The organism is Bifidobacterium sp. ESL0784, from assembly GCF_029433295.1.
Classification (GTDB): domain Bacteria; phylum Actinomycetota; class Actinomycetes; order Actinomycetales; family Bifidobacteriaceae; genus Bifidobacterium.
In genome coordinates this window covers 1-57671 of the sequence record NZ_JAQTHV010000002.1, presented here as the reverse complement: position 1 = coordinate 57671, position 57671 = coordinate 1, and the positions used below count along the sequence as shown (strand labels likewise).

General features: G+C 56.6%; 38 protein-coding genes, 1 tRNA gene, 1 pseudogene and 1 CRISPR repeat array. Of the genes and pseudogenes, 26 read left to right on the top strand and 14 right to left on the bottom strand.

The window, feature by feature from the left end; translation table 11 throughout:
- Window positions 1-128: 128 nt before the first annotated feature.
- Window positions 129-893: a DUF4391 domain-containing protein gene (locus PT279_RS02925; protein ID WP_277165299.1), complete on the bottom strand. Its 765-nt coding sequence runs from the start codon at window positions 891-893 to the stop codon at window positions 129-131.
- Window positions 894-1171: 278 nt separating this feature from the next.
- Window positions 1172-2032 (bottom strand): AraC family transcriptional regulator, encoded by an 861-nt coding sequence (locus PT279_RS02920; protein WP_277165298.1) that lies wholly within the window; start codon window positions 2030-2032, stop codon window positions 1172-1174.
- A gap of 156 nt (window positions 2033-2188) precedes the next feature.
- Between PT279_RS02920 and PT279_RS02915 the strand changes: the two genes are divergently transcribed.
- Window positions 2189-3304: an alpha/beta hydrolase gene (locus tag PT279_RS02915; RefSeq protein ID WP_277165297.1), complete on the top strand. Its 1116-nt coding sequence runs from the start codon at window positions 2189-2191 to the stop codon at window positions 3302-3304.
- Window positions 3305-3446: 142 nt separating this feature from the next.
- Here PT279_RS02915 and PT279_RS02910 read toward each other — a convergent pair whose 3' ends face one another.
- Window positions 3447-4205: a histidine phosphatase family protein gene (locus PT279_RS02910; protein WP_277165296.1), complete on the bottom strand. Its 759-nt coding sequence runs from the start codon at window positions 4203-4205 to the stop codon at window positions 3447-3449.
- Window positions 4202-5614: a hexose-6-phosphate:phosphate antiporter gene (gene uhpT, locus PT279_RS02905; protein WP_277165295.1), complete on the bottom strand. Its 1413-nt coding sequence runs from the start codon at window positions 5612-5614 to the stop codon at window positions 4202-4204. The genes PT279_RS02910 and uhpT overlap by 4 nt, the downstream gene beginning before the upstream one ends.
- 620 nt (window positions 5615-6234) lie before the next feature.
- Between uhpT and PT279_RS02900 the strand changes: the two genes are divergently transcribed.
- From PT279_RS02900 to PT279_RS02890, 3 genes are all read left to right on the top strand, one after another.
- Window positions 6235-7242, top strand: a complete 1008-nt coding sequence (locus tag PT279_RS02900; protein ID WP_277165294.1) for an alpha/beta hydrolase — start codon at window positions 6235-6237, stop codon at window positions 7240-7242.
- Between the two features lie 262 nt (window positions 7243-7504).
- Window positions 7505-7577, top strand: a tRNA-Arg gene (locus PT279_RS02895).
- 374 nt (window positions 7578-7951) lie between these two features.
- Window positions 7952-9595 (top strand): ABC transporter substrate-binding protein, encoded by a 1644-nt coding sequence (locus tag PT279_RS02890; protein ID WP_277165293.1) that lies wholly within the window; start codon window positions 7952-7954, stop codon window positions 9593-9595.
- A gap of 187 nt (window positions 9596-9782) precedes the next feature.
- On the opposite strand, the gene PT279_RS02885 is transcribed toward PT279_RS02890, so the two are convergent.
- Complete coding sequence (locus tag PT279_RS02885) at window positions 9783-10706, bottom strand: isoaspartyl peptidase/L-asparaginase family protein (RefSeq protein ID WP_277165292.1); 924 nt, start codon at window positions 10704-10706, stop codon at window positions 9783-9785.
- 272 nt (window positions 10707-10978) lie between these two features.
- Here PT279_RS02885 and PT279_RS02880 point away from each other — a divergent pair, with 272 nt between their 5' ends.
- Both PT279_RS02880 and PT279_RS02875 read left to right on the top strand, forming a co-directional pair.
- Window positions 10979-12130, top strand: a complete 1152-nt coding sequence (locus PT279_RS02880) for an endonuclease/exonuclease/phosphatase family protein (protein ID WP_277165291.1) — start codon at window positions 10979-10981, stop codon at window positions 12128-12130.
- A gap of 343 nt (window positions 12131-12473) precedes the next feature.
- Window positions 12474-12674 (top strand): hypothetical protein, encoded by a 201-nt coding sequence (locus tag PT279_RS02875; protein WP_277151277.1) that lies wholly within the window; start codon window positions 12474-12476, stop codon window positions 12672-12674.
- 95 nt (window positions 12675-12769) lie between these two features.
- Here PT279_RS02875 and pntB read toward each other — a convergent pair whose 3' ends face one another.
- From pntB to xseA, 5 genes are all read right to left on the bottom strand, one after another.
- The gene (pntB, locus tag PT279_RS02870; protein WP_277165290.1) at window positions 12770-14158 is read right to left on the bottom strand and encodes a Re/Si-specific NAD(P)(+) transhydrogenase subunit beta; all 1389 of its coding nucleotides are present in this window, start codon (window positions 14156-14158) and stop codon (window positions 12770-12772) included.
- A 4-nt stretch (window positions 14159-14162) separates the two neighbouring features.
- The gene (locus PT279_RS02865) at window positions 14163-15734 is read right to left on the bottom strand and encodes a Re/Si-specific NAD(P)(+) transhydrogenase subunit alpha (RefSeq protein ID WP_277165289.1); all 1572 of its coding nucleotides are present in this window, start codon (window positions 15732-15734) and stop codon (window positions 14163-14165) included.
- Between the two features lie 195 nt (window positions 15735-15929).
- The gene (locus PT279_RS02860; RefSeq protein ID WP_277165288.1) at window positions 15930-16136 is read right to left on the bottom strand and encodes a hypothetical protein; all 207 of its coding nucleotides are present in this window, start codon (window positions 16134-16136) and stop codon (window positions 15930-15932) included.
- A 253-nt stretch (window positions 16137-16389) separates the two neighbouring features.
- Entirely contained in the window at window positions 16390-16728 is a 339-nt protein-coding gene (locus PT279_RS02855) for an exodeoxyribonuclease VII small subunit (protein WP_277165287.1), read from the bottom strand.
- Window positions 16729-16831: 103 nt separating this feature from the next.
- Window positions 16832-18145, bottom strand: coding sequence for an exodeoxyribonuclease VII large subunit (xseA, locus tag PT279_RS02850; protein ID WP_277165285.1), 1314 nt, complete (start codon window positions 18143-18145; stop codon window positions 16832-16834).
- Window positions 18146-18484: 339 nt separating this feature from the next.
- On the opposite strand from xseA, the gene nrdD reads away from it, so the two are divergent.
- The 3 genes from nrdD (at window position 18485) to PT279_RS02835 (ending at window position 27024) form a co-directional block, all read left to right on the top strand.
- A complete protein-coding gene (gene nrdD / locus PT279_RS02845) occupies window positions 18485-20881 on the top strand; it encodes an anaerobic ribonucleoside-triphosphate reductase (protein ID WP_277165904.1) in 2397 nt (798 codons plus the stop codon).
- Window positions 20882-21016: 135 nt separating this feature from the next.
- Entirely contained in the window at window positions 21017-21736 is a 720-nt protein-coding gene (gene nrdG, locus PT279_RS02840) for an anaerobic ribonucleoside-triphosphate reductase activating protein (RefSeq protein WP_277165902.1), read from the top strand.
- Between the two features lie 203 nt (window positions 21737-21939).
- A complete protein-coding gene (locus tag PT279_RS02835) occupies window positions 21940-27024 on the top strand; it encodes an acyl-CoA dehydratase activase-related protein (protein ID WP_277165283.1) in 5085 nt (1694 codons plus the stop codon).
- 231 nt (window positions 27025-27255) lie between these two features.
- Here the strand turns inward: PT279_RS02835 and PT279_RS02830 are convergent, their stop codons facing one another.
- Window positions 27256-28383 carry a tRNA-dihydrouridine synthase gene (locus tag PT279_RS02830; protein ID WP_277165281.1) on the bottom strand — a complete coding sequence of 376 codons (1128 nt, stop codon included), beginning with the start codon at window positions 28381-28383 and terminating at the stop codon, window positions 27256-27258.
- A gap of 212 nt (window positions 28384-28595) precedes the next feature.
- Here PT279_RS02830 and PT279_RS02825 point away from each other — a divergent pair, with 212 nt between their 5' ends.
- The 6 genes from PT279_RS02825 (at window position 28596) to PT279_RS02800 (ending at window position 38927) form a co-directional block, all read left to right on the top strand.
- Entirely contained in the window at window positions 28596-29228 is a 633-nt protein-coding gene (locus tag PT279_RS02825) for a TetR/AcrR family transcriptional regulator (RefSeq protein ID WP_277165279.1), read from the top strand.
- A gap of 392 nt (window positions 29229-29620) precedes the next feature.
- Entirely contained in the window at window positions 29621-30949 is a 1329-nt protein-coding gene (locus tag PT279_RS02820) for an MFS transporter (protein ID WP_277165277.1), read from the top strand.
- A gap of 130 nt (window positions 30950-31079) precedes the next feature.
- Window positions 31080-32459 (top strand): glycoside hydrolase family 30 beta sandwich domain-containing protein, encoded by a 1380-nt coding sequence (locus PT279_RS02815; protein ID WP_277165275.1) that lies wholly within the window; start codon window positions 31080-31082, stop codon window positions 32457-32459.
- A gap of 143 nt (window positions 32460-32602) precedes the next feature.
- Complete coding sequence (locus PT279_RS02810; RefSeq protein WP_277165273.1) at window positions 32603-34792, top strand: beta-galactosidase; 2190 nt, start codon at window positions 32603-32605, stop codon at window positions 34790-34792.
- Window positions 34793-34903: 111 nt separating this feature from the next.
- A complete protein-coding gene (locus PT279_RS02805; protein WP_277165900.1) occupies window positions 34904-37291 on the top strand; it encodes a glycoside hydrolase family 3 N-terminal domain-containing protein in 2388 nt (795 codons plus the stop codon).
- 361 nt (window positions 37292-37652) lie between these two features.
- Window positions 37653-38927 (top strand): glutamate-cysteine ligase family protein, encoded by a 1275-nt coding sequence (locus tag PT279_RS02800; RefSeq protein WP_277165271.1) that lies wholly within the window; start codon window positions 37653-37655, stop codon window positions 38925-38927.
- Window positions 38928-39054: 127 nt separating this feature from the next.
- On the opposite strand, the gene PT279_RS02795 is transcribed toward PT279_RS02800, so the two are convergent.
- Window positions 39055-39657 carry a TetR/AcrR family transcriptional regulator gene (locus PT279_RS02795; protein ID WP_277165269.1) on the bottom strand — a complete coding sequence of 201 codons (603 nt, stop codon included), beginning with the start codon at window positions 39655-39657 and terminating at the stop codon, window positions 39055-39057.
- A gap of 164 nt (window positions 39658-39821) precedes the next feature.
- Window positions 39822-41102, bottom strand: coding sequence for an MFS transporter (locus PT279_RS02790; protein ID WP_277165267.1), 1281 nt, complete (start codon window positions 41100-41102; stop codon window positions 39822-39824).
- Between the two features lie 416 nt (window positions 41103-41518).
- On the opposite strand from PT279_RS02790, the gene PT279_RS02785 reads away from it, so the two are divergent.
- From PT279_RS02785 to PT279_RS02750, 9 genes and pseudogenes are all read left to right on the top strand, one after another.
- Window positions 41519-43351: an ABC transporter ATP-binding protein gene (locus PT279_RS02785; RefSeq protein ID WP_277165265.1), complete on the top strand. Its 1833-nt coding sequence runs from the start codon at window positions 41519-41521 to the stop codon at window positions 43349-43351.
- 76 nt (window positions 43352-43427) lie between these two features.
- Entirely contained in the window at window positions 43428-45443 is a 2016-nt protein-coding gene (locus tag PT279_RS02780) for an ABC transporter ATP-binding protein (RefSeq protein WP_277165897.1), read from the top strand.
- A 393-nt stretch (window positions 45444-45836) separates the two neighbouring features.
- Window positions 45837-46454: pseudogene (locus tag PT279_RS09260) on the top strand (ECF transporter S component); the annotation flags it as partial.
- 120 nt (window positions 46455-46574) lie between these two features.
- Window positions 46575-47405 carry an energy-coupling factor transporter transmembrane component T gene (locus PT279_RS09255; protein ID WP_348519367.1) on the top strand — a complete coding sequence of 277 codons (831 nt, stop codon included), beginning with the start codon at window positions 46575-46577 and terminating at the stop codon, window positions 47403-47405.
- Window positions 47402-48253: an ATP-binding cassette domain-containing protein gene (locus tag PT279_RS02770; RefSeq protein WP_277165261.1), complete on the top strand. Its 852-nt coding sequence runs from the start codon at window positions 47402-47404 to the stop codon at window positions 48251-48253. Before PT279_RS09255 ends, PT279_RS02770 begins: the two co-directional genes overlap by 4 nt.
- Complete coding sequence (locus PT279_RS02765; RefSeq protein WP_277165259.1) at window positions 48250-49074, top strand: ATP-binding cassette domain-containing protein; 825 nt, start codon at window positions 48250-48252, stop codon at window positions 49072-49074. Before PT279_RS02770 ends, PT279_RS02765 begins: the two co-directional genes overlap by 4 nt.
- 125 nt (window positions 49075-49199) lie before the next feature.
- Complete coding sequence (locus PT279_RS02760) at window positions 49200-50114, top strand: ribokinase (RefSeq protein WP_277165257.1); 915 nt, start codon at window positions 49200-49202, stop codon at window positions 50112-50114.
- 3 nt (window positions 50115-50117) lie between these two features.
- Window positions 50118-51059, top strand: coding sequence for a nucleoside hydrolase (locus PT279_RS02755; RefSeq protein WP_277165256.1), 942 nt, complete (start codon window positions 50118-50120; stop codon window positions 51057-51059).
- Window positions 51060-51091: 32 nt separating this feature from the next.
- On the top strand, window positions 51092-52537 hold the full coding sequence (locus tag PT279_RS02750; RefSeq protein ID WP_277165254.1) for an MFS transporter: 1446 nt from the start codon (window positions 51092-51094) through the stop codon (window positions 52535-52537).
- 219 nt (window positions 52538-52756) lie between these two features.
- Here PT279_RS02750 and PT279_RS02745 read toward each other — a convergent pair whose 3' ends face one another.
- Window positions 52757-53008, bottom strand: coding sequence for a metal-sensitive transcriptional regulator (locus tag PT279_RS02745; protein WP_277165895.1), 252 nt, complete (start codon window positions 53006-53008; stop codon window positions 52757-52759).
- A gap of 306 nt (window positions 53009-53314) precedes the next feature.
- On the opposite strand from PT279_RS02745, the gene PT279_RS02740 reads away from it, so the two are divergent.
- Window positions 53315-53707: a cupredoxin domain-containing protein gene (locus PT279_RS02740; protein ID WP_277165252.1), complete on the top strand. Its 393-nt coding sequence runs from the start codon at window positions 53315-53317 to the stop codon at window positions 53705-53707.
- Between the two features lie 162 nt (window positions 53708-53869).
- Window positions 53870-56434: a heavy metal translocating P-type ATPase gene (locus tag PT279_RS02735; protein WP_277165249.1), complete on the top strand. Its 2565-nt coding sequence runs from the start codon at window positions 53870-53872 to the stop codon at window positions 56432-56434.
- Window positions 56435-56556: 122 nt separating this feature from the next.
- A CRISPR array of direct repeats spans window positions 56557-57623; the repeat unit is 28 nt; unit sequence GTGCTCCCCGCAAGCGCGGGGATGATCC.
- Window positions 57624-57671: the final 48 nt, after the last annotated feature.

The following is a 57671-nucleotide window of genomic DNA, read 5'->3' as shown; positions in this document are numbered from 1 at the left end:
GTGATTTCGGGTTTGGCCCAGCAGGGAAGGCGTTGATATTGATGGTTTTGACTCCCTGCTGTGCCGTCTAAAGATGTCTCGTGAAAGTGCTGCGTACATAAGCCGCGTGGGTAAGCGAGATCGACCGATCAGCCCTGTAGCTCTTCCAGCTGTTTCTTGGCCTTGTGCAACTTGACGTAGATTTCGTTGCGTTTGCCGGAGTCCTTGGCACGGGCGTGATCGCCTTCCAATTTGGCGATCTGGGCGGTGAGTTCCGCGATCGCCGATTGCCTGGCGAGACGTGCGTCAAGGTTGTTGCCATCGCTGTCGCCGAAGATGGCTTGGGCGCACAGGCTTTGCCACACGTCGTCAAGCGTTTCGCCGTTGAGGGACAATGATGCTGCTTTGGTATCCTGCCAGTTGCCGACGTAGGTTTGTATTTGGGCCTCGCCCTGATGTCCGGCGCGAACCGGCAAGATACGTTGCACGGCGAAGGCGCATTGTCTATCCGCATTGCCGGACTGAACGCCGTCGTTGCCGCTTGGGGAGTCGTCACTGCTTTTGGCTAGGCTTGCATCGCGCACGCATACAAAGAGAATGTTCGAAGCCGAACGCAACTTTGCGATATGCTCCATGACTTCTACGGGCGCGTCCTTGCAGTTCTGCATGATGCCCATCACAAGAATCTCACGGGTTTTCTTGCCTGCGGCCACGTTGATGGTATTCGGGCGCAGTAACGCGAGCATGGTGATGGATTCGATGTCGCTCACGAACCGCTGTTTGAGCCGCGCAGAAACCGGCGGCTTCATATAAAACATCTGTTTGGGGATCGCGCTTTTGGCCTCGGGGATGGCGCAGGATGCGGGCAATCCCAGCGTGAGGGCAGATATGGTTCCGTAGTGTGCAGCAGTCATCGGCGACCTTTCCTCGTTCTCGTCGGCCGCCAGCCTTTACATTCGCGTGGCGCCCATTTGTGCGTTGTTCATTATTGTAATGGATTTGCGTCCTGTCCGTATCGGCGGGAGTTGATTGGTGGTATTTGGTTCTGTTTCAGAAGGCTCAGTAAACTCTGGCAGTCTTTGCGACCGTGTAAGCCTTGATAACCTAAAATCCACTTACCAAACCCTATCAAACCCTTAAAGCCTTATGATCTCAGCCATTCCGCCGACTCCCAGGTCACTTCAGGCTATGATCATCGGTTCTGCCTGCGGAATTCCTTGGGCGTTACATGGTATCGCTCATAGAACGACTTCGATAAGCTGGTGGTGTTGGGGAATCCCGTTTTGGCGCAGATGTCAGACAAAGAGGCGTGCGAACTGAGCAGCATAGCGTGTGCATCCTTGAGTCGTAGCTCGGTCAGGTATTCCTTGAATCCTTTGCCGATCGCCTTCTTGAAGAAACGGCTGAAATACTCTCTGCTATAGCCGAATTCCCGTGCTACGAACGTCTCGGTAATCGCTTCGGCGTGATGCGAATCGATATAGCCGATGACAGCCTGGACGATGTTGCGTCCGCGCCGGATTTCCTCGGGTTTGCGCGTCCCGCAGATGAAATTCGTGTATAGCAGTGCCAGCAGGCGGTAGAGCGCCGCGTTGAGCAGGAAGCCGTCACCGATCTTGCGTGAGATAAAAAGCCGCCTGACCTCTTCGATGATTTCGTTGACTTCCTCCCTGTCGTCATCGCTGGCCGTGGGCGCGAACCACTTGAACAGGCAGCGGTCGGCGAATGGGTAGAGCCTGTCGACCACCTCGGCGTTGAAGGTGATGGAAATGCCCTGATATGGGCTGTCGATGAACGCGTGATGGATGGTATATGGGCTGATGAGCAAGGTATCGCCGGTGGTGATGGTGTGGTGTTCGGCGTCTAGGCTCAATTGCAGTGTGCCTTTGTCGGCGTGCGCAATCTCCATCCCGCGGTGCCAGTGGGCGGGGACGTGTTCGTGATTGTTGTCGTGAATGATGATCAAAGCCGGATATTCCGTGGGATAGAGCTTTTCTTCCAGGTAATCCGCAGTGATGATTTGGGAAGGTTCACGATCATGATGGCCTTGCACAAATACCTCCATCGGTATGTCGCTTAATAATCCTATATCGTAATATTATGCTGAATCGAAGCAGAATGGCAGACTTTGGTAACAAGGATGTCACATTTTTACAAACTTACATCACATATTATAAAAAACGAGCTTGGTCGCCATTTAAAATGGAACATGTATCTGTGGAGGAGCGACGAGATGGAGGCGGATGGCGTTATGGTCGAAAGTATCGGTAGAGATGCGTTGTTCGCTCGGAATACCGGATTGACCGACGAGCAGCGCCAGCTCGCAAAGACCTGGACGAATATCGACGAGGACCTTGATGGGGTCGATTCCGCTGTGGCCGATTACGTATTGGGCAAGCGCGCGGATTTTATTCACGTTGACCTGCCGCGCTATTCACGCAAACCCGCGGTTCCCGATGACGTGGTGCTTTACGATGACATCAATTACCTCGATGACGGACAGCGCGCGCACAGACTCGACGTATTGCTGCCGGAAGATGCCGTAAGTCGCGGGGGAGCGCCGATACCGGTGGTCATCGAGGTGCACGGAGGCGCTTTCCTCTATGGTTACAAGGAGCTGAACCGCAGCCACAGTGCCCAACTGGCACATCTAGGCTATGCGGTGGTGAGTCTGAATTATACGTTGTACCCCAAAGCAGACTTTATCGGCCAGTTGGAGGATCTTTCCGCCGCGTTGCGCTGGGTCGCAGCCAACGCCGATCGTTATCTTTTGGATGCCAGTCAGACTTTCATCACTGGTGATTCCGCGGGCTCGATGCTTGCTCTCTACTTGATTGCCATCGAACACAACCGCGAGTTCGCCGACGCGATCGGCATTCCCTCGGTCGGCCTGCGTTTCCATGCCGCCGGACTGGTGTCGGGCATGACCAATCTCGACAACGTCTTTGACCAGTCCGCTACGGACCGTGGGAGCCTGATCGACTCGATTCGTCCATCGTTTGACCGCCTACGTCAGCGTTTGCAAGGTAGCAGGTTTTCGACTCTGACGGGGATTTTGGACGCGATTGATATCCCACCGATGTGGATGGTGACCAGCACCGATGATTTCCTTGAGGCCAGTAGCCTTGAATTGGCCATTGTGCTGCGTGCGCGCAACATCGACCATTGCCTGATTGACGACAGGGCCGGGCGCAATGAATGTCTTCCCCATGACTTCGCGGTTGGCCTTCCATCCTTACCCGAAAGCATGGCGGCGATGGATTCGATGGTCTCGTTCTTCGACGAGCATCAGCAGCCGCGTCTTGGACTTCACAACAGCCAGTGAGTTTGGCAGCCGACGGGTTTCTTTCTTGTCTCGATTTGATAAAACGTAATATATAAAAATATCGATATAGCAAAACGCCGGGTGGAAAGCCGTAATATCAAGCTTTCCACCCGGCGTCTGTATCTGATGGAGTCGTCAGTGGCTAGGCATTATTCTTGCCGCGCTCGTAGTATTCCATCGAGGCCATCGGCCCGGTGACCATGAACTTGCCGTCGCGGTAACCGATTTTGGTCACGGCGGTGTTGTTGTGATTTGAGAAATCGAAACCATGGTCGATGGTGTAGAGGAACTCGCGGATGCTCAGCCCGGAGCTGACCACCAGGATGTTCCCGCCGCCCTCGGCGATGGAGGTCACGGCGATGCGGGTCATGGCTTTCACCATGCGGTCCTGAATCTGCTTCGAGGACTCGGCGCGATCTTCCGGCGCGAGGTCGGTGGGGATCACATTGCGCCGGTCCAGAGCGTAAAGCGAATCCTGTAGTTCGAGATTGGCGATGCTGCCCCGGTCATCCAAGAACTCGTCCATGGTCTTATAACCCAGGTTGCCCACGCCGATCTTGACGATCTCGGGAATCTCCCGGCCTTCGAAACTGCCGAAGTTGGCCTCGCGCAGGTCGGGGTCGAAATGAATCGGCACGTTCTCGTTGCCTGAGCCGTCAAGAGCCCCGCGGGCGGTGTCGTAGTGCCTGGAAAGGGTTCCGCAATAAGCATTGGCGAACTTCACGCCGCGCAGGCCCCTGCCGAAGCATTCGATGATGGCGCGGCCCTCGCGGGTGATGGGGAAATCGGACCAGCCCTGCATGAGCTGCATGGTGTTGGCCGTTGTTTGGCTGTGACGGGTCAGGAAAATCGTCATCTCCTCAGGGGAGGTGTCTGCTATGTCTCTGACAATCTCGCTCATTGCGCAGTCACCTTGGCCTTGTTGGCGCGACGAATCTTCTTCTCCTCGGTGATCGCGACGATCACCTGGAGGATGAAGGCGCAGATTACGGCGACATAGAGCACGCTGAACGTCGCGCCCCAGCCGTGCAGCACGTGGCCGAAGATGTTCAGGCCGCTGGCGGCGCTGTCGGCGATACGGGAGAGTAGCACCTTGGCGGTGGAATCGCCGAAGAGGTAGCCGAAGCAGCCCATCATGCCGCCGGCGAGGGCCGTGGCCTTCTTGGGAACCTGGTTGACGATCGAGATGCCGATGAGCACCTGCGGGCCGAAGACGAACATGCCGAGGAAGAAGAGGGAAATGAGCACGACCATCGGGGTGCGGCCGTTCTGATAGATGAACAGCGGAATCGGGGTCAGACCGATGCAGATCAGGGAGACCAGGCCTGGGCGGCCCTTCATGATGTCGGAGAGCGAACCCCAGATGATGCAGCCGACCATGGAGCCCATGGCGAAGTAGAGGATGGCCTGGGCACCGACCTCGTTGCTGAAGCCAAGCTGCTCGGTGACGCGCAGAGACGACCAGTTGTCGATGCCAATACGCATGACGTAAGCGAAGACGTCGGAGACGCACAGAATCCAGACCAGCGGGTTAGTGAGCAGATACTTGCGGAAGATCGTCCAGGTGGACTCATTGGCGCCGGTGGTGTCCTCTTCCTTAGCAGGTTCGTCGAAGATCGTTTCGGCGGATTCCCAGCCGATGTCCTGTGGGCGGTTCTTGCCGACGAAGAAGCAGATGATGCCCACGATGAATGCCACAATGGCCGGCATGATGAACATGCCCGCGACCTTACCGTGGAAGAAAGTGTTGGCGCACCACAGGGCAAAGATTCCGACCAGGCCGCCGCCGATGTTGTGGGAGGCGTTCCAGATGCCGTAGTAACGGCCGTAGTTTTTCTTGGTGGTCCAGTTCGCGATGACAGCGGAGCAGCAGGGGCCGGCGCTGCATTGCACCACGCCGTTGATCGCCCAGAGGGCCAGCAGCCATCCCATCGGGACATGCTCCATGGTCAGAAAGAAGCCAAAGCAAGCGACGACGATTGAGGCCGCGACCAGCATGATGGAAGCGCACTTCTTGTTGTCCTTGCCGACCATGAAATAGCCAACGACGACCTTGCCGATGCCATATGCGATGGAGAAGGCGAAACCGATGAGGCCGAGCTGGCTGGTAGTCAAGTGCAGCTGGGTCTTAAGCAGAGGCTGCGCGGCTTTGAAATCATCGCGTACGAAGTACATGATGCTGTAGAGCATCACGGTGACCAAGAACGGCTTCATGAACTCCCAGAACCATTTTTGACGTTGCTGAGAAACGGGTAAATCGGCTTTCGGAACATGTTTGTCAAATGCCAAATTGAATGTATTTGATGCCATGTCAACCTCCTTGTGAACTTTTTGACTCTCTCTTGACTGCGGTTTGGCCTTTTGGTGACCGGTTCGGACCTTCTGCGGCTTTCGGCTGTGAACTGTCAAGTGTTCATAACCGTTTCCTGCTGGAATGAACCGGCTAAAGCAGAAACACGCAACAATGCTAACGGGCGCTTGGAAAGGCGGCTACTGCTCTTTTCTTCATAATGTGACATAATGATTTAAAAATGTGACTACCTTTAGATTGTGTGGCCATAATCGGGGGAAATGTCTTATTGTCTTTAAATACCGCGTTAAAACCCCGCAGATCCGGCCATGTCAAGTTCCTCACAATATGGGATCGCTGTCTCGATTTTAGAGAGATTTTGTTGTATCTGTATGGATGGTTTTTCATTCTGTGCTAAGGGAAACAGATATACAATCAAGGTTTTTGTGTCAGGAGAGCAGCGCTAACCCCACGTAGCATGTTGTTGTCGAATAAGTTCTATCATTTTGAAGTGAGTAAAAGGCGTTATTCTTTACACAGCGCGATAAGCTTTTTTGGGGGGGCAGCGACGCGACTTGCATGGCGCTTCATTTCCGCATGACCATATGATTAAAATCCTGGGAAGTGTATCAAAATGGGTATGAAACCAACAGATGAAGAACGCAAGCTTCTGGCGCAATGGACCGAGGTGGATGACGATCTTGACCAGGTCGATCCTGATCTGGCCAACAAGATTCTGACCATGCGTACCGCTTTCGGGCGTGGCAACATCGCCTGCAGCCCGTATTGGGAGGATCCGGAAGGCATCGATGCTGTCACCGATTTGGATTACGCCGGCGATGGCTTGCGTGCGCATAAGCTCGATGTCTATTATCCCTACGACGCCGTGGTACGCGGTGGCAAGACGGCGCCGGTGTATATCGACATCCACGGTGGCGGTTTCGTCCACGAATACAAGGAACTCAACCGCAACTTCTGCACTCACCTGGCCGATCTTGGCTTTGTGATCTTCTCTTTGAACTACCGCCTCGCGCCCTCAGCTGATTACTTGGGGCAAATGCAGGACGTCATGGCCGGCATGGCTTGGGTCAAGGAGCACTTGGCCGACTACCCGTGCGACCCCGAGAAAATCTTCATCACTGGCGATTCCGTGGGCGGAGTGATGGCACTTTACGCCGTGGCCATCGAACAATCGAAGGCAATGGCCGACAGTCTCGGGCTGAAGCAGGCCGGTTTGAACGTCCTTGGCGGCACCCTGGTTTCCGGCATGCACAACTTGCGTCCGCTGGTCGAGCAAACCGAGGACTATATGAACGGCTCGATGATGGACGTCATCACCATGATGGCCACCCGCACCTTCGCCACCTTGAAGGCCAGGAATTCGCCGTTCGTCGATCTGGACTACATGACCGCCAACGTCGATCTGCCGCCGCTGTTCCTCAACACCAGCAACGACGATTTCCTGCAGGGTGATTCGCTGCTCCTTGGCGCCGCGCTGGCTGCGCACGGTCGCGATTTCGAGATCCACGACCGTCACGCCCGCAAAGGTAAGACGCTGGGCCATATCTACCCGATCTGCATGACATGGTTGCCAGAAAGCCAGGACATCCTGCATAAGATTCGCGATTTCTCCTACAATCTGTTCTGATTTCTCTTCTCGATTGGCCGCTGTGGCCTGTCGGGCAATCGGAATTCCTTAATGTCCACATCGTCGCCTTTGTGGAGGTGGGACATTGTGCGTTGTGGCAGAGGCCGACTTCTTTGCTAGACGGAATAGGGAAACCATGCGGGTTGTTTCCCGAATCTTTTGCCATTGGTGACGATATGTGGCCTAAGACGGATTGCTTTCAAACTTGAAACTTGCTCACTATGGCAGACGGGCCAGGTTTGCGTGTACAATACGATATGTTGCCCGGGTAGCTCAGGGGATAGAGCACCGCTCTCCTAAAGCGGGTGTCGTCAGTTCGAATCTGATTCCGGGCACGGTTTTTCTTGGTTTTGACCGTATATTCCCCATCAGGACGGCTGAGATTTCACTGGTCGAGCTTTCCAGACCATGGGTTGCTTTCCATTGCAGTACCTGTTTTTCAATGGTCGATGGCGTTGGCTTTCGTTTTTTCCAGTGACATCATGATTTCTATGGTTTGCATCTGGTTACTAGCCGTCATGGCGTGCTGTTGGCTAGCGTTTCCTATTTTGTATGATTAAACTAATGATTCTTATAGTAAGATATCGAACAAATATTTTGTGATGTGCGTCTATTATGGTCTGTTATCTTACGTATCAAGCTTGTATCGTAGGTCGATTATAAGGTGAGATGTCTCATTAATCGCGTTTAGTAAGAGAAAGAAGAAAAGATGACATTCAAATCTCGGGCTACCCGCGTCGCTGCCGCACTGTTGGCTTCGGCGACGCTGATTTCCATGGCCGCCTGCGGCTCGAGCTCCGCGAAGAGCGAGACGAAAGCGGATTCCAATGCCATGATTTCGGTGAACAACACTGAACCGCAAAGTCCGCTGGTTCCCGCCGATACCAACGAAATGGGTGGAAGCCGTATTATTCGCTACCTGTTCGAAGGCCTGGTGAGTTTCGACGCCAAGGGCAAGCAGCACATGGAAGTGGCCAAGTCCATCACCTCCAACCCCGAAGCCACGCAATACACCATTAAGCTCAATGACGGATGGAAGTTCACCAATGGAGAGCCGGTGACCGCCCAATCCTTCGCCAAGGCGTGGAGCTACGCCGCCAATGTGAAGCACGCCGAAAAGCAGTCCAGCCGCATGTCCGTGATCAAGGGCTATGACGAGCTGCAGAAGCCTAACGCCCCCGACGACGCCCAGCTTTCCGGCCTCCAGGTTCCCGACGACCATACGCTGATCGTCACGTTGAACAGCCCGGATTCGGTCTTTCCGACCCAGATCTCGCACCAGTCGTTCTTCCCGCTGCCGAGCGTGGCCTACAAGGACATGAAGGCCTTCGGCAAGCACCCGATCGGCAATGGCCCATACAAGTTCAAGTCCTGGACGGTCAACAAAAACATCATCGTGGTGAAAAACCCAGATTACAAGGGTTACCGAACGGTCAAGAACGGCGGCATCGAATACCGCGTCTATTCCAGCCCCGATGCTGCGTATTCCGATGTGGAGGCCGGTAGTCTCGATCTGCTGATGGATGTGCCCCAGTCCGAAGTCAAGAGCTTCCGTTCGGATTCGTCAATCCATGCCTACAGCCAGCCCGGCAGCTACTATCAGGGCTTCATCATTCCCGAATGGGCGCCGCATTTCGGCTTCAACAAGGAAGGCATTCTGCGTCGTCAGGCGATTTCCATGGCCATCGACCGCAACCAGATCGTCGACAAGGTCTTCTCGAACACCAAGTCCGTCGCCACCGATTTCACTTCTCCGGGAGTACCTGAGCACCAGAAGAACCTCAAGGGTACCGCCAATCTTCGCCACAATGCGAATAAGGCCCGTGAGCTTTGGAAGCAGGCCGATGCCATCTCGCCATACAACCAAAAATTCAGCCTGGCCTATCCCTCCGACGGCGGCCACAAGCCGTGGGTGGATGCGGTTTGCAACCAGCTGAAGAACACGCTGGGCATCCAGGCTGTGGGCGATGCCTATCCGACCTTCAGCGATCTGCTCAACCGCGTGACCCAGCGCACCATTCAGACCCCGTTCTTCTCGGGCTGGTCTTTGGACTATCCTTCGGCTGAGGATTACATGACGCCGCTTTACTCCTCGGAATCCGCCGATGGCCACGGTACCAACGACGGTGATTACAAGAATCCCCAATTCGATGCTGCGTTGCTCAAGGCGAAGTCGGAACTCGATCCCGCCAAGCGTACCGCCGATTTCAATGAGGCTCAGGAGATTCTTCTGAACGATCTGCCGGCGATTCCGTTGTGGTGCAACAACGTTTCCGCGGTTTCCTCGCCGAAGCTCAACAGCGTGAACTTCGACTACACGAATCTGCCGACCTACAACACCATCACGAAGTAAGCGCCGAACAGGCAGGTTTCTGACAAGTAGTGTCCGGTAAGAATATCGGCGATATGTTTGCGTCGATGGGCCGGAATGAAACAAAATATAAGCAGGGGCGTTCCTCCAATAATGATAAGGAGGAACGCCCCTGTTGTTTTGTTTCCTACGTGGCGGTTTTCGTCGTCTCGTAAGCTCCGTTACCTATTCAGCTGTGTACTTCGCTTTCTGTGCGTGAACGGAAGCCGAATTTCATCGTCTCGCTGTTGTAGGCGATGACACCGTGTCCGGTGGCCGGCAGAATGATCACTCCGCCGTCGCCGTGATAGCCGTCGATTTCGTCAAGGGTCGCCTTGGCCGCGTCTTCCGCGCCCTGGCCGGCAAAACGCACCCTGGACGCGATTTGGTTGGCAGCGACGGCCTTGATGAACGCCTCGCCGATGCCGGTGCAGGAGACGGCCACGCTGCGCTGGTCGGCAAAGGTGCCGCAGCCAGGAAGCGGGGAGTCGCCGACACGGCCGTGCATCTGGTTGGTGATGCCACCGGTCGAGGTGCCGGCCGCGATATGGCCTTGCGCGTCGCGGGCCACGGCTCCGATAGTGCCGTGCTTCTGCCAGTCGTCGCCGTCGTTCTGAGCGCTGACCAGTTGCCTGCGGCGCTCGTCGGTAATGAAATACTCGTTGTCTTCGGTTTTGATGCCCCAATCGGCGAGTTCCTGATCGGTCGGCTCGGCGAAGAGGACGTGCTTGGTCTTGTCTTTGACGGCCTGTGCCACATCGATCGGGTTGCGTGCCGTACCGAGTCCGGTGGCCGCCCCGACACTGCCGTCGCCGTCCATCAGGCAGGCGTCCATCTGCACGATGCCGTCGCTGGTCAGTGCCGCGCCATGTCCGGCGTTGAATTCGGGAGCATCCTCCATCACATGGATGGCCGCGATGACAGCTTCCTCGGCGCTTGCTCCTGCTTCGAGCTTGGCGTATCCGGCATCAAGTGCGCGGTTGAGGTCGCGATCGACTTCCTCGGCGTTGTGATTGCCGCGTGATCCCGCCCCTCCGTGGATCAACAGTGTCAGACCGTCTTCCGTCTCAGTGGTGATGGTTACTATGCGTGCATGGTTACCTGATTCGGGCATGTTCTCCTCTTTTCCGTGTATCGAATTTCAGGCGTTGAGCCAATGGAATCATCGTAGGTGAAGGTTGGCATAATGTCATCATATTAAGATAATAAGTACTAAAAATAACAATTCTTGCATTCGTCGTCAATATATTGTGGCGGGTTTCTGGTTCCTCTCAGTGAAGACGTATATTCTGTTAGCATGATTGGCGCGGAGGATATGCTTGAAGGCGAGAAACCGGATTGATACATTATCAGCCTGCCGTTTGAGGGTAAGCGAAGAATGACGCAATGACAAGGACTCCACAGGGTGATGTTCGTGCAAGGCCGGCAAAGAAAGGCAACGTGAAGACGAAAACCAAGTCAAAAGCTACGGCTAAACGGAAGGGGAAGGCCATTGCGAAGCCACAACCGGTGTCAAAAGCCAAAAAGCACGGCGGTTTTCTGAGGGGAATCTTCGCGCTGCTGGCTTGGCTGTGCCTGATTGTCGCGTTGCTTGGCACCGTCAGCCGGGAGTTGCCTGAGGAGCTGCAATCGCTGCCGTATGTGCCGGCGGTGGCGGCGTTTGCCCCCTGGTTCGCGCTCTTGGCGTTGGCGGCGTTGGTGCTGGCTATGGCCTCGCGCAGGTGGCTCGCCGCGCTTTTGGCATTGGCGTGTCTTGGATTGCAAGGGTGGAGGCAATACCCTTATTTCGTTTCCTCCACTCATCTTGATGCCGCCGCGGTTTCGGCGGTGAGCGGCAATCGCGTCAATACCGATGATTCCTATGCCCGTGTGATGACGGCGAATGTCTACAAAGGTAGGGCCGATGCCAAGGCGATCGTCGAAGCGGTACGTGACCAGCGCGTGGAAGTGCTGGCGATGCAAGAGACAACCAAGCCCTTTATCCGTGCGCTCAAAGCGGAAGGCATCAACGAATACCTGCCCTATTCGCAGATATCGTCCTCGGACGGCAAATATGGCAACGCGCTGTTTTCGGCCACGGCGTTGGACTCGCCAGCCGACGATGACGTCGATTCCAGTGCTTCTTTCATGCCGGGCGGCACGGTTTCGTTCGGTGCGGGCAAGACGTCCATCCGTTTCGTTTCGGTGCACACCACGTCTCCCAAGCCGGGTTATTGGAACAAGTGGCGTACATCGCTTGATGAGGTGGCGGCGATGCGCTCGCATAAAAACACCAGATATGTGCTGATGGGGGATTTCAATGCGACCACCGACCACACACCGTTTCGCAATACCTTGGGTTCCCGATTCCATGACGCCGCGCAAAGCTCGGGTAGCGGGTTTGTCTTCACCTGGCCCGCGAACAAACCGGGCGTGCCGAAATTTGCGGGCATCGATCATATTGTCCTTGACCGGGGGATTGTCGCCGGTCAGGTCGGCACCATGCGGATACCCGGGTCGGATCATGCCGCGTTGTTGGCCACCATCGCCGTCTCCTGAATCGTATGCTCGAGCGTGTTGTTGAATGAGGAGGCGGAACATTTCGCTGGTGATTGGTTTCTACACGGGAAAGATAGATGCGGAAAAGTGTGCGTTTGGAGCGCTTGGTGATCCATTTTCGGCAGGAGTATTTGCTAGGTTGGGAAACCGGGCATCGCACGGCTCGTGAATATTGCGACTTTTTCTTGTTTTTAGTCTAATTATCGATGTTATATATTGTCTACTTTTTACCGAATTGCGATACAAATTGTAACACAGTGTACATTCATCTACCTAAGCGACTACGATAGGACTTTGGCAGTGAATGCCGAACGTACAAGTGAGATTACAACGAGGAGTGCTCATGGACGAAAAGACATTGGTAGACAAGCTTTCCAAGGTTACTACCATTACCGATTTGCAAGAAGTCGCCAAGGAGGTCGGCAAGCCGATGACCGTCGAGCAGGCTGACAAGGCGCTGAACCGCCTCTTCGGAGCAGAGAACGATACGGGTGAACTGATGGGTGATTCCGTGGCCAAGGCCGCGAAGGACATCTTCGGCTGAGTTTTCGCTCTGTTTGTTTTTAAAGGTTGGGGCCTATCCGCTGATAGCAACGGATAGGCCCCAACTTGTTTTATGTATCGATTTGTTTTCGCCTTTCAGACCGCGTTGGAGATGGCCTCAACGCTGGTCTTCGCGTCACCGAAGAGCATGGACGTGTTGTCGTTGAAGAACAACGGGTTCTGCACGCCGGCGTAACCGGTGCCCATCGAACGCTTCAGGACAACGACCTGCTTGGCTTCCCAGACGCGCAGCACAGGCATGCCGGCGATGGGGGAGTTGGGGTCTTCGGTGGCGGCTGGATTGACGGTGTCGTTGGCGCCGATCACCAGGACGACGTCGGTATCGGCGAAGTCGTCGTTGATCTCGTCCATTTCCATGACGATATCGTAGGGCACCTTGGCCTCGGCCAGCAGCACGTTCATATGGCCGGGCAAACGCCCTGCCACCGGATGAACGGCGAAACGAACCTCCACACCCTGTGCACGTAACTTCTCGACCAAGCCTGCCACGGCCTGCTGGGCCTTGGCGACAGCCATGCCGTAACCGGGGGCGATGATGACCGAGTTGGCGTTTTTGAGCATCTCCGCCACGTCAGCGGCGCTGGTCTCGTGCACCTCACCGGTGATTTCCTTGGCATCGCCCGACTTGGCCGGCTTCTCGCCAAAACCGCCGAGAATGACCGACATGAACTTGCGGTTCATGGCCTTGCACATCAGGTAGGAGAGGATGGCGCCGGAAGCGCCGACCAACGAGCCGGTGATGATCAGGAGGTTGTTGTCGAGCATGAAGCCCGAAGCAGCCGCAGCCCAGCCCGAGTAGGAATTGAGCATCGAGATGACCACGGGCATATCGCCGCCGCCGATGGCCGCGACCATGTGCAGGCCGAGCAACAGCGCAAGCACGGTCATGATGGCCAGAGGCCAGATCGAGTGCGTCGGGATGAACCAGGCGATCATCGCGAGCATCACGATGAGGACGACCAGATTGATGATGTTGTGGCCGGGAATGATCAGCGGCTTCGACTTCATCTTGCCAGCCAGCTTGAGGTAGGCGATGACCGATCCGGTGAAGGTCACGGCGCCGATCAACACGCCGATGTAGATTTCAGCCAGATGCGCGCCGTTCGGGTTCTTTTCGGTCAGCCATGAGTTGTAGCCGATCAGAACCGCGGAAATACCCACGAAGCTATGGAGCATCGCGATAAGTTCCGGCATCTGCGTCATCTCGACGGTGCGGGCCTTCCAGATGCCGATGGACGCGCCGACGATGAAGACCAAAGCGATGAGCAGTGCGGTTACCCAGACCGGACGTTGGGAGTCAACCAAAGCCAAAGCGATGGTGGCGGCAATGGCAATAAACATACCGATCATGCCGAGGATGTTGCCGCGACGGGCCGTCTCCTGCTTGGAAAGACCTGCGAGAGAAAGGATGAAGAGCACTGCCGCCAGCAAATAGGCGGATTGAGCAATGGATTCGAGTGTCATGATTTCACGCATCCTTCCTGAACATGCTGAGCATTCGGTAGGTCACGAGGAACCCGCCGAACACGTTGATCGAGGCGATGGCCGCCGAAACCACGGCAAGCACCGTCACCAGCGTGTTGTTTGAGCCGATCTGCAGCAGCGAGCCGATGAGGATGATGCCTGAAATGGCGTTCGTCTGGCTCATCAGGGGGGTGTGCAACGAGTGCGTGACGTTCGAAACGACGTAATAGCCCACAAAAATCGCGAGGATGAAGATCGAGAATGTCATCAGAAGCTTCGTGTCGGCGAAGGCCAGCGCGATGGCGAGCAGAACGGCCGCAATCGCCGTGAGTATGGTGTTGCGCTTGCTCTTCTGTGCCTTGACAGCTGCTTCCTTGGCCTTGGCGGCTTCCTCTTGGGCTTTTTGCTCTTCAGGGGAGAGCTTCGGCTTGTCGTCGGCCTTGGCTGTGGCGGACACCGAGACCTGTGGCGGAGGCCACAGAATCTGGTCCTCCTTGGTCACGGTCATGCCGCGCTGCACCTCGTCATCAAGATCGAGCGTGACGTTGCCGTCCTTCTTCGGTGTCAACAGCTTCATCAGGTTGACGACGTTGGTGCCGTAAAGCTGCGAGGTCTGTTGGGGCATGCGGCTGGTGAGGTCGGTGTAGCCGATGATCGTCACGCCGTTGTCGGTGGTGATTTTCTTGCCGGGTTGCGTCAACTCACAATCGCCGCCACCGCTTGCTGCGAGGTCGACAATCACTGATCCGGACTTCATGCCCGCCACGGCGTCTTTGGTGATGGTGAGCACGCCCGCGCCACGCACCAGAGCGGTGGTGATAACGATATCGGCATTCGCTGCCTCTTTGGTGTAAAGCGCCAGTGTCACCTTCTCCTGGTCGTCGCTCAACGCTTTGGCGTAGCCGGTGTCGGATTTCTCCTGCTGGGCACCCTCGGCCCGCACGAACGTGGCTCCCATGGATTCGATTTGCTCGGCGGCCTCCGGGCGTACGTCGAAGGCACGAACCTCGGCGCCCATCGAAACGGCCGCACCGATGGCCGCCAGCCCTGCCACGCCACCTCCGATGACGAAGACCTTGGCGGGAGCCGTCTTGCCGGCTGCGGTGACCTGCCCAGCAAACATGCCGCCGTATGATTCCGCGGCTTCGATGACGGCACGATAGCCGGAGACGTTCGACATGGTGGAAAGTACATCCAACGACTGCGCTCGCGAGATGCGCGGCACGGCGTCAAGTGCCAAAGCCGTGATGTCGCGGTGCGCTAGGATGTCCAGCAGCTTGGCGTTGCTGTGCGGCGCGAGGCGGGAAACCAGCATTGCGCCCGACTTCATCTGGGCGATTTCATCGGGAGTCGGCGTGTCGACGGTTACCACGATGTCGGCGTTCCACGCATCTGCTGCCTTACCGATTGTTGCGCCGGCCGCTTGGTAATCATTATCGGAGAAACTTGCCTCTTCTCCGGCTCCGGTTTCTATGGAAACGTCGTAACCAAGCTTTTTCAGTTGGCCGACGGTTTTAGGAGTCGCCGCCGCCAGCCTTTCGCCAGGTGTTGTCTCCTTGGGTATTCCGATAATCACAATCGCTCCTTTCTTTGGGACTGTGACATTTCATACATCACGATTATTACCATGCAACTTCCATGTTGCCGTGACTATCCCATCTTTGGGTTCTTTTATCTCTTATTATAGTCAATAATTATGCATTATTAGCGGAATCGGATATTTTGCGTACGGCCGATTATGCAAGAAAATTCGATATGATTCGTATCGGTTTTAGGAATATTGGCCACCACGTTTGGAGGATGGCGCTCCGCGGTTTGTATATTGATGTGCTCTGAAAGTTTGTCCGTCATCGATACGGGCCTTGTTCCGTGCTGCGGCCTTTTCGGCGCGGGCAATCATGGTTTTTGTGATGCCATGTGGCAAACCGTCGCCTTTCTTTGCATGTTTCTTCATATTTTTGCGATATTCGATGCCCATTGTGTTCTCCTTTGAACGTACGGATGAATTTGTTGCCGCTTCTGTTATTCAAGATTGGATTGCTGAGGCGTTAAGCGCTAAGCCCTGTGGGCTTAGCGTAACCGAGGTGAGCACGCTTAAAGCGCGCGAAGACAGAATCGAACCTTGCGTTACTCAAAGTTAAATTGCTGAGCCGTTAAGTGGGAAGTCCTGAGGACTTCCCACAGGCGAAGTGAGCGCGCCTTACGCGCGCGAAAACGCAATCCAATCTTCGTCATTCAAGGTTCGACTGTGTCCCAGCCGTAGCCGCCGTCGACTGCTGCTCAGCTTCTGCGCTCTCGAGCTTTGCCCGCACGTCGTTTAAAAGGCTTTGCGCACGTTTGGCCAACGCCTCACCGATTTCCCACTGGTGCATCGATTGGTCGAGATTAAGTCCGCCAGCCTCCAACGCCTGCACGGCTTTGATAAGGTTGTCACGTGCCTCTTCGTAAGGCATCTTGGCGATTTGGTCGCGTTCCTTGTCGGTGAGGCTTGAGGCGGGAGCGGTGGTCTTGTCGGCCTTATCGTCTTCGGTCTTGTTGCCTTGCGCATCATTGGTTGTTGCTGTCATCATGAGTCCTTTACTTATCGATTGGTGCTATTCAATTGTCGTTGTGTCTAAAAGTTGGATACTGTTGCCGGTAATTGAATGAGATTACCGGCTATCATGTTTCTTTCTATTCCGGGTTGACGGTTTTGGCTTCGGTTACCACCTCGCCGTGCTTTAGGGTCAAAGTCAATACATCGCCGGGAGAGACCCTTGTTGCATCGTCGAGCACATGCCCGTTGGCCGCCTGCACCACCGCATACCCGCGGTCCAGCGTGGATTGCGGACTCAAGGCGTTGAGGCTGGCGTGCAGCTTTTCGATGGTCAGGCTGGCATCGTCCACGAGCCGGGTCAGCCCCAGCTGCATTCGCTGCGTTGATTCGTCGATGAAACGTTGATGTGGCTCGAGCATGGTCTGCGGGTGCGTGAGACTGGGGCGGCTTGCGTAACCTTCGATGACGCGGATCTCGTTGTCGACCCGGGCGTGGACGCGCATGTTCATCTGTGCACGGGCGTTGGCGATGAGTTGCCATTGTTCGCGTACGTCAGGCACCACTTTTTTCGCGGCATCGGTAGGGGTGGAAGCGCGCAGATCGGCTGCCAGGTCGATTAGTGTCCAATCGTCTTCGTGGCCGACGGCCGAAACAATAGGAGTCTGGCAGGCTGCGGTGGCACGTACCACGCCTTCGTCGGAGAAACCGATCAGGTCTTCGAAGCTGCCGCCGCCGCGCGCGACGATGATGACATCGACTTCCGGATCGGCGTCGAGCTTTTGAATCGCGGCGATTACGTCGGATGGGCATTGCACACCTTGAACGTGGGCATGTACGACCTTGAATTTCACCGCCGGCCAGCGCAGGTTGACGTTGGTGATGACGTCACCTTCCGCGCGAGCTTGCGGGGCACAGATGAGGCCTATGCATTTCGGGAATTCCGGTAGTTCGACCTTGTTTTCCTGGTCGAACAGCCCTTCGCCCTTGAGTTTCTTGCGCAGTTCATCGATCTGTACCTTGAGGTCGCCCGCGCCGATGCGACGGATGTCGTCGGCCATGAAGCTCAGGCGAGTCGCCTTGATCCAGATATCCGGCTTGCCGTGGATGACCACGCGGTCGCCCTGGTGGAAATTCGAGGCCATTGCCACAAAATTGCGGAAGCCCATCACCGAAATGGAAATATCCTCGAAATTGTCGCGTAAGGTGATGTAGCCGGAACTGGCACGACGCATGTTAATCTCGACGATCTGGCCTTCGACCCATGAACCTGGCCAACGCTTTACTGCATCGTGGTATTTCTGACTGATCACACTGACCGGCCATGGATTCTCCGGAGTCGTGTCGCGAGCCAGCCGGGGCAGCTGATCCAACGGTTTCGGGCCCTGCGCAGTAGCGTCCGGACCACCTTCGGGTCCATCGGTCTGGGCGTGTGCCGAGTACCCATATCTCATATTGAATGCCATGGTTCCACAATCCTCTTGATGAAGGACAAGAATTCATTTCCTTGATGACCGTATCAAGGTTTTCGTGTAGTACGTGTGGACAAGTTGTGCTTGTGATGCAACGCGACACACCGAGGTCGAAAACTTTGTGGTTTATTTCACATCTTGTTTCCGCATAATTCCGCCATTATTACTAAATCTGGGGTCGAAACGCCGAAAGTATCCCTAGATATAGTATTCAGAGAGACGTATAGTGATGGAAGACACAGAAAGTTACACGCATGTGATTTCATCCATGTGATTTGTATGATTCTGTGTCGGTTTCTTAACCTTAAAGAAAGGTATGTGATGCAGGCTCAGGTTCTGGATGCGCCCACAAAGCCAATAGCAGCGACGAAAAACGTATTGGTAGAAAAACGTGACGGGCGGATTGTCGATTTTGACCCGGTGAACATCATCGCAGCGGTAAAGTCGGCCTTCAAGGATCTCAACAAAGAAGTTGGCCCTGAAGAAGAGCAGATGATCCGCGATCTCGCTAACGGTATCGAAGGTGAGGTCAAGGAACGTTACAGCGGCCCGGCCAAGATCGAGGATATCCAGAACCTTGTCGAACACGGCCTGGTTGAGAACCATCTTTACGACGTGGCCCGCAACTATACGAACTATCGCTTGAACAAAGACATCGACCGTGCGAAGGCCACCGACATCAACGCCGCCGTCGACCGCCTGGTCAACAAGGACGAGACGCTGGTGCGTGAGAACGCGAACAAGGATTCCAACGTCTACGCCACCCAGCGCGACCTGCTCGCCGGCGCCGTCTCCAAGGCTTCCGCTTTCTCCATGCTTCCCAAGCGCGTGGCCAACGCCCACATGAAGGGCGACATCCACTTCCACGATGCCGATTACTCGCCGTTCACCGCCGAGACCAACTGCAGCCTGCCGAACTTTGCCGACATGCTCCACAATGGTTTCGAGCTGGGCAACGCGATGATGGACACCCCGAAGTCCATCGGCACCGCCGCCACGCAGATCACGCAGATCATCAAGGACATCGCAGGCGACCAGTACGGCGGCCAGACCGTCAACCGTGCCGACGAAATGCTCGACGAATACGCCCGCAAGGACTACAAGAAGTTCCTCGACCAGGCCCGTACCATGATTCCCGATTCCATGCCGGAGGATGTGGCTCAGGAAATCGTTGACGGACTCAAGGCCAACGAGCCGAAGACCCTGCACTTCGATGCGGATCGCAAGCCGATTCCGCAGGATACGCCGTTCCACGCGGATGCTCCGCGCATGGAGCAGATTCGCGAGATCTACGCCAAGATCATGACCCGCAAGGCCATTTATGACGCCATGCAGACCATGGAATACCAGATCAACTCCAACCGCGTCTCCAACGGCCAGACCCCGTTCGTCACCGTTGGCTTTGGCCTTGGCACTTCGTGGTTCTCCCGCGAGATCACCCGTTGCATCTTCCTGGTACGCATCCTTGGCCTTGGCCGCGACCACCACACCGCCATTTTCCCGAAGCTCACCTATGCCATCAAGCACGGCATCAACTCCGAGCCCGGTGATCCGAACTATGACCTGAAGCAGCTTGCGCTCGAGTGCTCGACCAAGCGCATGTACCCCGACATCCTCTTCTATGAGAACCTCGTCAAGATCACCGGTTCCTTCAAGGCGCCGATGGGCTGTCGTTCGTTCCTGCCCAACTGGACCAACCCCGACACCGGCAAGGACGAAGAGGAAGGCCGTATGAACCTCGGCGTCGTCACTGTCAACATCCCGCGCATCGCCTTGGAATCCCGCGGAGACAGGGATCGTTTCTGGAAGATCTTTGACGAGCGTATGGATGTCGCCCACGAAGCCATGCAGTTCCGCATCATGCGCTGCAAGCAGGCCAAGCCGATCAACGCGCCCACGCTCTACCGCTATGGTGCTTTTGGCCGCTTGGACGCCAACGATAACGTCGACCAGCTTTTCAACCGCGACCGTGCCACCGTTTCGCTCGGCTACATCGGCCTCTACGAAGCGACCAGCGTCTTCTATGGCAAGGATTGGATGACTGACCACAGCTGGAACGCGGAAGGCAAGGAATTTGCGCTTTCTATCGTCAAGAAGATGCACGATCTGTGCGCCAAGTGGGCCAAGGAAGAGGGCTATCACTATTCGCTCTATTCCACGCCTGCCGAATCGCTGACCGACCGCTTCAACCGCATGGACCGCGAAAAGTTCGGCCGTGTGCCGGGAGTGACCGACCACGACTTCTATACCAACTCCTTCCACTATCCGGTCTGGCTTTCGCCCACTCCGATGGAGAAGCTCGACTACGAGAAGGACTTCCCGTACTATGCTTCCGGCGGGTTCATCAACTACTGCGAGTTCCCGACCCTGCAGACCAACCCGAAGGCACTCGAGGCCGTGTGGGATTACGCCCACAACATCGGCATCGGCTACCTCGGCACCAACACCCCGATTGACCACTGCTACGTCTGCGGTTTCGAAGGTGACTTCGAGCCCACCGAAGAAGGCTTCAAGTGCCCCGAGTGCGGCAACTCCGACCCCGACAAGTGCAACGTCACCAAGCGCACCTGCGGCTACCTCGGCAACCCGGTGCAGCGCCCGATGGTGCACGGCCGTCACGAGGAAATCACCCATCGCGCCAAGCACATGAGCGGCGAGACCGGCCATGTGGTCCTCAAAGACGGCACCGAGCGTGAATGGTACGAAGAGGCCAAGTAGCCCGGTAGTTTTGCAACGTAAAGAGTAAAGGCGGTTCATCGTTTGGTGTACCGCTTTTACTTTGTCCGAAACCGCGCCGCATCGTAACGGTCATCTATCAAGTCAGGAAAAGAAAAGGGGAAGACGATGGGAAAGCTGGCGGGCGGCAAACTGCACGACTTCGCCGCGGACGAGCAGAACCGCGGCCCTTGGATTCCAACGGCGTACGCCAATAATCCGAAAGCGGGGCAGTGGACCAGCAGCAAGCTCAGCCATGACATGATCGCCGACTATAAGCCGCTGGTGATGACCGATGGCGAGGGCATCCGCTGTTCTGTTTACGTTTCTGGCTGTCCGTTCCATTGTGTCGAATGTTTCAACGAATCCATCTGGGATTTTCAGGCCGGCCATCCCTATACGCAGGGTCTCGAGGACAGGATTATCAAGGATCTTTCGCAAGGTGTTGTTCAAGGGATTACCTACCTCGGCGGCGAGCCCTTGCTTAACACCGGCATGCTGCTGAAACTCTCCAAGCGCATCCGCAAGGAGTTCGGCCACGATAAAGACATCTGGTGCTGGACCGGATATACGTGGGAGGAGCTCATGCGTCCCAGTGAAAGTGCCGACAAATTGGAACTCCTGCATTACGTCGATATTCTCGTCGATGGCCGCTACATGAAGGATCATCACGACTCCCTGTTGCAATTCCGCGGCTCGAGCAACCAGCGCATCGTCGATGTACCGGCCTCCTTGCGTGCCCATGCTGAAACCGGTTCGACGGCGCCCGTCATTTGGTCGAAACTGCATGACCAGCACCGCTTTATCCCCGAGGTCTACGGCAAGGACCGTTCCGCTGGTGAGGGTGCCGCCAGTTAATTGCGACAATGGGGATATGCATGAATCATTTCCGTTGTCAAGAGATGTAGGTCACACAGGTTGTCTCTTTCAGCTGAATCATTGCGATGTATCTGTCTCATGGGTTGTGCCACGACTAATCTTGCAAGATATATGTGTGTAAGCTCACGGTGTCAGATTACGCAAAACGCGGTGGGTTTACGAGAACGATAAGGATTGTAGGCATGGCTGACGTGATGGAAACCAAGACAACGGAGCATGAGGTTACGCCCCTGCGGGTCGGGCTCGATATCGGTTCGACCACGGTCAAGGCCGTCGTACTCGACAAAAGCAACGACTTGAACGACGTGCTGTTCGCGGATTATCGGCGTCACAACGCCAATGTGCGCGCTACGGTGGCAGGGTTGCTGCGCGACATCAAGAAGCAGCTTGAAGAAGAGGGTCGCGGTTCGCAGCCGATCAATCTCGCTATCACCGGTTCCGGTGGTTTGGGCCTGGCCGACGATATGAACGTGCCGTTCGTCCAGGAGGTCATCGCCGAGACCAAGGCCATCGACCAGGTCTATCCTGAGGCCGATGTGATTATCGAGCTCGGTGGCGAGGATGCGAAAATCACTTACTTGAAGCCCACTCCCGAGCAGCGTATGAACGGTTCCTGCGCGGGCGGCACCGGCGCGTTTATCGACCAGATGGCGACATTGCTGGATACGGACGCTTCCGGCCTCAACGATATGGCCAAGGATTACAAGCTGCTTTACCCGATTGCCTCGCGTTGCGGCGTGTTCGCCAAGTCCGATCTGCAGCCGTTGATCAATGATGGTGCCGACAAGCCCGATCTGGCCGCTTCCATCTTCTCGGCTGTTGCCACGCAGACCATCGCAGGGCTGGCTTCCGGCCGTCCGATTCACGGCAACGTGGTCTTCCTCGGCGGGCCACTGTTCTTCCTTTCCGAGCTGCGTGAGGCCTTTGCCCGCGCGTTGGAAGGCAAGGTCGACAAGTTCATCATTCCCGAGAATGCCCACCTTTACGTGGCCTACGGTTCCGCGCTGATGTGCGGCAACGACAACGAACTTGACGCTGGTCAGCATTTCGAGCCGCGCAGCTGCCAGGAGATCATCGACGATCTCGAAGCCCTCAAGAACAAGCCGGTCGACACCGCCACCATGCCGCCTCTCTTCCCGACCGAAGAGGACCGTCGCAAGTTCAACGAACGTCATCATAAGGAACAGGTCAAGGTCGGCACGCTTGAAGGTGCGAAAGGTCCTCATTTCCTTGGCATTGATGCCGGTTCCACCACCATCAAGGCGACGCTGATCAACGACGACCGTGAGATTGTATGGTCGTCCTACGGCACCAACGACGGCAGTCCGCTTGATGCGGCCGTCGAGATCGTACGCAAGATCGAGAACGCGCTGCCGGCTGAGGCATGGATCGCCCGCAGTTGCGCCACCGGTTACGGTGAAGGTTTGATCACCACCGGTCTGCATTTGGACGAAGGCGTGGTGGAGACTATGGCGCACTATCGTGGCGCCGAAATGGTGAGCCCCGGCGTCACCGCCGTCATCGACATCGGCGGACAGGATATGAAGTATCTCGCCATCGCCGACGGCGTCATTGATTCGATTTCCGTCAACGAGGCCTGCTCTTCGGGCTGCGGTTCGTTCCTGCAGACTTTCGCGTATTCCATGGGGCTGACCATCGAGGAATTCACGCAGGCCGCGCTGAACTCCGACCACCCGGTCGATTTGGGCTCGCGTTGCACCGTGTTCATGAACTCGTCGGTCAAGCAGGCACAGAAGGAAGGCGCCTCCGTCGAGAACATCGCGGCCGGACTCTGCTATTCCGTGGTGCGTAATGCGCTCTACAAGGTCATCAAACTGCGCGATTCCGGCCAACTCGGCGACACCATCGAGGTGCAGGGTGGCACGTTCCTGAACGATGCGGTGCTCCGTGCATTTGAGCTGTTGACCGGCAAGGAAGTCACCAGGCCGAATATCGCGGGTCTGATGGGCGCGTTCGGTGCGGCGTTGACCGCACGCATGCACTATGAGGATGCGCATGACACCGATGAAACCGTGGAACATACCAAGTCGGCCATTGTCGAAGGCGATGAACTTGACCACTTGTCGATGACCTCTGAGCGTGACGTCTGCAAGCGTTGCCAGAACCGTTGCAAGCTCACCATCACAACCTTCCAGGACGGCTCGCGCTATGTGACCGGCAACCGCTGCGAACGCGGCGCCGATGCCAAGGCTGAGCGTAGTGACCGTCCGAACCTTTACGATTACAAGTACAAGCGCGTCTTCGCCTATCGTCGCCTGACCGACAAGAAGGCCTACCGCGGCGAAATCGGCATCCCGCGTGCACTCAATATGTACGAAAACTATCCGTTCTGGTTCACGCTGTTGACCAACCTCGGCTTCAAGGTCCGGCTTTCCGGCCGTTCCAGCCATGAGCTCTTCCAGTCCGGCATCGAATCCATCGCCTCCGAGAACATCTGCTATCCGGCCAAGATGGTGCACGGCCACATCAAGTGGCTGCTCGATCGCGGCGTCAAGACCATCTTCTACCCCTGTGTCTCGTACGAAGAGAATCTGGTCGAGGGCGATACCGACAACCATTACAACTGCCCGATTGTTGCGAACTATCCGGTCGTAATAGAAGCCAATATGGCTGAGTTGCGCGAACCGGGCATCCGCTATATGCGCCCGTATTTCAACCTTGCCGACCACGACCTGATGGTCGACCGCATCGTCGAAGAGTTCGCGTGGACCAACGTCACCCGCGAAGAGGCCGAGAAAGCCGTCAAGGCCGCGTACGCCGAAGACAAGATTTTCAAGCATGACGTGCAGCAGGAAGGCCTGCGCGCGCTCGCCTATATGAAGGAGCACAACTGCCGCGGCATCGTGCTGGCTGGCCGTCCCTATCATATCGACCCCGAAATCAACCATGGCATCCCCGAAACCATCTGCTCACTGGGAATGGCGGTGCTTTCCGAGGACTCCATCTGCGAGTTGCAACCGGGCGAGAACCTGCATCTGAGCGAGTACCTGAGCAAGGGCGAAAAAGATCCGCGTGCCAAGAACGAAGGCGGGTTCCGTGAGGTCGGCGACCGCAAGGTCATCAATATGCCGTTGCGCGTGGCCAACCAGTGGGCCTACCATTCCAGGCTTTACTCAGCGGCGAATTTCGTCGCGTCCTACCCCGGACTCGAGCTTGTGCAGCTCAATTCCTTTGGCTGCGGCATCGATGCCATCACCACCGATCAGGTCAGCGAGATCCTCGCCGACAAGGCCGATGTCTACACGCTGTTGAAGATTGATGAGGTCAGCAACCTCGGTGCGGCGAAGATTCGTCTGCGCTCGCTTAAGGCGGCCATCGAGGAACGCGAAGCCAACAAGGCCAAGCTTGCTGGTGCTGCCGCGAAGGCCGAGCTCGAAGCGAAGTCTGCAAACAATGCCACCAAGGAAGAAGGTGCCATGGAATCCACGCAGATGACTGCCGAAGAAACCGCCAAGAAGGCTGCCGAAGTCAAGGCTCGTGAAAAAGCTGCAGCCAAGCGCGAGGCTGAGCTGAAGGATGCCGAGAGCAAGCTTGAAGAGGCCAAGGCGCAATTGGCCGCTGCCCAAGCCGCTGTTGACGCCGCGGAAAACAAGGCTCAGGACGCCAAGCAGAATGTTGAGGTTTCGGTTACAGCAGACTCCGCCGAAGATTCTAATAATGCCGAAGCCCCAGCCGACAAGCAGGGTGAGTTCCGCAAGACCGGTTCCAAGGCTCCGACCCCGGGTCGCCAGGTGTTGCTCGACAGCGTCATGAAGGCGAACCCCAAGCTCACCGAGTCCATGAAAGACGTTTCTCGTCGTGCCAATGGCAAATCTGGCGCAAGCATTGCAGACAAGGCAACGACATCTGCAAAATCCGGTTCCGCCTCGGCAAAGGCCGCAGGTGCTGTGACAACCCCTAAAAAGACAGCCAAGACAGGCGGAAAGAAGCGCAGCAAGGGCACCCTTTCGGCTTACGCCCACAAGGTCCGTTTCCAGAAGGACATGCGTCGTGATTACACCATTGTCGCCCCGCAGATGAGCCCGGTACACATGAGCTTGGTTGAGTCTGTGATCCGCTCCGGCGGCTACAAGTTCGACGTGTTGAAAATGGCCGACCAACAGGACGTGGAGACTGGCCTCAAATACGTCAACAACGACGCCTGCTATCCGGCCATCATGGTCGTGGGCCAGCTGGTCGACTCGATCATCAAGGGCAAGTACGATCCCGACAAGGTCTGCCTCGCCATCACCCAGACCGGCGGCATGTGCCGCGCGACCAACTATTACGGCCTGATTCGCAAGGCGCTGGTTGACGCCGGTTATCCGCAGGTGCCGGTTATCGCACTTTCCACGCAGGGCATCGAGGACAACCCCGGTTTCACCGCGACTCCGACGCTGCTGTGGCGTGCCATCAAGGCGCTGGTCATCGGCGACTTGCTGATGAAGTGCCATTACCGCGTGCGTCCGTACGAAAAGGTGAAGGGCAGTGCCAACGCGCTTTATGAAATGTGGGACAAGATTGTGCGCGAGACCATCGAGCACCACGGCCATTCCGAGACCGCCAAGCAGAAGATCGGCAAGGGCTATCTGCCATACCAGACGCTGTTGAACGAGATTGTCAAGAGCTTTGACGCCCTCCCATTGCGTAACATCCCACGCAAGCCGCGCGTCGGCGTGGTCGGTGAGATTCTCGTGAAATACCACCCGGACGCCAACAACCACTTGGTCGATGTCATCGAATCCCAGGGTTGCGAAGCCGTGGTACCTGGCATCATGGAGTTCATGACCACACGTCCTTATATCACCGACTGGAATGAAAAGAATACCGGCATGGGCGGCAACAAGAAGCTCTATGCCGTGATGCGTTGGGGCCTTGACCGGATTCTGAACCCGGTGCGTCGTGCCATCGATCTTTCGCATGGCAAGTTCAGCCAGGACACTCCGATGCCGGAACTCGTCAAGCTTGCTTCCACGGTCACCTCGATTGGCGTACAAGCCGGCGAAGGATGGCTGCTGACCGGCGAGATACTGGAACTCATCAAGTCCGGATGCCCGAACGTCGTGTGCGCCCAGCCGTTCGCCTGCCTGCCCAACCACGTCACCGGACGCGGCATGTTCGGCAAGATTCGCAGGCTGCACCCTGAGGCCAACATCGTCTCCATCGACTATGATCCCGGCGCCTCGGCCGCCAATCAGCTCAATCGCATCAAGCTGATGATCGCCGCCGCCAAGAAAGCCGACCAGAAACTGGCCAAGGTCGACTGAGCCCGGTCCTTGTCAGCCGTTGACGGTTCTGGCATAAGGGAAATGCGCTATACGCGACGCTCGGAATCCGAAAGCGTCGCATATAGCGCATTTTTGTAACGTTTTGTGATAAAGGCGATGCTTAAGGTGGCTGAGTGTCGTGTTTGGCGCAGTTGTGTGTGGGTTTGCGCTAGGCGCGATGCTGAGGATGGTTGGGCGTCGTGTTTAGCGCATGATTCGTACGGTTACCACTCACCACTCGGCACGCCAGTACTGCGGTGCCGCAGGATTGTCCTCGCGCGGGACGCCAAGTCGGGCGGCGGCCATCGCGGACCAGTGCGGGTTGCGCATCGCGGCGCGGCCGATGGAAACGGCATCGACCTGATGGGTGCGCAGCATGGTTTCGGCCTGTTCCGGGCTTGAAATCCCGCCGACCACGCTGACGACCGCATCGGTATCGGCCAATGCCTGCTTCATTTGCGCACCAAGAATGGCATGGAACCCCGGTCCGGAAGGCTGCAACGGGGTGTTGACCAGTCCGCCGGAGGACACGTCGACCCAGTTGATGCCATGGTGCTTGACCAGATCGCGCATCAAGGGCGCCGTGGTCTCGATGGCAAGCCCGCCTTCGACCCAATCGGTGGCGGAGATACGAATACCGAGCGGTTTCGAGTTTGGCCATGCCTCTCGCACGGCATCGACCACCTCGTAGATTAGACGCGAACGGTTTTCGAAGCTGCCGCCGTATTCGTCGGTTCGGGTGTTGACCAGTGGCGAAAGCGACTGATGCAGCAGGTAGCCATGGGCTGCGTGAATCTGAATGGCATCGTAGCCGGCGTCATCGGCACGGTGGGCGGCTGCGGTGAAGTCCGAGATGATTTGCTTGATTCCCGCTTTGTCCAGTTTCATGGTCGGCCGGTAGCCTTTGGCAATGGACTGGTCGGTCATGCCAACCGCCTGCCAGCCACCATCTTCGATAGACGCCGAACCTCCTTGAACTCCGGGAAGCCAGGGCTTGCCGGAAGCCCGTCCGCCCGCGTGGTTGAGCTGTATCGCTGCTGCAGCGCCTTGCGAGTGGATGAAGGAAACCAGATGCCAGTGCGCGGTCTCCTGCTCGTCGCTATATATCCCGAGGTCGCGTGGCGAAATCCGGCCAACGGGCGAAACCCCCGTCGATTCGACAGTGAGCAACCCGAACCCGCCGGCGGCGATGGCCCCGTAATGTTGCAGATGCCAGTCGGTGGCTACTCCGTCCTGCCGATTCACGGCATACTGGCACATGGGGGAGAGGATGGTCCGGTTGCGCAGTGCGAGTCCCGTGCCGTCAGGCGTGGGGAGGGTCAACGGTGAAAACAACGTGCTGCGATTATCCGTGGTCATGGCAGGCTCCTTGGTTTCGATGGTTCAGATATCTTCATTCTAGGTGGTTGCCGGTCCCGCAGCGTTTTGGGCTCGCCGCAATCTGATTTCAGTTTGAGCCGTTCCTGCGCCATAGCCGTATTCGCGGCAAGGTTGTTTTCATAACCGATAATCGTCGATTGTATGGAACATCTCCTCTGTGCGTGACTTGCGCTTCTCCTATACTGGAAACCATGTCAAAAGCCAAACAGCGTCGAATTCGCAAGTCTCCCGAAGAACGTAGAGAGGAAATTACACAAGCCGCTGCCAAGCTCATCAGCACCAACGGGTTCAATGGTATTTCGCTCAAGGATGTCGCCGATGAGGTCGGCATGAGCCAGCCAGGTCTTTTGCATTACGTTGGCAACAAGGACGGCCTGCTTTCGCCGCTGATCACGGATATCTACGATACATCCGGTACTCCGGAGGATTTCCTGAAATCCGGGTTGCCAGGCAGTGACCCGCAAGGCCCGTTCTTCCCTGCGTATCTGCGGTTTTTGGTGCGGCATAATGCCGGCAGGAAAATGATGGTGCAGCTCTATATGGTTCTGGAAACGGAATCGTTTAACCCGGCTCACCCGTTGCATGATTATTTCGAGAAGCGCCCTGATTCGGTGTGGGGGTACTACTCCAAATTTGATTGGGCCCTTCCTCCCGAGTTCCGGCCGTGGAACGATAAAATGCGTCCGGTGGTCAGGCAGAGCATCGAGGCCATGGACGGCATCCAGCTGCGTTGGCTGCGTGAGCCGCCGATCGATCTTTATGACGAATGGCTGAGCTTTGAAAAGGTCATTTTCCCTGATTCGGTATGGGAACATTATCGCTGATCCCATGGGATTGATACGGTGTGCGGAGGATGCTGTCGCAATCTGTGAAATATATATTAGATAAATACGGAAAAGATTGTCAATAAAACAAATCTTAAAGATTCCAATACATCTTATCGAATGAATACAAGTTATAATATTCTCTATATTTTATGGATCATTGGCTAAAAATCAACATTTTATGAGTATGTATCGCAGAAAATATTGCATTGTTTTAGAGAATAACCGTATAGAAGATGAAAAATAGACGTTAAAATGAATAAAATTATTAGTTATCTGATTTGACAAAAGAAATTCCGCTTATTATTATCTCATTTATCTAATGAAGAGTAGATAAGTTCCAATCCACTATCGTTAGATGCATCATTGTTGATAGTGAAAGAAGTGGATCAATGAGTGATTCCATAGTCGCCGGCAAGACCGAACGCCTCGCCGCGCATAATGCCGCGATTGAAGCGGCGGAAAAAGATCCAGCATTAAGCCCCGAAACAGGGCAGAAGGTTCCCAAGAAGAAACTGGTGCGGTTCGGCGCCGGATTCTTCATGTTCGGCATCTTCTGGATGACCGGTCTCGGCATCGTCTCGATCGTCTTGTTGCCGGAACACTACAAACAGGTGATCGGCATCCGACCTGATGTGTTGATCGGCTATGTCAACGCCTGCACCGCTGTGGCCTCTCTGGTCGCAAACCTGATGTTCGGCACTTTCTCCGACCGTTCCCGTTCGCGTTTCGGGCGCCGTACCCCCTATATCCTACTTGGCGGCTTGCTTGGCGGGGTAATGCTCTTCCTGACGGGCACCACCAACAACGCCGTGCTGCTCACCGTCTACTACTGCCTGTGCATGTTCGGACTCAACTGCATGATCGCGCCGATGACGGCCACCATTTCCGACCGCATTCCCTCGGGTGTGCGCGGTACGATGTCGGCGTTCTACGGAGCCGGTTCGACCATCGGTTCGCCGATCGGCTCGTTGATCGGCGCGCTGTTTGTGACCAACCTGGTGCCCGGTTTCGCGCTCGCCGGTGTCCTGATGTTCCTCGGTGGTGTCGTTGCCGTCATCCTCATCCCGCGCGAGGAATCCGCCGACTACCTGCCGCCGGCCAAGAAGGGCTTCAAGGACGTCATTATGTCGTTCCGCCCGCCGAAGTTCTCCACGGGCCACGACTTCTACAAGGCATTCGTCGGTCGCCTGTGCATGCTCATCAGCTACCAGATGATCAGCGTCTACCAGATGTATATCGTCGAGAACTATATCGGCCAATCGGTCAAGCAGGCTGCGGCCACCATCTCTGTGATCTCGGTGATCACCATGATCGTCTCGCTGGTCGGCTCCATCGTTGCCGGGCCTTTCTCCGATTTCATCGGTCGCCGCAAGGTCCCGGTCGTCGTCGCTTCGATCTGCTTTGCCATCGGCATCGCGATGCCATGGATTTTCCGTTCGACCACAGGCATGTATCTCTATGCAGCCATCGCCGGTTTGGGCTACGGCGTGTATTCCTCCGTTGACCAGGCGCTGCTTGTCGACGTCCTGCCGAACAAGGAAGAGGCCGGCAAGGACCTTGGCATCCTGAACCTCGCCACAACGTTGGGCCAGATGTGCGGCCCGCTGATCATGTCGAGCATCGTGGTTGCCGTCGGCTATTCGCTGGCGTTCCCGGTGGCTATCGCGCTTGCGCTGATCGGCTGCGTCTTCATCATGTGGATCAGGGGCGTCAAGTAAATCTCATCGATTTGTATTGAGCCAAATCTCGTATTGCCGATTTCCGATGGGTTGCGGAACAGCGGATATTGTCCCACAACCCATGCGAAATCAGAAAATATGATAGAAAATTTACAGAAAGGTAAAAATCATGACTGCAACATGGATTGCATCGACCCCTGATGCGAAATTGGTGGAGACAAAGCTGACGTCGTCGCAAAACGGCGTGGTAAAAGGTGCCGACAGCGAGAACGGCAGCGACACCGGCGGGTTGAAACTTACCGGCGAGACGTTCCAGAAAATCCGTGGCTTCGGCGGGTGCTTCAACGAGCTCGGCTGGCAGGCGCTGACCGAATATACCGACGAAAGTACCGCCGACACGGTGTTCCACGAGCTTTTCGGCCAGGACGAAATGAACTTCCGTTTCAACCGTGCACCGATCGGCGCCAACGATTTCGCCGAAGAATGGTACAGCTACGATGAAACCGACGGCGACTATGACATGAGCCATTTCAGCGTCGAGCACGATGACAAAACGCTGGTTCCGTATATCCAACGCGCGCAGAAGTATCAGCCGGACATGCAACTCTTCTCGAGCCCGTGGAGCCCGCCGACATGGATGAAATTCCCCAAGGCCTATAATTTTGGACGCATCGTGATGACCCCTGAAAACCTCACCGCCTACGCCAAGTATTTCGTGCGTTACATTCAGGAATACGCCAAGCGCGGCATCAAGGTCACCCAGCTGCATGTGCAGAACGAGGTCTTCGCCGACCAGAAGTTCCCGAGCTGCCTCTGGAGCAGCCACGACCTCAAGGTGTTCATCCGCGACTATCTCGGACCCGCTTTCGAGCGCGAAGGCATCGACACCGACATCTTCCTGGGAACCATGAACGGGCCGGAAGACATGTCGTGGACCGGCGGCGGCTACGGGATGAGCCTCGACAACTACAACCGCTACATTGACGACATCCTCTTCGACGGGAAGGCACGCGGCTATATCAAGGGCGTTGGTTACCAGTGGGCCGGACAGAACGCCATCGCGCGCACCCACGAATCGTGGCCGGAACTCGAGCTCGAGCAGACCGAGTCCGAATGCGGTACCGGCGACAACTCCTGGGCGTACGCGGAGTACGTGTTCCACCTGATGAACCACTACTTCCGTAACGGGGCCACCGCCTACGTCTACTGGAACATGGTTTTGACCGAGATTGTGAGCACGTGGGGCTGGAGCCAGAATTCGCTCTACACGGTGGATTCCAAGTCCGGAAAACTTACGCGCAACCCTGAGTGGTATGTCATGCGTCACTTCTCGAAGTATGTCAAGCCGGGTGCCGTACGGCTCGGCACCGCCGGGCGCTTCAACTCGATGGGCATCGCCTTCCGCAATCCCGACGGCTCCATCGCCGTGGTGGTGCAGAACGCGCTCGAACGTCCGCTCGACTTCAGCTTTATCGATTCGGATGATGCAACGCATGCGGTCAACGCCACCCTCGCCCCGCGTTCGTTCAACACCTTCGTGATTGATTGAACGACGGATTAGCGGATTGTGATAACTACTGACAAAACTTGCGGGCGTGGCCGTAGCTTGTCACGGGCGGCGGCCACGCCTGCATCTTATTGTTTGTATTGTGCATTCAATGAGGATGATACGTAAGACAAGGATGAACGGATATGAGCAAAACGAATGAGACGGCAAAGCTGCCGGACAGGATTCTTTTCGGGGCGGCATATTACGACGAGTATATGCCGCGTGACCTTGATCGGGTCGACACGGACATGGAGATGATGCGGCATATTGGCATCAACACCATCCGCATCGCCGAATCGACGTGGAGCACGTGCGAGCCGCAGCCCGGCGTCTTCGATTTCTCGCATGTCGACCGGGTGCTCGATGCGGCGCAGCGTCACGGCATTTCGGTTATCGTCGGAACGCCGACCTACGCGGTGCCGACCTGGCTGGTGCGCATGCATCCCGATGTGCTCGCCGTCACCCCCGACGGTCTCGGCAAATACGGAGCCCGGCAGATCATGGATATCGTCAACCCCTCGTATCGATACTATGCCGAACGGGTCATCAGAAAACTGATTGCCCACGTCGCGCAAAACCCTGCGGTCATCGGCTATCAGGTCGACAACGAGACGAAATACTATGACTGCGTCTCACCGGATATGCAGGCGCTGTTCGTCAAGTACCTGCGCGAACGTTTCGATGACGATCTGGATGAGCTCAACGCCGCGTTCGGGCTTGATTACTGGTCGAACCGCATCAACGCATGGGAGGATTTCCCTGACGTAACCGGCGCGATCAACGAGTCGCTGCGCGCCGAATTCGACAAGTTCCGGCGCTCGCAAGTGGCCCAATACCTGGCATGGCAGGCTGGTATTGTGCGAGAATACGCCAGAGACGACCAGTTCGTCACTCATAATTTCGACTATGAATGGCGTGGCTATTCCTTCGGCGTGCAGCCGGCGGTCGATCATTTCAAGGCGGCCAAGGCGCTGGATATCGCCGGCGTCGATATTTACCATCCCACTGAAGACGAGCTGACCGGCAAGGAAATCGCGTTCGGCGGCGATATGGCGCGTTCGATAAAAGGCGGGCAGAACTACTTGGTGCTCGAAACGGAAGCCCAGGGCCAGCACGGTTGGCTGCCCTATCCCGGCCAGCTTCGTCTGCAGGCATACAGCCACTTGGCCAGCGGCGCGGACAGCGTGATGTACTGGCATTGGCATTCCATCCACAACTCCTTCGAGACCTACTGGAAAGGCCTGCTGAGCCATGACCTCGAACCGAACTCGACGTATGAGGAAGCCGGCGTTTTCGGGCGCGAAATCGCGCGACCGGAGGTGCAAGATCGGCTCAAGCATCTGAAGAAACGCAACCAGGTCGCCATCATGGTCTCCAATGAGGCGCTGACGGCACTCGACTGGTTCACGCTGGAAACCGGGTTCCCGGCCGATGGCGGGCTGCGCTATAACGATATTGTGCGCATGTATTACGATGCGTTGTTCGAGCTCAACATCGAGGTCGATTTCGTGCCTACGGACGTCGGAGCCGAGACGCTCAAGCAATACCGGCTTGTGGTGACGCCGGCGCTTTATTGCGCGCCACAAGGCACCATCGATACGTTGCGTGCTTACGTCAAGGCCGGTGGGCATCTGCTTTCTTCGTTGCGCTCGTTCGTCGCCAACGACGATGTGACGGTCTGGCACGACCGGGCCCCGCATGATCTCACGGACGTGTTCGGGATGAGCTACAACCAGTTCACCAGGCCGAACGATGTCGGCGTCACCTTTGCATCGGAAGATGGCAACGCTGAAACCGTTGGCGTGAAGGCTCCAACGGAAACGGGAACCCGGGGCGAAACCGAGGCAAGGGCGTTGATTGAATTGCTCAAGCCGAACGACGGCAATACGCAGGTTCTGGCCGGTTATCGACACCCGGCGTGGGGAACCTACGCGGCGGTTACGCGCCATGCCTTCGGCTCCGGTTGGGCGCAATGGGTCGGCACTGTGCTTGATGCCGATGCGACCCGTGCCGTAGTCCACGATGCCGCCGGAGCGGCGGGAGTCAAGGCGTTGGGCGCCGACCTTGCCGGCCGTATTACGGTGCGGGTTGGGGTCGACCAGCTCGGGGAACAGGTCGTTTATTTCTTGAATTACTCGCCTGCCTCGGTGTCTTTCGCCTCCCCGATTTCCGGCAAGGTCATCGTGGGCGGTGTCAAGGTCGCTGTCGATGGGTCGGCGTTCGAGGACGGTTCGGCGGGTCCGTCGTCCGGAGCGAAAATCGAGACCGGGGACGAATTGACGGTTGGCCCGTGGAATCTGGTGGTCACGGTTTCTGAAAGGAATGAAGACTGATGTTTGAATGTGCGTTAATGGGCAGATATCGGTTCGGTTTGCGTTCTCGAATCGAATATGTGCCGATGGCGCAATATAAGACTTTATAATCAATTCAAAAAGTCAAGGATGATGACAATGAATACAAAAGAACAGTTACCATATCAAAACCCGCAACTTAGCGATGGTGAGCGTATCGCCGACCTCTTGGGACGAATGACGCTTGAGGAAAAGGTCGGGCAGATGCTTCAGCTGGATGCGCGGCAAGGCAATCTGAAACATCTTATTGTTGATCGACATGTCGGTTCGATCTTGCATACCAGCCCGAAGGATTTGCCGAAAGCAGCAGAACTGGTGCGCAAGCGGACCAGGCTTGGCATTCCGCTGGTCATCGGCGATGATTGCATCCATGGCTACTCGTTCTGGCCCGGCGCCACGATTTACCCCGAAGAGCTGGGCATGGCCTCTTCGTGGGATCCGGCAAAAGTCGAAAAGGCTGCGCGTGCCACCGCCGAGGAGGTCTCCGCCACCGGTGTGCATTGGACGTTCTCCCCGGTGCTCTGCATCGCCCGCGACACCCGCTGGGGCCGCGTCGGTGAGACCTTCGGCGAGGACCCGACGCTGATCGGCGAATTCGGCTCGGCCATGGTGCGCGGCTATCAGGGCGGTGCCAAGGCGGGGGAACCGCTGGCCACAGATGCCATCCTGGCCTGTGCCAAGCATTTCGCGGGATATTCCGAAACGCAGGGCGGACGTGACGCCAGCGAGGCCGATCTCTCGCACCGCAAGCTGACCTCGTGGTTCCTGCCGCCGTTCGAACGGGTGGCACGCGAAGGCGTTGGCACGTTCATGCTCGGCTACGAGTCCATCGAAGGTGTGCCGGTGACTTACAATCATTGGCTGCTAAGCCAGAAACTGCGTGGCGACTGGGACTACAAGGGCATGCTGGTCACCGATTGGGACAACGTCGGCCGCTCGGTCTGGGAGCAGAAGATCAAGCCCGATTTCGTTCACGCCGCAGCTGATGCGGTCAAAGCCGGCAACGACCTGGTGATGACCACCCCGCAGTTCTATGACGGGGCCATCGAAGCCGTCAAGACCGGATTGCTGAAAGAAAGCGAACTTGATGAGGCCGTTTCGAGGATCCTGGCGGTGAAATTCCGTTTGGGGCTTTTCGAAGACCCGCGCCTGCCCGACCAGAAGCGTATCGATACCGTCATCGGAAGCGCCGCCCACTGTCAGACCAATCTTGAGCTCACGCGCGAGTCGATGGTGCTGCTGCGTAACGGTTCGCAATCCTGGGGTTGTCTCGATACCGCAGGAAACGTTGGCAGAAAAAGGCAATGGAGTATCTGGGGCAATAACCTTACGAAAGCCGGTAAGCCGATACTGCCGCTTGACGGCAAAGCCATTCGACGCATCGCCGTTCTCGGCCCGCTTGCCGATGATGCGCAGACGCAGCTGGGCGACTGGGCCGGCAATTCCGGTCAGGTTTCCTGGATGCCGGAAGGCCAACCGCGCGAAATGATCACGACGGTGGTCGATGGCTTGCGCGCTATCGGCAAGGATAACGGTTTTGAAATCGCTTATGCCAAGGGAGCCGAGGTGGTGGAACTCGTCGATGACCCTGCCGGTCCGACGTTCGCGGACGGTCAACCCCGTCCGAAGGTCGCACAATCCGCCCCGGTCGATCACTCCCAGCTCGACGAAGCCGTTGCCGCCGCCAAGGCCGCCGATGCTGTGGTCGCCGTTGTCGGTGATGTCATCCCGCTGATCGGCGAAGGCCGTTCCACCGCGACGCTGAAGCTGCAGGGCGGTCAGTTGGCGTTGCTCGATGCGCTTTCCAATGTCGCCAAGGCGCAGAACAAGCCGTTCGTCGTCGTCCTGATGAGCTCGAAGCCTCAGGTGTTGCCGGACAGTGCGCTGAACGCCGATGCTCTGCTCTGGGCGCCGAGTCCTGGCATGGAAGGCGGACGTGCCATTGCCGAAATCATCATGGGTGCCACCGCCCCGAGCGGTCGTCTGCCAATTACCTTCCCGCGCGACGCCGGCCAACTGCCGGTCTACTACAACCAGATTCGCGGCCAGCACGGCGAGCGGTACGCTGATCTCACGCAGGACCCGGCCTTCGCGTTCGGCGAGGGATTGGGCTACACCACCTTCGCTTACGGCGATCTGCAAATCGAGGGTGGCGATACGCCGTTTACCGTCGATGACACCCTGCATGTTTCGATAGATGTGACGAATACTGGCAGCTGTGCCGGTGCCGAAGTGGTACAGGCCTATGTCGGCGATTTGGTCACCTCCGTAAGCTGGACCGATCACGAGCTGAAGGCTTTCGGCAGGGTGGAGCTAAAGCCCGGGGAGACCAAGTTGGTTACACTCGATATTCCGGTTTCGGCCTGTTCCATCGTCGACGCCGATGCCAACCGTATCGTCGAGCCGGGCGAGTTCGAGCTGCTGGTCGGCCACTCCTCCCGTCGCCGCGACTTGAAACGCATCACATTCACCGTTAAGTGACCATCCGGGCCTGATCGTCTGGGAATGTATGCGAATCCGCTCGACTTGATTGCTGAATCCCGCCATTTTCGGGTCACTGAGCTGACGTAAATGGCTTGTTTGTGGCGGGTTTGGTGGGTTTGGTGGGTTTCGCCATTTTCGGGCCGTTGGGGTGGACTGAGTGGCTTGAATATGGCGGAACAGCTGGGTAAGGGATGGCGGCAGGTTCGACAACATGAGCAAGCGGCGACACAAGCGGAAATCCGAGGGATCTGCAGGGTATGCCAATCGGGCCGGCAAACGTTGTGTCTCAAATGAATTTCGATGCGCAACCCGCGTAATTATTCGATAAACCAATCCGGAACGAATACGATGGAAAGATATGAACATTACTCCACGGGTGAGTTACGCGCATGTGGGCGCGAAGGTGAATGACAAGCATTTGGCCAGTCTGTTGCGTTTCTTCGCTTCCGGCGCCAAACCTGAAAGCAGCGACGGTTACGGGGTCGAGATTGAGCATCTCCCAGTACGCAACGGCAACGATTGTGCGGTCAGTTACGCGCAAACCGACGGCATTGAAACTCTGCTTGAGCGGCTTCGACCTTATTATGATGCCGACAAGGAATTTGTGGAGGACGGCCATTTGCTGGGGCTTGCACGCCAGGGTATCAGCCTTTCGCTGGAGCCGGGCGGACAGTTCGAGACATCCATTGGTGTATTGCATACTCCAGAGGAGCTGCTCGATATCTACGGAAAATTCCGCAATGAAATCGATCCTATTCTTGACGACCTTGGCTTCCGTCTGATCAATTACGGCTACCAGCCGGTCACCGGCTTTGCCGATATCAAAATCAACCCGAAACGCCGGTATGCGGCGATGAACGATTATCTTGGCCACGTCGGTGCATACGGCCCTTGCATGATGCGTTGCTCGGCCTCGACGCAGGTGAGTATCGACTACCGTGATGAAGCGGATGCCGTTGCCAAAATGCGCATCGGTACGGCGCTTGGACCGATCATCTCCATGTTCTTCCGCAATTCCCCGTATTTTGAAGGCGCGCAAAACCCGTTCCCGCTTTTGCGCCAGCGCATCTGGGACAAAGCCGATCCGCAACGAACCGGCATCACGCCGGGACTTTTCGATCCGCGGTTCGGTTGGGAAGATTACGCTCGTGACGTTCTGGCGACGCCAATGATGTTCGCCGATCTGACCCACACTCCCGAGGCCGCGGGCTTGAGCGAGGACGAGCAGGAATTCGTAGCCTTCAGGCGCAACGCCGCTGATATCTACCCGGACCGCGAACTCAATTCCTATGAGGTGAGTCATATTCTCTCGACGCATTTCAACGATGTGAGGCTTAAGAATTTCGTGGAACTGCGGCATTGGGATTCGCTGCCCATCGAGCGTGCGGAATTGCTGACCGAAACGGTGAAGAATGTGTTTTACAACGACGCGAATTTCGCCCGATGGAAGTCATTCGTCGATGGCCTTTCCATTGTGGATGTGGAGCTGGCGAAGGATGATTTGCAGGCTTGTGGCATGGACGCCAAACCGTTCGGTAAGCCCATGGATGAGTGGCGAGATGCGTTCGGCCTTGAAGATACCCGGTCTGATATCCCTGGTGATCCGGTTCATCCCGATGTGTTCCAAAAATAACGAAGGCTGAGTAATTTGCCTGGTAATGAGCGACTGCCTCGTTAATATAAATGTGTATTACGTTCAGGGGAATTCGGCAAGGGCCTCTATTGACTGGTGCCGGAAAGGTAGCTATTGCAGTAATGTATTACCGATATCCTTCCCACATCGGCATCGGCATCAGCTCGGCCTCGCACTCGGCCCACATCTGGTTCAAATCGCGTTCCGGGGCGCGCAGCCACCGCAACTGAATGCCGTCCATCATGCTGAAGCCGGCCTGCAGCAACGCTCCGATGTTTGTGCTTCCGGGCACGTACCAGGGAATCTGCAGCATCTCTTCGAGCAGATTTTGGTCGCGTTTCCTGAAATATTCGTGTGCCGGATGCTTGGGGTCGATGGCCTCGGCGTCCAACGTCGAGAACATGTGGACCTGTTCCGGGCGTTTGGCGTTGATGGCCACGACCTCACGCCACATCCGCGCTACATTGGGCCGGTCGGTCATCCTGAAATTGTTTATGATGGTTTCGGTGCACGGGTCGTATACTTCGTCGAGAACGATATCGAGTAGACCTTCTTTGCTGCCTACGTGGTGAAGCACGCCGGCCTTGGTCATCCCAACCGTATTCGCGATCTTCTGCAGCGAAGTCCCGTAATACCCGCGTTCTCCAAACGAGACGACAGCGGCATTGAGGATGGCGGTGCGGCTATCGGTGCTGTTATCGCGTTTTTTCGGACGGTTGAGATGCAACATAATTAAAAAGCCTCTTTTATATACGACGAGTTTTTATTATTCCCTACGAGCTAGACCGAATGCGGCTCGTTGTCGTATATCCTGCAGTTGATATTTGCGGCTGAATACAGTGATGCCGTGCCCTGAAACCTAAGGGCACGGCATCACTTGCAATTACTCGAGTCTTACTTGACCCTGCGGATCATCATGATGAAGATGGTGCCGACGAGCAGGAAGACGATGGCGACGGGGAAGACGCCCTTGTAGCCGCCGGTGATGCCGATGAACAGCGTGGTGAAGGCCGGGGCGAGAGCCTGGCCGATGGTGTTGGCGAGGTTCAGGATGCCGAGGTCCTTACCGGCTTCCTGCGGGTTGGGCAGGACGTCGACGTTGAGCGCCTGGTCGACGGACATGTAGCAGCCGTTGCCGAGGCCGGCGAGCGTCGCGTAGATGTAGATGCCGGTGGTGGTGGGCATGACCCACGCCACGAGCATGCCGAGGGCGATGATGACGCAGGCGATGGCGACGATGAACTTGCGGCGATGCAGATAGTCGGAAAGCGGGCCGGAAACCACCGAAGCAAGAATGGTGGTGACCATGGTGATGATCGACATGACCTGCATGGCGATGCCGGCATCCTTGACACTCAGGTGGATGTAGCGCTCGAGGATCAGCAGCTGGTAGCCGGAGATCATGAAGGTGCCGATGACGAAGGCGAGACGGCCGAAGAGAGCAAGGTAGAAATCGCGGCAATTCTTGGTCGGCGGGACGAAGGACTTGAGGATTTCACCTACGGAGGTGGCCCTCGTGTTGTTCTCTGCGGACTTCTCACGAGGCCAGATGATGACGGTAACCAGGCCAGAGAAGAGGAAGATGCAGGTGCCGATGGTCAGACCGGTGTTGAGCTTGGTCAGGAAGAAGCTGCCGATGAAGTTGCCGGCCTGCATGCCGACGATCTGACCGGCACCGTAGAGAGCGGAGAACGTGCCGCGCACATCTTCGGGGATACGGTCGGAGAGTACGGCGACTGCGGGGGCGATCAGGCAGTTGATGCCGACCTGGACGATGCACCAGCCGACGACCATCCAGACCAGTGAAGTGGAGTGAGCCGTGAGGAAGTAGCCTACAGCACCGATGACGCCGCCGGCGACGATCCATGGGGTGCGCTTGCCGATCTTGAACTTGGAGACATCGGAAAACGTGCCGAAGACGATGTTGGAGACCAACGCGAAGATCGAGCTGACGGCATTCATCGTGCCGAGCGCGCCTTCAGCGGAAATGCCTTTGATGCCTGAGAAGACCTGCGGCAGCAGCACGCCGGAACCCATGCTGAATGGGATGCCCCACATCAGTGAGATGATTAGGAAACCAAGAGCGAAGCGAACTTTGTGTTCGAGTGGTTTTTGAGTGTCAGGCGCCAGACTTGGTGGTGTCACAAATATTTCTGATTGTGTTTCTGCAGCCATGCATTTCCTCCTTGATTTCGGGGTAACAACGGAGTTACCGTCCGGTCGGTAAGTATTTTATCAGAGTAATCTTCATCCGATTATATTTTTCCAAGAATGGAAGGGTTTGTTTATCTGCTTAAGCGGAAAATCAATAAAAATCGATACTCGTTCGTTGTAGATAATTCTCTCTGAGCTTAAAACGTCAATTCAGGGGAAGTTCGTGAATGGCGAATTCAGACTGTTGGCATCCACGTTTAAGACTAATATATTGTAGCCGGTTCATAATAGCGTTATATAGTCTGTCGGCTTCAGTAGTCCCTCGCTTCTGGCCGGATACGCGCTACGAATTTTACACGTCGTATCGACACGAAACGGGACGAAAGTCATGGGGGAGAAGCGGCGGTAAGGCGCAAAAAGCAAGAAAAGAGGGATGGATGAGCAAGGCACTTGATGCTCCCCAGAACACGCAGGTGATAGCAACGGATCAGGAACGCCCCAAGCATCTGATTCGCACGTTGCTGCACAGCCTGCGCGAATACAAGCGCGAAAGTCTTTTGGCTCCGGCCTTCGTGATGGTCGAAAGCGTCCTCGAGATCGTGATTCCCACCATCATGGCCGAGCTGATCGATCAAGGCGTCTCCGGCGGTTCGATGCCGGCCATCTGGAAATTCGGCATCATCCTGCTGGGTTGCGCCGTCCTCTCGCTGTTCGCCGGATTCATGTCCGGGCGTTACGCGGCCATTGGCTCGTCCGGGTTCGCCAAGAACCTGCGTCACGATTTGTTCGAGAAGGTGCAGAGTTTCAGCTTCACCAACATCGACAGGTTCTCCACCGGCTCGATCATCACGAGACTCACCACCGACGTCACCAACATCCAGTTCGCCTTCCAGATGATCATCCGCGTGGCCGTGCGCGCCCCGATGATGGTCATCGTCGCGTGGATCTTCTCCTTCAGGATCAGCCATTCGATCTCGATGGTGTTCCTTGTCATCATCCCGATTCTGGGCGTGGCGCTCACGGGGCTGGCACTTTCCGTGCACCCGATTTTCGAGAAGGTCTTCCATACCTATGACCACCTGAACAACATCGTCGACGAAAACCTGCAGGGTATCCGCGTGGTCAAGTCCTACGACCGCGAGGAGCATGAGGACCGCAAGTTCGGCCGCGTCTCTCAGCGCATCTTCAAGCTTTACTGCAAGGCCGAGCACGTCATGGCCTTCAACTGGCCGATCCTCAACACCTGCATCTACGGCGCGATGCTGGTGATCTCGTGGATGGGCACCAAGCAGATCGTCGCCTCGCACAACAATCCCATGCTGGGCCTGACCACCGGCGACCTGACCGCGCTGGTCACCTACGCCATGCAGATTCTGATGTCGCTGAACATGGTCTCGATGATTGTGGTCATGGTTGTCATCTCCCGCGCGGACGCCGAGCGTATCTGCCAGGTGCTGAACGAAGTGAGCACGGTGCGCGACAATAGTCACCCGATCATGGACGTGCCCAACGGTTCCATCAAATTCAACGATGTCACCTTCCGCTATTCCGAAAGCAGCGAACGACCGGTGCTCGAAGACATCAATCTCGACATCAAGGCCGGCAAGACCGTCGGCATCGTCGGTGGCACCGGCTCGTCCAAGTCCAGCTTGGTGCAGCTCATCCCGCGTCTTTATGACGTGTCGTCCGGCTCCCTTGAAGTCGGCGGGCACGACGTTCGTGATTACGACTTGGTTGCCCTGCGCGACGCAGTGGCCATGGTGCTGCAGAAGAACGTCCTCTTCACCGGCACCATCGCCGAAAACATCCGCTGGGGCAATCCGAACGCCACCGATGAAGACGTGGTGCGCGTCTGCAAGCTTGCGCAGGCCGATGGGTTCATCCGCGAATTCCCGAAGGGCTACGACACCTACATCGAGGAAGGCGGCTCCAACGTTTCCGGCGGGCAGCGGCAACGCTTGTGCATCGCCCGAGCGCTGCTTAAAAAACCGAAGATTCTCATTCTTGACGATTCCACCAGCGCCGTCGACACCAAGACGGACAAGCTGATCCGCAATGCTTTCACCACCGAGATTCCCGATACCACCAAGATCATCATCGCCCAGAGGCTTGCTTCCGTGCAGGAATCCGACGAGATCATCGTCATGGATGAAGGCCGTATCCTCGACCACGGCACGCACGACGAGCTGTTGAAGACGTGCGAGGAATACCGTTCGATTTATGAATCCCAGACGAAGAACCAGGGCAAGGGGGATGATGACGATGAGTGAAGCGACCATGACTACGAAAAACAGCAACGAGCAGGACGTAACCGCTACCAGCGACAAGAGCCAGGCGAGGGATGCGATGAAGAAGAACAAGGCCGGCAAGTCTGGCATGCCAGCGGTGCAGAAGGCGCCGAAGGGTACCACCAAACGGCTTTTGGGCTACATCTTCCACTACCGCTGGCAGTGCATCGTCGTGATTATCGGCATTCTGATCTGCGCCTGCACCCAGTCGCTGCCCTCGTTCGTGCTGCAACCGCTGATTGACAACTGCATCATGCCGTTCATCCACGCGCAGACGCCCGACTGGGGCCCGCTCATCCACATGACCATCATCGTCGGTTCCATTTACGCGCTGGGCATGGTCGCCTCGTTCGTTTGGAACTACATGGTCGTCGGCATCGAGCAGGGCGTGCTGAAGACGGTACGCGACGAGATGTTCGAACACCAGCAGAAGCTGCCGATCCGCTACTTCGACACCCACGAACACGGCGACATGATGAGCCGCTACACTAACGACACCGACACCCTGCGCCAGATGGTTTCGCAGGCCATGCCGCAGCTCCTGATTTCCGGGGCCTCCGTGGTGGCCGCGCTTTTCGCGATGCTCTGGCTTTCCGTGCCGTTCACCATCTTCACCGTCGTGTTCGTGGTGCTGATGATGTTGGTGGTGCGTGTGATCGTCAGCCGTTCCGGGCGCTACTTCATGCGTCAGCAGGAGACCATCGGCGATGTCAACGCGTACGTCGAGGAATCCGTCAACGGCCAGAAGGTCATCAAGGTCTTTAATCACGAGGACGCCACGCAGGCTGTCTTCGACAAAAAGAACGAGGAGCTTTTTGAAGCCTCGTCCAAGGCCAACATCTACGCGAACATCACCATGCCGGTGATCGGCAACATGGGCAATGTGCTTTACGTACTGCTGGCCATCGTCGGCGGCATCGCGGGCATCAACGGCTGGTTCAATTTCGGCATCTCCGGTTCCGGCACGCTGTCGTTGGGCATGATCGTTTCGTTCCTGACGCTTTCCAAGGCCCTGATCAACCCGATCAGCCAGATTTCCTCGCAGATCAACATGATCATGATGGCGCTCGCCGGCGCCGCGCGTATCTTCAACCTGATCGACGAACCGGTGGAATCCGACAACGGCACCGTGCGTCTGGTCAGCGTCGAACTCGGCTCCGACGGCCGCACCATGACCGAGACCGACCACGAGACCGGTCACTGGGCTTGGAAGCGCGCCGCGGACGACGACGGCACACGATCGCTCGAGGCCGCCAAGAAGCTCAAGGGTTCGGCCCGTGAGGTGGCGATGAAGGCGCACGAAAAGGCGATTACTTCGCCCGATGGCCGCCTCACGTTGCTGTGTGGCGACGTACGCTTCACCAACGTTTCCTTCGGATATAATCCCGACAAAACCGTTTTGCATGACATTACCTGGTTCGCCAAACCGGGTCAGAAGATGGCGCTTGTTGGGGCCACCGGTGCCGGCAAGACCACCATCACCAACCTCATCAACCGCTTCTACGATGTGCAGGAAGGTCAGATCCTTTACGACGGCATCGATGTCAACAACATCAAGAAGGCCGACCTGCGCCGTTCGCTGGGAATCGTGCTGCAGGATGTCAACCTCTTCACCGGCACGGTGCTCGACAACATCCGCTACGGCAAGCTCGACGCCACCGATGAGGAATGTATCGACGCCGCCAAGCGCACCAACGCAGACGGCTTCATCCGCATGCTGCCGGAGGGCTACAACACCGTGCTGCAAGGCGACGGCTCCGGGCTTTCTCAGGGTCAGCGCCAGCTGATTTCCATCGCTCGCGCCGCCGTGGCCGACCCGCCCGCCATGATTCTGGACGAGGCGACTAGCTCCATCGATACCCGCACCGAGGAAGTCGTGGAGCAGGGTATGGATGCGCTGATGAATGGACGCACCGTTTTTGTCATCGCCCACAGGCTTTCGACCGTGCGCAATTCGGACATCATCATGGTGCTCGATCATGGCCGCATCATCGAGCGCGGCACCCACGACGAGCTCATCGCCCAGCACGGCGAGTACTACCAGCTTTACACCGGTAAGCTCGAGTTGGAGTAGCGAGGGGTAGCCGGATAAGTTCCTTCGGGATTTTTGATGCCCGTCATAGCCGAAAGGCCGTGACGGGCATCTTGCGTTGCCTATGCTTCCTGCGATGAAATTATTTTAAATTTCAGTGTCTAATTTTATCGTCCACCTCTATCAGTAGATATGGATGAAACAACAAAAACTTTGCTTTAAGTGATAAAAAATTAGGCAGTTTGCGTTCTTTTGGCCGCTCGTTTACTATCGAGCTCTGGCCGGATATCGGTTAATAAATATTGGGGTGTCTAATTAACGCTATTTATAGGTTTTTTGGATGTGAACAGAAAAGAATGTAAGTAAATCGTTTTTCAACGGGTATAGCTGCAGGCAATGATGCTGTGCCGGTCATGAAAGATTGGTGAGTGTGGCATGAAAGTAACGTTATGGTCCAAGCTGTTACATAGTATTACTTCCCAATTCTCGACAAAATCGCTGGTGCTGATTCCTATTGCGGTGGGAATCAACCTCATTGGCGGAACCTTGTGTTCGACGCTGAAACTGCCGCTATTCATGGACATGATCGGCACCATGGTCATCGCCTGTCTGAGCGGACCGTGGGTCGCCGCGCTGTGCGGGCTTTTGACCAATGTTTTCCTGGCCATCGTGGCCAACCCGGTCTACCTGCCCTATGCGCTTTCGAGCGTGCTCTGCGGGTTGGCGGTCGGCTATATGGTCAAGGCCGGGTTGCTTAAAAAGCTGTGGGGAATCCTGCTGATCTGGCTGGCCTGTTCCGCGATCAATACCGTCACCGCCTCGATGATCACCGTTTTCGTTTACGGCGGTGCCACAGGTGTCAACGGCACTTCCATCCTCACTGCGGCACTCACCGTGGCATGGAAGAACATCCTCATCTCGGTCTTTTCCTCGTCGATGCTGGAGAATCTGATTGACAAAGGCATCACCCTGGTCATCGTCACCATCGTCGTGGGTAAGATTCCGCGCCGCTTTATGAGCCAGTACGCCTCGGGCAATATCAAGACGACCAATTTCAAGCCCATCAAGGCGGACGCGGCCTCTCACGGCTACAACCTTGAATTCATCCTCGCCGATTTGTGTAAGGGCAAAAGCGGCAATGCCAACCCCAACACCTTGCCATCCGATGCCGAAATGGACGAGCGCCTGCGCAAGGCCGACTCGGTGCACGACGCGCCGGGGGCGATGGGCAGGGCCAATCCTCTGGTGAAATTCCTCGGTGTGTTCCTGATGGGACTTGCCGCCCTGGTCTGGCCGGATTTCACCCTGGGTTTGGTCATTGTCGCCGGTCTTTTCGTTCTCGCCTGGCGCGTCGGCTGTCTGAGGGCGTTCTCCAAGCTGATGTTTGGTTTCGGTATTCCGATGGCCATCATGCTGATGTTCATCCAGGGCCTTTATAGCCCCAAGAACACCATTGTCATCGCCGATTTCGGCTTCGCGCAGCTGGGCCTGCAAGGCGTGCTCTACGCCTCGAAGATCGTGGTCACCGTTTTGGTCTTCCTTGGCAGCTTCTATATCGCCAACAAAACGACCTATATCGGCTCGCTCGTGGCAGCGTTGACGCAGATCGGCTGCCCGAGCAAGCTCGGTTACCTGATTTTCGCTTCATTGAACGTGGTGCCGCAGATGCAGCGCAAAACAACCGTGATCCGTCAGGCGCAAAGCGCACGTGGGCTGACCACAGGCGGAAGCTTGGTTTCTCGGTTCAAGGCTTTCCTGCCGCTGATCGGGCCGGTCGTCATGTCCTCACTCTCCGATGCCCAGGAGCGCGGCATGACGTTGGAAACGCGTGGCTTTGGTATCAAAGGAGTCCGTCGGACCAATTATGTCAAGGTTTCCTGGACTTCCAAGGACGCAGTGGCTCTCTGGTCGTTGATCGCCGTTTTCTTGGTGGTCCTTGTCCTTTCGATTCTCGATCACACCGGGATGTTTCCGGTGACCTATCCATGGGGAGGTGTGCGATGAAACCAGTTGTTGAAGTAGATAATTATTCATTCACTTATCAGGATGCCGAAACCCCGGCGATCAAGGACGTGAGCCTCACCCTGCGCGAAGGTGAGTTCGTCTGCATCGTCGGAGCCAACGGTGCCGGCAAAACGACGCTGTGCAACGCTTTGGTCGGTCTCATTCCGCACTATTTCACGGGCAAAAGTGAAGGCAGCGTGCGCATCAACGGCGCGGATACGGCCGACGCCAGTGTGGCCGACCTGTCTAATTATATTGGTTTGGTCTTTCAGAACCCATTCAACCAGCTCACCTATGCTTCGGGAACCGTCGCTGAGGAACTGGCTTATGGTCTCGGCAACCGAGGCGTTTCACGTGAGGAAATGCGACGCCGGGTGAAATTGGTCTCGCAGCTGATGCATATCGAAAATCTGCTCGAGCGGGATCCGTTGGAGCTTTCCGGCGGACAGGTGCAGCGCGTCGCGTTCGGCTCCACGTTCATTTTGGAGCCCAATATCCTCGTGCTCGACGAGTGCACCACGCAGCTTGATCCGCTCGGGGCTTCCGAGATCTTCGATATCGTTAAGCAGCTCAACGCCTCCGGGATTACCGTCATCATGGTCGATCACGACATGGAACGGGTTGCGCGATACGCCGATACCGTCGTCGTGATGGAGCGCGGACAGGTGCGGCTTGCTGGCGGTCCTCGTGAAATATTTTCCACTCCCGGTATCGAGCGTTACGGCATCGACGTCCCCGATTACGTGAAACTGTCGAAAGGCCTTGCTCGGCGAGGGCTAAGCGATGGAAAGCTGGCGATTACCTATGACGAAAGTCTGGCGATGACCAAGGAGGTGCTTGAGCATTGAAGATCGAACTAAGCAATGTCGGCTACAGCTATAAGTCCGGCCATCAGGCGCTTGACGATATCAACCTGTGCTTCGAGGGCGACCAGTCGGTGGCCATCATCGGGCAGAACGGCGCGGGAAAGACGACGCTGGCCAAGCAGCTCAACGGGATACTACGCCCAACGCAAGGGACACTCACGATTGACGGGACTGAAATCTCTAAACGTACGACGGCACAGTGGTCAAAGCGTGTGGGTTATGTTTTCCAGAACCCTGACGACCAGCTGTTCCTCGAAACCGTGCGTGAGGAGTTTGCTTTCGGCCCGAGGAACATCGGCGTGGACGAGGCCACCATCGACTATCGCATCGATAAGGTCGCGTCGTTGACCGGCTTGCAAGACAAGCTTGACGTTCATCCCGCCGATCTAAGTCCGACGGAAAAGAAATTCTGCGGCATAGGAGCGGTCATCATGATGGATCCGGATGCCATAGTCTTCGACGAGCCGACCTGCGGGCAGGATTATGCGGGGGACGCGCGTTTGCACGACTTGATCGCCGAACTCAAACACGAAGGCAAGATGTGCATCGCCATCAGCCACGATATGAAATTCGTGGTCGCGAATTTCGACCGCGTCGTCGTGATGTGCCAAGGCAACGTACTCATCGACGGCAAGCCGGAAGAGGTTTTTTCGCAAGTTGATGTATTGCAAAAATCCTACGTCACGCCCCCACCGATCACTAGGGTGGCGCAAGGCGTCGGGATCGAGAAAACCGTCTTTACGGTTCCGCAATTCGTCGAAGCAATCGAGGACGTGCGTTCGGGGAGCGAAAACCGTTCTTGAAGCCGTTGAAAATCAAGAATATCTAATAATCCATATCCATATCCAATATCCATATCAAGTATGAAAGAGTCGGCCATGGTGGCAATCGGCCATGACCCAGAAAAACAACAAGGGGAATGAATTCAATGAAAATTCTGAATTTCGGTTCATTGAACATCGATTTTGTCTATGATGTCGTCGATTTTGTCACCAAAGGACAGACAATCACTTCAAGCGGCTTGAATCAGTATCCGGGCGGTAAAGGGCTCAACCAGTCCATAGCCGCAGGCAAGGCAGGTGCCGCAATCAGGCATGCCGGCATGATCGGCGAGGACGGCGTGTTCCTACGTGATCTGCTTGACCAGGCTGGGGTTGATACCAGCGAGGTGGAGGTCAGCAAGAAGGAACGCACCGGCAACGCGATTATCCAGCGCAACCACGATGGCGACAACTGTATCGTCCTCTATAGTGGTGCCAATCGCGCCTTTACGAAGGATTTCGTCGATGAAGTGCTTTCCAAATTCGACAAGGGGGACTGGCTTCTCGTCCAGAACGAGACCAACCTTTTGGGCTATATCGTCGAGCAGGCGCATCGGCGAGGCATGAAGGTGGCCATGAACCCGTCTCCGGCCGACGAGCTTTTGGATGAGGTCGACCTGAGTCTGGTCGATTGCTTCATCCTCAATGGTGGCGAGGCCGAGGCGATTACCGGCGAGTCCGGTACGCCGGAAATCTTGCTGGATGCGATGTGCGAGAAGTTCCCGAATGCCGCTACCATCCTCACCTCGGGGTCGTGGGGCTCGGGCTACGCAAAGGGAACGCAGCGTGTGCGTCAGCGAGCCTACCGTGTGCCCGTGGTCGATACCACCGCCGCAGGGGACACCTTCACCGGCTATGTCCTGGCCAATATGGTGGCCGGTGAGGATATCGCCACAAGTCTTGATCGGGCCTCAAGGGCCGCAGCGATTGCGGTCTCCCGTAAGGGTGCGGCTCCTTCAATACCGTTGGCCGACGAGGTCGACAACTTCCAATCTTCACCGATTATTTCAACGGAGGAATAACACATGAATACCCAAAAACCAAAACCATTGATCATCGATACCGACCCCGGCATCGACGACGCCGCCGCCATCACCCTTCTGGTGGACGAGCCCAGCGTCGATATCAAGCTCATCGCCTCGGTTTCGGGCAATGTCGGCATCGGCCACACCACCAACAACGCCCTGAAACTGCTGACCTTCCTCGGTCGCAGGATTCCCGTCGCCAAGGGTGCCGTCGCGCCTTTGATGCGCGAGAACCGCTTCGCCACTGAAGCGCACGGCAAGGGCGGCATGGGCATGTTCGATTTCCCCGAACCCGACACCTCGCTTCTGACCGCCAACAACGCGGTTTTGGAAGAGCGTCGCGTACTGATGGAAAGCGAGGAGCCGGTCACCATCCTCACGCTTGGTCCGTTGACCAACATCGCGTTGCTCTTCGCCACGTTCCCGGAAGTCAAGGAACACGTCGAACGCATCGTGATGATGGGCGGCTCGACCAGCCGAGGCAATATCGGTGTCTACGGCGAGTTCAACGTCTCTGTCGACCCGGAGGCTGCCAAGATGGTCTTCCGTTCCGGCTTGCCCATCACCATGGTGGGGCTTGATATCGGACGCAAGGCGCACTTGGTGGTCGACGATCTGGAGCGTATGGAAGAAACCGGCGAGGTCGGTGTAATGATTGGCGCTCTTTTCCGTTCCTACGACGGCGGCCATATCGAAAACGGTATCAAGATGTATGACCCTTCCGCCGCGCTGGCCATGGTCGAACCCGACCTCTTCACCATGCGCGACGCCTTCGTGGACGTGGAGATCTCCAGTCCTCTGACCCTCGGTGCCACCGTGGTCGACTACGACGGCATCATCAGCAGCAACCGCAATGTCAGTGTCTGCGTGGACGTGGACGTTGACCGGTTCCGTACACGTTTCGTTGAGCGGATCGCATCCGTTGAACGTGAACAAAAATAAACAACATACTTTTCGAAGGGAAAGGAAAGTACATGACTGAAACAGCAGTCAAAGAAGATCAGAGCAACGGAATACCGGTTCCTGAGGAAGGGACCCCGGAGTTCGAGAAAATGAACAAGATGGCCAAGGTTGCCATCCCGGTCATTCTGGCCCTGTTCACGTTGGGCGTGCTGCAACAGCAGGCGTTCGGTATGGTCTATGTCAACATCGGCAAACAGCTCGGCCAGCCGGGGCTCGCGCCGCTGATCACCTCGATCCCGGGTATCGTCCTAGGTATCGTAAGCGTTATCTATGGTTCGTTGGGTGATTTCGTCTCCCTGAAGAAGATGGTCTGCCTGGGCACCATCGTCTTCATTCTGGGCTCCGTGCTGGGCTGCTTCGGCACCTACAGCATCTGGATCGTCATCGCGGCCCGTGTTTTGCAGTCCATCGGCTGGCAGGTCTCCGGCTCCATCTTCCTGGTGCTGGTCTCCAAATACGTCGAAAAGCGCAAGCGCGTGATCTGGTACGGCGTGTTCGTGGCCGTCTTCCGCATCGCCGCCGCGCTGGGCGTCTTCCTCGCCGGTTACATGACCCTCATCGATTGGCGTTGGCTCTTCGGCATCGGCATCGTCGCAGTCCTCTTCTTGCCCGCCTTGGCTAAGAACCTTCCTGACCAGCATGCGAAGGGCGCCCACATCGACGGTGTCGGCTTCACGCTCATCGGCTTGTTCGCAGGTGCCGTGACCATGTTCTTCACCGATATGAACTGGGGCTGGGGCACTGCCTGCATCCTCACGCTCGTGGCGTTCGTGATTTACATCAACAAGGCCAAGAAGCCGTTCATCACCCCCAAGATGCTCACCAACCCGGCCTTCGCCGTGACCATGACCGTCATCTTCGTCGGCTACTTCTTCAGCTACACCCTGAACGCCGGTGTCAACAACATCGGCATGAACGTCTACGGCATCGACTCCTCCAAGGTCTCCAACCTGCTGGTCTGGTCGATCATCCTCGCCGCCATTATGGGCTTTGCCGCAGGTCCGATCATCCAGCGCATCGGCCGCAAGGCCTCGATCATCCTCGCCCTTGTCTGCATGGGCGGCGGCCTGATTGCTATCGCGTTCCTGATCCCCGCCGGCAAGGTCTGGGCGCTCGCCGTGGCGCCGTGCCTTTACTACTTCGGCACCTCGTTCTTCTACCAGCCGATCGTCGATACCGCGACGTTGACGGTGGAACCCGAGGAATCCGGACGTGCGCTCGGCTTCAACGACCTGGTCCAGGCCATCACCGGCTCCATCGGTGTGGCGCTCTTCGGGCAGATGATGGCCAAGACCTCCATGGGTGGTGGCAGCATCGCGGGAACCCCCGCCGGCGCTGCGTCTTCCTACGCCAATGTGTTCCTCATCGGTGGCCTGGTCATCTTCGGCGCGCTTATCATCTTCGTCTGCTCGATGAAGATGATCTACAGCCACTCCCGCGCAGACAGTAAGAAGTGATTGTTTCCGCTGCTGCGTAAGCGTGGGCTTCGTCTCGGCGGAACCGCTTAGCTGGTCGGCGAACGCCGGCAGGCTTAAATAACAACGTGTCCTGATTCCTTTACCTGATGGAGGAATCAGGACATTTTCTATTGGTTGAGATTGCTGCTTGTTTTTGCGCGGATGGCTACGGTTTGGCGATACGTCTCGTACCTTTGTGTCCATTTGAGGATTGGCAAATCAGGATTTCACCAATCGTGTGATGGCCGCGATGGCCTCGTCCATCTTTTCGTCGGCCACCGGCCCGCCTTTGGCCGCGGCCGTGGCCACACAGCTGTTGAGATGGTCACCGAGCAGCAGAAGCGCCACGGATTTCAGTGCGCTGTTCGATGCGGCGATCTGGGTCAAGATATCGATGCAATAGGTGTCGTTCTCGACCATTGCAGTAATGGCCCGCACCTGTCCTTCGATGCGGCGCAGGCGGGTGACCAGTTTCTTCTTGTCGTGGACATAGCCGACGTGGGCGCAGTTTTCGCAGGTCCCGCTCTCGGCTGTTTGCTTGGCGGAATTTTCGTCGTTGTTTACCGACTCGATGGTATCTTCGTCGCTGTGTGTTGCGTGTTTTTCGGTCATCGTTTCCTTCTTACCGGGCAGGTATCACCGCCGTGTCTTATTCGTTGTGTGCTGAGCTGAATTATTGACATTATATACCCTAGGGGGGTATGGTGAGTTCCAGTTACAGCGAATAGATACATCGAAGCTGCCAGAAATGATTTCGACGGCGGAATGTGGGGAAACATGGTTGGCAATATTGCAGTGATTCTGGTGGCGCTCGTGGTAAGCGTCGCCATTATCTGGTACTTCTTTGCGCCTCGAAAAGCAGCACAGGCCAGCCGTGAAGGTGCATTGCAAACGGCGCATATCGTCGTTAAGGGCGGCTATACGCCAGCCGAAATCGATGTGGAGGCCGGTTCTCCGGTTCGTCTGCAATTCGATCGGCAGGAAGACGGCGAATGCTCATCCCATGTCATTTTCAGCGACCTTGGCATTGACCAGACGCTGCCGCCGTTCAAGACCACCGATGTCGAATTTACGCCGACCAAGCCTGGCGACCTCCCATACGCCTGCGGTATGAACATGCTGCACGGTATGGTCCATGTGTTGCCGAAGGGTGCGAAAAGCAAGGGCTGAGTTCGTCGAATCCAATAAATCCGCGAATGTATTGATAACGCCAATAAATACAAAACGCCAGATAGGCGAATGACTGAATCCTATTCAACAAGGGTTTAAGACCGAGTCCGAAACAAACAAGCCTAAAACGGCGAACGGCGCGGGAATGATACGGAGCAACCAATGAGTCAAGTCAGTAAACAGTCGGTGACGCAGCCTGTCGTAGGCAGCGGGCAAGGTCAGGAAGATGACCCGGACGCGGTGCGCAAGGCCGAGATCAAGGCACTGGACCGCCGGCTTATCGTCGCTGCAGTGCTGACGATTCCGGTGTTCGTTTTCGCCATGTTTCACATGTGGCTCAAGGCATTCATTCCGATGGGGATTATTGACTTCTTCACTAATCCGTGGGTTGAGTTCGTGTTCATCACTCCGGTCATGTTCTATTCCGGATGGCCGATTCATCGCACCGGCTGGCTGGCGCTGATTCATCGTGCTCCAGAAATGAATTCGCTGGTGGCGCTCGGAACTGCGGCTTCCTATACGTATAGCGTCGTGGTCACTGTGGCTCCGGGAATCCTGCCAGCCAGTGCGCGGGAGCCATATTTCGAATCCGTCGGTACGATTATCACTTTGATGCTGCTGGGCCAACTTTTGGAGGCCCATGCGCGTCTCGGCACTGGCGAGTCGATTCGTGCGTTGATCAATCTCACGCCGAAAACCGCGCATGTTGTACGTGACGGCAAGGAATTTGATATCAATGCTGACCAGGTTCAGGTAGGTGATATCGTCGTCATCAAGCCAGGAGAGCAGCTGCCAGTGGACGGCAAGGTCATTTCTGGCCAGACTTCCATTGATGAATCCATGATCACCGGCGAATCCATTCCGGTTGCCAAAGGCGAAGGGGATACTGTTACCGGCGCAACCATCAATGGCAATGGGACGCTGCAATATCGTGCCACCAAGGTCGGGCGTGACACGGTGCTCGCGCAGATCATCAAGCTGGTGCGTACCGCCCAGACTTCGAAGGCCCCGATTCAGAAGCTTGCCGACAAGATTTCCGGCTACTTCGTGCCGGGCGTCATTTTGATTGCCATCTGGACGTTTGTCATCTGGTGGGTCTTCGGTCCTGCGCCGCAGGGGTTGTATGGGCTGGTATCGGCCGTAGCAGTTCTGGTCATCGCTTGTCCGTGCGCACTGGGTATCGCCACCCCGCTTTCGGTGACGATTTCCACCGGCAAGGCCGCGCGGTACGGTGTGCTTATCCGTTCCGCCGAAGCGCTTCAGACTGCACGCGACATCGATACCGTCGTGCTCGACAAAACCGGCACCATCACCCGTGGCAAGCCTGAGCTCACCGACTTCGGTTGGGTGGATGATAAAACGAGCAAGGAAACCCAAGATAATGTGCTTGAGCTGATTGCCGGAGCCGAACAGGTTTCCGAGCATCCGCTTGCCCAAGCCATCGTCAAAGGCGCTGAGCAGCGCAAGCTGGAAGTGCCGAAGGCCGATTCGTTCGAAGCTGTTCCCGGCAGTGGGGTAGTAGCGAAGGTCTCTGGCCATGATGTCATCGTCGGCAATGCTGATTTGATGAAAAATCGCAACATCGATACGTCGATATCCCGCAACATCGAAACCATGTTCAAGGACTATGCCAAGAAAGGCAAGACGCCGATTCTGGCTGCAGTGGATGGCAAGTTGGTCGCCGTTCTCGCCGTCGCCGACACCGTTAAGCCGGATTCGGCCAAGGCCATTGCCTCCTTGCATGAACGTGGTCTGCAGGTGGTCATGCTCACCGGTGACAACAAGACGACTGCCTCAGCCATGGCCAACGAAGTGGGTGTCGACCGCGTCATCGCCGGCGTTCGTCCGGAACGCAAGGCCGAGGAAATCGTACGTTTGCAGAACGAGGGTCACATGGTCGGCATGGTCGGAGACGGCATCAACGATGCTCCGGCGCTCGCGGCCGCGGACGTCGGCTTCGCCATCGGAACTGGCACCGATGTGGCCATCGAATCCTCCGACATCACCTTGGTTTCCGGCAGCCTCACCGGTTTGGTGACGGCCATCGACCTGTCGCGTGCGGCCATGCGCAATATCAAGCAAAACCTCGGCTTTGCCTTCGGTTACAATGGCATTGGCATCCCGATCGCCGCCGGCATTCTTTACCCGATTTGGCACATCATGTTGAACCCGATGATCGCCGGTGCTGCGATGGCGTTCTCCTCGCTTTCCGTGGTGCTGAATGCGAACCGTCTGCGCAGCTTCAACCCGGCCGCCGTCAAACCTCGCCACTTCTCGTTCAAGCTGCGCGAACGTCACGTCGAGCTCAAAGGCACTGCCGATAATGATGGAAGTTCAAAAGTTGGATCTTCTGCAGGTTCACAGCCTGAGATTGCTCCCCAAACTTCGTCGCATTCGTCGGCTTCGGCTGATTCCTCGGTTTCGGCCAATTCCACTTCCATTCCCGCCTTGTCGTTCGACGGTCGCAAGGTGACCACGAAATCTGTTGACGCATCTTCGGATACGCCGCACAACAAGAACAACCAACCCGCGAAAGCGAAAGAAGGAACCACAATGAAAATGAATATGAGCGACAGCGCCAGCACCGTCAAGGACCCGGTCTGTGGCATGATGATCGACCCGAAGACCGCCGCCGGCAGCCAGGAATACAACGGCAAGACCTACTATTTCTGCAGCGACAACTGCGCCAAGTCCTTCGCCGCCGACCCCGCCAAGTATGCGGCGTGATCTGCTGTTGATAGTTTTATCTCTATCGTTTTTTGATTGAATTTTTAATAGAGAAAGTATAAAGTAAATGAAAATCCATATTGCAGGATTTTCGATTGTTGCTATCATGGCTTTTTGCAACTGTGCTCCCCGCAAGCGCGGGGATGATCCCACCTCGCAGAATCCACTCACACGTCCCTAAAGGTGCTCCCCGCAAGCGCGGGGATGATCCCGTGTAGTAGTCGGTTCGGTAGTTTTCCCACTGGTGCTCCCCGCAAGCGCGGGGATGATCCCCTGTTCTTCTGCCTTCTTTTCGACAGAATCAAGTGCTCCCCGCAAGCGCGGGGATGATCCCGCTATGGGTTTCGCACAAAGCTTCGTAAAAGCGTGCTCCCCGCAAGCGCGGGGATGATCCGTGGAGTGGGAGCCAAACCATGCATGAGGATGAGTGCTCCCCGCAAGCGCGGGGATGATCCCCATCGCGGGCGAACTCGATATCGCTTAAGAAAGTGCTCCCCGCAAGCGCGGGGATGATCCTTTCGCCGCGTGGCTTCCCGGCCGTACCGGCGCGTGCTCCCCGCAAGCGCGGGGATGATCCCCGGATCTGGCAGCGCATCGGCGTCGACATCACGTGCTCCCCGCAAGCGCGGGGATGATCCTGTGGGTATCAGGTCGAACGCCTGACTTCCCCAGTGCTCCCCGCAAGCGCGGGGATGATCCCGCCTTGCGAGCGCCTTCCTGCGATCTGTCGCGGTGCTCCCCGCAAGCGCGGGGATGATCCCCTCGACATCTTCCCCGGTGGGCTTCGCGTGCTGTGCTCCCCGCAAGCGCGGGGATGATCCCCGTACCCTTCGTCTCGAAATTTTTCGCAATCTGTGCTCCCCGCAAGCGCGGGGATGATCCCGGCAATACCGTATTGAGCAGCACGGCGAAAGCGTGCTCCCCGCAAGCGCGGGGATGATCCTCGATTGGAGCTTGGTTCTCGGGGCCTTTCGTGGTGCTCCCCGCAAGCGCGGGGATGATCCCCTTATGGTTGGCTGCAAATCACGTCGCTTGCAGTGCTCCCCGCAAGCGCGGGGATGATCCTCGTTCAAATCACCATCATCCCCCCCGAAACAATAGTGCTCCCCGCAAGCGCGGGGATGATCCCAAGTATGGCTGCTGCGAAATCAGGTTCGCGGAGTGCTCCCCGCAAGCGCGGGGATGATCCCAAGTATGGCTGCTGCGAAATCAGGTTCGCGGAGTGCTCCCCGCAAGC

Bases quoted from the DNA above. Each gene is read 5' to 3' on its own strand.
- PT279_RS02925 (WP_277165299.1), bottom strand. From the start codon at position 893: ATGACTGCTGCACACTACGGAACCATATCTGCCCTCACGCTGGGATTG.
- PT279_RS02915 (WP_277165297.1), top strand. From the start codon at position 2,189: ATGTATCTGTGGAGGAGCGACGAGATGGAGGCGGATGGCGTTATGGTC.
- PT279_RS02910 (WP_277165296.1), bottom strand. From the start codon at position 4,205: ATGAGCGAGATTGTCAGAGACATAGCAGACACCTCCCCTGAGGAGATG.
- uhpT (WP_277165295.1), bottom strand. From the start codon at position 5,614: ATGGCATCAAATACATTCAATTTGGCATTTGACAAACATGTTCCGAAA.
- PT279_RS02900 (WP_277165294.1), top strand. From the start codon at position 6,235: ATGAAACCAACAGATGAAGAACGCAAGCTTCTGGCGCAATGGACCGAG.
- PT279_RS02890 (WP_277165293.1), top strand. From the start codon at position 7,952: ATGACATTCAAATCTCGGGCTACCCGCGTCGCTGCCGCACTGTTGGCT.
- PT279_RS02885 (WP_277165292.1), bottom strand. From the start codon at position 10,706: ATGCCCGAATCAGGTAACCATGCACGCATAGTAACCATCACCACTGAG.
- PT279_RS02880 (WP_277165291.1), top strand. From the start codon at position 10,979: ATGACAAGGACTCCACAGGGTGATGTTCGTGCAAGGCCGGCAAAGAAA.
- PT279_RS02875 (WP_277151277.1), top strand. From the start codon at position 12,474: ATGGACGAAAAGACATTGGTAGACAAGCTTTCCAAGGTTACTACCATT.
- pntB (WP_277165290.1), bottom strand. From the start codon at position 14,158: ATGACACTCGAATCCATTGCTCAATCCGCCTATTTGCTGGCGGCAGTG.
- PT279_RS02860 (WP_277165288.1), bottom strand. From the start codon at position 16,136: ATGGGCATCGAATATCGCAAAAATATGAAGAAACATGCAAAGAAAGGC.
- PT279_RS02855 (WP_277165287.1), bottom strand. From the start codon at position 16,728: ATGATGACAGCAACAACCAATGATGCGCAAGGCAACAAGACCGAAGAC.
- xseA (WP_277165285.1), bottom strand. From the start codon at position 18,145: ATGAGATATGGGTACTCGGCACACGCCCAGACCGATGGACCCGAAGGT.
- nrdD (WP_277165904.1), top strand. From the start codon at position 18,485: ATGCAGGCTCAGGTTCTGGATGCGCCCACAAAGCCAATAGCAGCGACG.
- PT279_RS02835 (WP_277165283.1), top strand. From the start codon at position 21,940: ATGGCTGACGTGATGGAAACCAAGACAACGGAGCATGAGGTTACGCCC.
- PT279_RS02830 (WP_277165281.1), bottom strand. From the start codon at position 28,383: ATGACCACGGATAATCGCAGCACGTTGTTTTCACCGTTGACCCTCCCC.
- PT279_RS02825 (WP_277165279.1), top strand. From the start codon at position 28,596: ATGTCAAAAGCCAAACAGCGTCGAATTCGCAAGTCTCCCGAAGAACGT.
- PT279_RS02820 (WP_277165277.1), top strand. From the start codon at position 29,621: ATGAGTGATTCCATAGTCGCCGGCAAGACCGAACGCCTCGCCGCGCAT.
- PT279_RS02815 (WP_277165275.1), top strand. From the start codon at position 31,080: ATGACTGCAACATGGATTGCATCGACCCCTGATGCGAAATTGGTGGAG.
- PT279_RS02810 (WP_277165273.1), top strand. From the start codon at position 32,603: ATGAGCAAAACGAATGAGACGGCAAAGCTGCCGGACAGGATTCTTTTC.
- PT279_RS02805 (WP_277165900.1), top strand. From the start codon at position 34,904: ATGACAATGAATACAAAAGAACAGTTACCATATCAAAACCCGCAACTT.
- PT279_RS02800 (WP_277165271.1), top strand. From the start codon at position 37,653: ATGAACATTACTCCACGGGTGAGTTACGCGCATGTGGGCGCGAAGGTG.
- PT279_RS02795 (WP_277165269.1), bottom strand. From the start codon at position 39,657: ATGTTGCATCTCAACCGTCCGAAAAAACGCGATAACAGCACCGATAGC.
- PT279_RS02790 (WP_277165267.1), bottom strand. From the start codon at position 41,102: ATGGCTGCAGAAACACAATCAGAAATATTTGTGACACCACCAAGTCTG.
- PT279_RS02785 (WP_277165265.1), top strand. From the start codon at position 41,519: ATGAGCAAGGCACTTGATGCTCCCCAGAACACGCAGGTGATAGCAACG.
- PT279_RS02780 (WP_277165897.1), top strand. From the start codon at position 43,428: ATGAAGAAGAACAAGGCCGGCAAGTCTGGCATGCCAGCGGTGCAGAAG.
- PT279_RS09255 (WP_348519367.1), top strand. From the start codon at position 46,575: ATGGACGAGCGCCTGCGCAAGGCCGACTCGGTGCACGACGCGCCGGGG.
- PT279_RS02770 (WP_277165261.1), top strand. From the start codon at position 47,402: ATGAAACCAGTTGTTGAAGTAGATAATTATTCATTCACTTATCAGGAT.
- PT279_RS02760 (WP_277165257.1), top strand. From the start codon at position 49,200: ATGAAAATTCTGAATTTCGGTTCATTGAACATCGATTTTGTCTATGAT.
- PT279_RS02755 (WP_277165256.1), top strand. From the start codon at position 50,118: ATGAATACCCAAAAACCAAAACCATTGATCATCGATACCGACCCCGGC.
- PT279_RS02750 (WP_277165254.1), top strand. From the start codon at position 51,092: ATGACTGAAACAGCAGTCAAAGAAGATCAGAGCAACGGAATACCGGTT.
- PT279_RS02740 (WP_277165252.1), top strand. From the start codon at position 53,315: ATGGTTGGCAATATTGCAGTGATTCTGGTGGCGCTCGTGGTAAGCGTC.
- PT279_RS02735 (WP_277165249.1), top strand. From the start codon at position 53,870: ATGAGTCAAGTCAGTAAACAGTCGGTGACGCAGCCTGTCGTAGGCAGC.